Below are 57,168 nucleotides of genomic sequence, written 5' to 3'. Positions count from 1 at the left end.
GAACCGAGAACGCGTCTTTACCAACCGTGCGCTCAGAACAATATTTGCCCCCGGCCATGCCGAGGAGGCCGAGCAAACGGCAGGGGCCGCGATTACGGCACTGGCACATGGCGCTTGAGGTTCAAAGAAAGCGGCGCAAACGCCTGTCGATGACATCGCTCATAGATGTCATCTTTTTGCTGCTGCTGTTTTTCATGCTGACATCCACATTCTCGAAATTCGCCGAGATTGAGTTTTCGACGGCCTCAGTCGGCGGCGCAGAGCCAGACCAAGCCATCCGGTTTATTAAACTGAATGCAGACCGAATTCTGGTCGATGGTGCGCCTGTACCATTGGCGCATGTGGCTCCAATGCTGCTCGACGCCAAATCCCAAGTTGCGCTCATCAGCCTGGGTCCGAGGGCAACCTCTCAGCAGCTGATTGATCTGCTCATCGTGCTGGCACCTGTCGAAAACCTGCGCACTCAGGTTTTGGGCTGATGCAGTTGAAATCGAAGCCCAGACAAAGCCGAGAGCCAACCATCGCGCTGATCAATGTCGTGTTCCTGATGCTTATATTCTTCATGATCGCGGGCACCCTTACGCCGCCGCTCAACGGATCAGTTCAGCTTGTTGAGGCGGCGGATATGGAGGGGCGCGAGCCGCCAGATGCTTTGGTTATTCGCGCCGATGGCACGCTAGAATATCGCGGGGCAGAGCTGACCAATGCTGCGGCCTATGTAGAGCGGGCGGCTGTTGATCTGCCCCTTGATGCGGTTCGGATCGTGCCGGATCGATCCTTGCCTGCGGTTGCGCTCAAACAGATCAGCGATGACTTGAGCGGGTTGGGCGCAAGACAGGTCTATGTCGTGACGGAAAGGGGATTACGGTGATAACCAAATCCCGCGCGGTGGTTGTGATTTCTGTCGCGTTGGCGGTAGCGATACATGGCCTTGCGCTTTTGGATTTTTCGACCGCCGAACAGGTGCAGGTCGAAGGTGGCGGAGAAGAGAGGGCCGCCGCGCTGGGATCTGTATTCAAAGACTTCGTCGCCGGAACAAATGCACCAGCACCGGCCAGCACGCGCAAGAAACCGGCAGCACCTCATCGGTTGCAACCCAAGGCCCGCCCTATCAAGCAGCAGCGCACAACGTCGCTGCAAACTCTCAGCCCAGTTGTGAGCGGCACTACGGCCGCGACCGCTGTTGCGCCAAGCCCTCTCAAGCCTCAGGACGCTGAAATACCGAATAGGCAGGGTGATGCCGCTTCGGTGTTGCCGACCGAGGATACCAAGCCGCCGGAACCGAAGAAACAGGTAAGCAATCAAACTGCCACCGCGCATGGCAACGCGAAACAATCGAGGAAAAAAGGCGACGCCACCGGGAAAACCACGAAAGGTGCGGCAAAGATTGCTACATCCAAGTCAGCGCTGACCGCATCCGGCAATGCCGACGCCAGCAACTACGCCGGACAGATTAAACGCAAGATTATCCGCGCCCGGAGAAAGAGCGCCAATATTCGAGGTGCCGCGTTGGTGGCCTTTCGAATAGCTGAGAACGGGACATTGCAGACGGTTGGAATAGTACGCAGTTCGGGATCAAAGCGGTTGGATCAGATCGCCCTTGCCCAGGTAAAAGCGGCTGCACCCTTCCCGCCACCTCCGGCAGGGGTGAGACGAGATTATACTTTCGAAATCATCGGGCAGCGATAGGTGTCATATCCCATCGAGCCATAGGGCCCCTTCGTAAAGATGGGGACACGGTTGCGCTTTGCGCCATCAACTATGAACACCGGTGATCATGGCGACAATTTCGTTCTTGTTGGTCTCGGCAGTCGTTCTGACGCCTATCTGTTCACCCCGGCGTAAAACGCAGATGCGGTCGGCAAGACGAAAAACCTGATCCAGGGAATGGCTGATGATCAAGATTGCCAGATTGCGATCCTTAAGTGACGCGACAAGGTCCTCAACCTTCGCAGTCTCTGCAACGCCAAGTGCTGCAGTGGGTTCATCCAGAAGGATCAATTTGCTGGCCCAATGGGTTGCGCGCGCGATAGCAATGCCCTGTCTTTGGCCTCCGCTCAAATCACGTATGGCTGCGCGCTCAGAGGGGATGCGCACGTCAAGCTGATCAACAAGGCTTTGGGTTTCGGCACGCATGCGTGCTTTATCGAGCAGTCCAAAAGGTTTGCGCGTCAGTTCGCGGCCCAGAAACATGTTCATATAAACCGGCTGTTCGTCAGCCAATGCGAGGTCCTGATAGACCACTTCAATACCATGTGATCGAGCCGCGCTTGCATCCGAAAAACCGACTTCTTCGCCGTCAAGCGCGATCTCACCGCTGGTTGGTCGATGCACGCCAGAGATGATCTTGACGAGCGTGGATTTACCCGCGCCATTATCACCGACCAGAGCCACGATTTCACCGGGGTAGAGGTCCAGTGAAAAATTCTGGATCGCGACCACTCCGCCAAAAGATTTGTGGATTTGCTTGAGGGAAAGAACCGGAGTCATTGCGCAAAGGCTCCCGGCCAGCTGGCGTGGTCGCCAAAGCCGTTTTCGATTGAGGTAAGCTCTGGCATTCCGCTGTCTACGCCTTTTATCCCGGCAACCAAAGCGCGGGTCACAAAGGCCTGCCCACGGAAACCGAAGACAACCGTGTCGCCTGGTGCGGGGTTTTGATCGCTGTCGCTGTCGATCATGGCGTAGTAATCTATTGCGGAATAATCAGGAATTTCGACATTTCGCAGGGCTGACCGGCTGATTGTCGGGCTGCTGCTGACCAGCGCCCGAACCTGGTATTTCGGGAAAACCGGATCGATATAGAACCCGCCGCCAAAGCAATAGGCTTTCCCGCCGTGATGGTGCGAGACCTCGGAAAGGTAAAGTACGGCGGGATCCTCAGGAAGGTCTTCTACCGCATGGAGAGGCGTCGTGCCATGTAGGCCATTGCCCGGTTCAACCTGCGTGGCCCCGGCTTCGGCTAATGCTGGAAGAACAGCTGAAGATGTCGTTCCGGGGGCATTGATTTCGATCTCCGTACGCCCAGCACGCGCCAGAGCTTCTGCGGCCATGTTGAGCGTGTGGAGGTTTGGGGTCGGCACAACCTTGCGGGCATCCTGGTCGAAAAGCAGGGCGGGAAAGGTTGTAATGCCTGCAAAGCGCCCGCCCTGCAGCGCATCCAAACGGTCGGCCACCGCCAGGATATCATTCGCGTCAAATCCTCCCTCGTGGCCACGATAGAACGTATCCCCTTCGGTCTGGATGCGCGCCATCAGTGCCTGTTCTCTCTCGGCCCGAGCTGAGGCGTCTGCCGCCTCTTTTGCCTTGTTGTCCGAGAATACCGTCCAATAGTCCGGGCGTAGTTTGGCTGCGGCGAAGAAAGCTTCTTGGCGGGGTACCTGTACAAGGTGACCCAAATGACCTGTCCTTAAGCCAGCGCGGTCACATGCCAAGGCGCAGGCCATATCCACGGCGACGGACCGGCTGATGCCACCGCGCATGACCGCCTGACAAAAGCCGGAATGGCGACCCACCTGTTTGGTCATGGCAAAAGTTGTAAGGCCATGCCCACGGGCCACATCAGAGAAAAGGCGCGCGTTGCGTTCGACGACATCCAGGTCAAGCACATAGGCGTTTGCGGGGATCTTCCCTTGTTGATGCAAGGCCATGGCGGCCTCGATGAACTTGGGGTTGCGACGTATGAGAAGATCAAGAAACATTGGGTTGCTCCGGTGTCTATCGGCGGATTTCGCGGAGTGAAATTGCTACGGCGATCAGTATGATCAGCCCGCGTACGATCATCTGGTCCGAGACCTGAAGCCCCATCAGGATCAGCCCGTTATTCAGCATTCCCATCATGAGCGAGCCCAAAAGCGCACCTATTATGGATCCCTTGCCGCCATTAAGCGCAGTGCCACCTACGATGACAGCGGCAATGACCGTCATCAGGTCGCTTTCGCCCATTGTATATTTGGCGGCTTGAATACGCCCGGCATAGAGCAAACCAGCCAGCCCAGCGGTTGCACCGCACAAGGTTAGAACCATCAGCCGGATACGGGGAACCCTGATGCCAGAGACTTGGGCTGCGCGGGCATTGTCTCCAACGGCCAGAACGTGTGCGCCAAAACGTGTGTGTCGGTAGATGACATGGCCAATCAGCACTGCAATCACGGTCCAGATAACAAGTGAAGGTACACCAAACAGCTTGCCCGAGCCGAAGACCCCGGTGAAAGTCCCGTTAACGACAGGAATGGATCGCAGATCGGTCATCGAACGCGCAATTCCGGCAAATAATCCCATGGTGGCCAAGGTCACCAGAAATGATGGCAACCGCAGATAGGCCACCAATGCACCATTGAACGCGCCGATCAGAATGCCTGCGCCAAGCCCCGCTGCGACACCCAGGATCATTGGGCCGTTCTGCATCGCAACAGCTGCCGAGAGGGCTGCAACAGCTACGACAGAGCCAAAACTCAGGTCGATCTCTCCGGCTGACAGGGCAAAGACCAATCCGATGGCCATGATCGTGGCCGGGGCTGTCTGAAGGACGATATTTGTCAGATTCCGACTGGTCAGAAACCCGTCATCGTAGAGAGTGATCCCAAAAAACAGAAAGATCGCAAGAAAGCCGAAATAAATGACGCAGCGCTGTAGATCCAAGTCGCGCATACGTTGAAAAGCCTGTTCCATGGATGCCTCTGGGAATATCCGGTTGCGGCAGGTCGCCAGAGGCGACCTGCCCATCAGGTCTCTACTTCGATGTCAGACTGGCTGGTGCATCAATATTCAGCGAGTTTTGCCATCCATCGGCAACGTTGTCCGCTGTGACTGTCAATGCAGGGGCTACAACAAAGGATGGTACCTCCTCGCCCAGCAGGTCGAGCACGGCACTGGCGGCCATTGCACGCCCTAGTTCATAGGCTTCATCGGCAACAATCGCCGCGACATTACCACCCTGAACCATATCAAGGGCAATCGGCTCTGACAGATCCAATGTCACGATCTTGGTCGAGGTGTTTCCGTTCGTCCGCAGCGCTGCAAGAATACCCTCTGCCGGACCAGCCCAGGTTACGTAAATTCCACCCAGGTCTGGGTTTTTCAGCAGCATCGCATTGGCAATCTCTTCGGCGCGCGCAGGATCAGATATGCCTTGTTCTGCAACGATTGTGATGTTCGGGTAGTCGTTCTCAATCGTGGTCTTGAAAGCGTTGTCGCGCTGATTGGTCACGTAATAATCTGCGTCGTGATAAATCCACCCAACTGTTCCTTCATTGCCCATGGCAGCCGCAAGCGCATCCGCCGCTTGTTTGCCCATCTGAAACAGGTCATCCGTCACGATTGCCGCATAGTCGTCCGGGTGCTTGTAGCCGGCCGGCAGGTTCGAGAGGAAACTTAGGGCAATTCCGGCCTCTTTTGCCTCTGCAAATGCTGCGGCAGAGGTCACCGGGTCCAGAGGAAGCGACAGAATGATATTGGGCGATTTGGCCATGACCGTCTCGATATCGCTACGTTGTTTTGCAGCATCAAATCCTGCGCTTGTCACGGCAACAACCTCTATCCCCAGACGCGCAAATTCATCGCTGGCACCTGCTGTTACCGCATTCACAAAGTCGGATTGGTCATGCCACAGCAAAGCAGCTGAATATCCAGCCTCTTTCACCTTTTCGACATCATCATCAGCGACAACAACCATTGATGAAGGGGTGGCACTTTCCCCCGCTGGACCGATGGTTTCAGCGTATAAGCTGCCCACCAGCGCGAACATCGCGGTAGCGGCAAATGTGCTTCTAACAAGTGACATGTTTGTCCTCCTCAGGTTGGATGCATTGCGAGCGTGTCCGACGCACCGAACTGCGCTATGAAAAGCGCAAAGGCCCGGACGGCGGCGAGGTATTCTTCGACCTCAATTCGTTCTTCAAAAGTATGCGCCACGGCGATATCCCCCGGTGCGCAGTAAACGGTTGGACAGCCGATCTGTTCTGTTAAAAATGGCATCTCAGACCAGTAGGGCGCGCCGCCGATTTCTACTTTTCGGGACAGAGTTTGCTGTACACAGTTTTGCAACAGGCGAACCGCCTCAGTATCGGGGTCGTTTTCAACTGGTGAGCCGCCCTTGGGATGATCACGACCGGCTGGGTAGTCGATGCACACCTCTATACCTGTAGGTAGGCGATCCAGGCCAAGCGCTGTTTCCAATGCTGCCACTGCATCATCAAGCATTTCGCCAGGTCTAAGTTTCCGGATCAGTGAGAGCCTGCATTCTCCGGGCACTGCGATAAACCCGCCGCCATCGATATGCGTCACCAGAACAGAAGAGGCACCGACAAGGTCATGACGCGGGCCCGCGTTCAGTTCTTTTTCATGATCCCAGATTTTCGACAGAAGCGTATGCGTTGCTTTCAATGCATCGACCCCCAATTCGGGTCGGCCGAAATAAGCTGTTTTTCCAGTTATCGTGATCTCGGCGATAAAGAACCCGATCTGGGCGGAATAAATGTCCAAACTCGTTGGCTCGACATAGATCGCGAAATCAGGACGGGGGATTTCGGCGGACCTGACGCGTCCAACCAGATCATTCGCCCCGGCGCTGACGCCGCTGCCAGGTTCACCGCTTTCTTCGTCACCGATGAAGGCAAAGGTCAGACTGGCTGAAGGCATAACGCCAAGTTTTTGCAGCAGGCGATACCCGGCAATCGCAGCGCAAATCCCACCCTTGAGGTCGCTTGCCCCACGTGACCAGATGTGCCCGTCCTTTTCGGCCGCGCCGAATGGATTTTTGCGTGCATCGTCTTCCCAATATTCCTCCCAGCCCCGGACATGCACCGTATCCGTATGGCCCAAAATCATGAGGTTGGGTCCCTCCACAGAAGCAATTCCCCAGACATTTTCGCGTTCACCCGCGAAACAGCCCCGTCCGGTATTCAGCCCCAGGGCCATAAGTTGCTGGTCCAGAAAACGCGCAAAACGTGTTTCATTGCCCGTCACGCTTTCGATGGACAGGGCATCGCGCAACAGAGTCAGGTCTGCATCAGCATCCTGTTCTTGACGCAAGCGTTCTGAAAGAGCCTTAGCGGTCATGACATACTTGCCTTGAAGGTATCGAGCGCTGGAGGTGGTACGTTGATCTCGGCACCTTTCTGACCCTCGGCGAAAAGAGAGATATGTAAATGCGACAGGGCAATAGACACACCTCCGGCAAGGGCAGCATGCGGACCCAGCTTTGAGGGCTGGATCTCTATTTCACGGGGGTAGCACTGGGCGGCAAAGCGTCTGATCCGGTGCATCAACTCGTCACGCGCGCCGATAGAGCCCCCCATCACGATAAGGGACGGATCAAGGACCGCTACAATCGACGCCGAAGCCCGCGCGATCTGATAAGCGACATTGTCCAGCGTTTGCTCGGCTGCTTTGTCGCCGTTATTGGCAGCCTCAAAGATCGCAGGAACTGAGCAAGTTTTGCCCGTAAGCATCCTGTATTCGCCGATGATTGCATCGGTGGCGGTTACGCGTTCTAGCGCGCCTATTTTATGGCTTTCCTTTGCAATGGGATCGGCACCAAAGGGAAGAAAACCTATTTCGCCAGCTGCACCAGATGCGCCACGCAGCAAAATACCTCCGACGACGATTCCTGCACCAATTCCGGTTCCGACGGAAACGAAGACCAGGTCATCCTGGTCGCTTCGATGATCCATCCAATGCTCGCCCAGAGCGGCAAGGTTCACGTCATTTTCGACAAGGATTTCTATCCCAAGCCGTTCGTTCAAAGTGCCAGCAAGATCAATCTGATCCAGCCCGGTTATGTTAGGCGCCATCAGGACCGCGCCGGTCCTGCTGTCCGGCACGCCTGGGACACCGACGACAGCTATTTTCAATTCGCCTGACGGGCATTGGGGGTCGTCTGCGGTTGCGCGAACCATACGGGCAACCTGATCGACCACTTGTCTGCCGCCGCTTTGTTCTGTCGGCTCTACGCGCTCGGCCAGAACGCGACCGGTCAGATCGCATAGTGCGACCCTGATCTTTGTTCCACCCAGATCGACGCTGGCGACCGTTGCCGCATCCGGAGCGATTTCATATACCACAGCGCGGCGTCCGACATGCCCCTCGGTCTGACCGACTGTCCGCACCCAGCCATCGCTTTCTAGGTTTCCGACAATTTCCGAGATTGTCTGTTTCGAAAGACCGGTCAGCTTCGACACGCTGGCGCGCGAAATGGGCCCATAGGTCGCAATCGCCTGAACGACCGCACTTTGAGACATTCGTCGAGAGATTTTCGTCTGCGTTGCCACGTCGATTCCATTTATTCGTTCTGTTACCGAACTAAATATGGAGTGCGATTTGAGTCAACCCGGTTTTTCTGCGCTAAAGCATGAAATACGAAAAATGAGCCTGCTGCGTCCGGGTCGAATTTTGGCTAAAGGCTTGGAAGCCGTTCTGAAAATTGGTGCTGGGTCAGAAGGTTTGGGTAAGGGTGCCCGAACCAGAAAGAATCTGATTGCGGGCTAAGAAAACCGGCTTATCCTAAGATGGCCTCGATCTTTTCAAGGGTCGCAATATTTACAGCCACGCCTTGTGTGGCCGATGCGACGCGTTTTGCGCGTCGGCCATCGCCAGGCAAATGTGCATCGTCTTGCGATCGAATGGCGTCGACGAGTTCCTCGATGCCCTGAGCAAAGCCACCCGACGACGATGTCGCCACAGGGTCGATCGCAATGAAAAACTGTCCGGTCTTGGGCGGGCCGCCAGCGGTTCCTGAAAAGGGCGAGGCGTTGATGCCCAGAGTGGCCCCTGTAAGAGCGGCCGCCATAACTTCGGTCAGAAGGGCCACACCGACGCCCTTGTACCCACCAGAAGGTGCCATGGAGCCCTTGAGGCCCACATTGGGATCAGTGGTCGGGTTGCCCTCGGCGTCCAATGCCCACCCAACGGGGATCGGCCTTCCTTCTCTGGCATGTTTCATGACCTCGCTCTTGGCGATTGTGCTGGCGCTTTGATCGATCAGCAGGGCGGGTTGCCCATCTGTACCGGGTACGGCAACGGAAAAGGGGTTGGTCCCTACAACCGGCTTTGCGCCACCCGATGGCGCGATCGAGGCTGGCGCGTTGGTAAAACCAAGCCCGACAAGCCCGGCCTGTGCCAGACGATAGGTGTGATAGCCCAGCACGCCGCAGTTATAGCTGTTGCAGATGCTCAGCACGGCAACGCCCTGTTCGCGCGCAGCGGTGATCAGCGTCTCATACCCGAGATCGATGGCTGAATGGGCAAATCCGGTTGCGGCATCTACGGTAACTACACCTGGCTTGGGCCGTGTCATGACCGGTTTGGCAAGCCCGTCGACCTTGCCACATTGGACATGCTCACAATAGATCGGGATATAGGCCAGTCCATGGCTTGCCACGCCGTCCGCCTCGGTTGCCGCGGTCGCAACCGCCAGCGGGCGGGCGTTTTCCGGTGAAGTCCCCGCAGCAACAAGCGCGCGAAACGACAGGTCTTCGATTTCGTTCAGAGTAAGGGTCCGGGTCTCGGTCAAATCAGTACCTCATCAGTCATTATCAGAAAGCCCGGCCCCTGCACCCAGCAGGCGGGATTCCTCGGTTGCGGGGGCATAGGTGCGGTGGGCAAAGCGATTCAGCGTTGCCCAAGCCTGATCAGTCGGGGCGGCGCGGGTCTGATGTGGGCTGGGGCCTGTACGCTGTTCCCCCAGCGAAACCACCACCCTGCGCGCCTGGGCGGGTAAGGTATCTGGGGTCGACACGGAATACCCATCACATGCCGCCAGATGCCCATCACAATCAAGCACCACACAGCCCTTGAGTTCACGTGCCGCATAGGCAGCAAAGGGCAGTAACAGGGCAGGGATTGCAATGTTGGCCATCTCAACCGGTCCGGCGCGCAGCTGTTCGGCACAATCCGACAGCAAGGTGCCAGTGGCCAGAGGGCACAAAGCGCCCTTGCCCTGCCATGGGCCCTGCATCGCATCTGGTCTGTGATCTGCCGGCGCCGCAGCCAAACCCAAGTCCAGCAGGTGGGCCAGCTCTGCAGTCCCGTTCAGCCCATGCCCGCACAACCAGCGTGTGGCTTTGGCGGCCTCTTCTGCCAGACCCCAGGCATACCCTGCCCCTCGGGCAGCGCGTTTAGAGGTGGCTTCGATCTCGTTCAGTGAATAGGTCATTGCGGCAACTCCGGATAAACCCACAGATCGGCATTTTCCGGCGTTAGCTCATCAGGATATGGTGCGCCGGAATACATGCAGATCCGCACCCAGCGGTCCGACCGGGGGTCAAAATGGGTTGCCCCAAAAAACGACAGCTTGGCCCGCAGCATGTCGATAGGCAGGACAGTGGCGCTAATCGTGTTGTCGTGGATTTCACCATAGGGGGCTACTCGGCTCATTTGAGCGCGGCGCAGGGTGTGGCGATGTTCAGGATGGCGCAGCAGAAACTCTGCAACGGAGGAGCGAGTATCCCATTCGGCAAGCGCCTTATACGCCATCGCGGCGTCACGGGCCGGGGCAAGGGGCTGTTCGTAACCGGATATCGGTTCCTCAAAGCGCTCACCCAGTCGCGGCTCCAGCTTCTCCTCGGAGACATACCAGGCCCGCGCACAGTTTTCCGCTGCGTTCCAATCCAGATCCAAGGCCCAGCCAAAACTGTTACTGATCAGATCGCGCGCAGCGCCTACCGACATTGATCCATCAATCACATGGGCACTTGAATTACTGTCGGCCATACAACAGCTCAGCCCATCGACCAATTCGCCATAGGGCTCAAGGATAAGCGAGGCGAGCAGTTCCTGGCCCTCCTCGCTCAGCGCGGATTGCGACCACAGGATCAACCGATCCCAGGGTTGGTTCTGCGTCAGATCATCCCTGTCCAGATACCCAGAGATTGCCTGCAGATCGTTGTTGAGCGCCGCCAGCTTATCGCGCTGGACCGGATGCTCAGACTGCCACCAGGACATCGAGAGTTTGCTACGATCATAGATGCCACGGAATTGACGGGCCTCATCTTCCGAGGCGGTCAAGAGCGACCGTACCCGGGCGATGGCCTCCTCTCGCGCCATGATCCAGTTATTGAACAAGATCGGATGGTTGACGATGAACGGGGCCATGCCCAGACCTGTGGAATTGCCAATGCCGAGCCAACTGGCGATCTGCGGATCTAACTGCGCGGTTTGACCGCCGCCCTTCACTTGGGCCATATGCTGCACCAGATCGCGCACAAAGGTCCGGGTCAGGTAGACCGACAACATCTCGGTCTGGAACGGGCCGTTGACCTCGGGGCGACTGGCTGTTTTCTCGCGATCTGCAGCCCCAAACTTGCCGGAACCATACACGGCGGTTGTCCGCATCAGGTAGCCAACCTGATAAATCTGTTCCAGATCGGGTTGTTGACCAGCGGCCAGACGGTCGACCACATGTGCCCACAGGCGGACTGACCGGTTGGCGCGCGACAATGACAGTTCTGTCTCGCTGACGCGCCCGGCCTCTTGCACTGGTACGTTTTGCGACAGGCGGTGAATATCATCCGCCGTCGGAATGCCGTCAAATAGCGCGAAGGTGGCATCCCAGGCCTCGGCGATGACCCGGTCCGAGCGTTTTTCGGGCGGCAGATCATGGGCAAACGCCACCAGAGAATATGCGTGATCAGGGCCTTGCGCGGTATAGACCGCATGGCCAACGCCGTGTTCGTCAATCTCGAACGCAGGGCGGGAAAAACTCCAGTTTTCCTGCGCCATACGGCGGGTCAGTTGCCGCATAAAGCTGAGACGGCATTGATGCAGCGAGCCCAGCCGCGACAGCCGCATGACCATCGCGGGATCACGTCTGACATTTTCAGTCTGCACGCGTGTATTCATAGTGTTACCCTTGTGGGACGAAGTTCTCGGCAAAGAACTGATACCAGTTCCTGCCCATGATCCCGGCCACTTCGTCATCGTTCAGGCCGGTCGCGCGTAACCCTTGTTCGATGTTCCCAAAATCTCGGTTGTCCTGAAACCAGCCCGGCATGGGCGGAAAGCCTGGTGCCGAAGCGGATCCCTCGCCATAGTCGATTTCCTTGGTCCAGCGGCCAACCCGCATCCATTCCACAATGCTGTCGGGTTGATCCTGACACAGGTCTGTGCCGATCCCCAGATGCTGCGCGCCGTATTTGTCGGCGGCGCGTGCGATCATCTCGCAAAAACTGTCCAGCGTGCAGTCGGATTTATCTTTCAGATGGTGGGGATAAACCGAAAAGCCAAGCATCCCGCCATTTTCCGTCACTGCACGAATGACATCGTCACGCTTGTTACGCAGCGCGGGCGACCAATCATACGGGTTCGCGTGAGTGATGGCTATGGGACGCTCGGACCATTCTGCGGCCTCGATGGTGGAACGGTCCGCCGAATGGCTCATGTCCACTACAAGACCTACGCGGTTCATCTCTTTGATCACCTGCTTGCCCATACGGGTGATGCCTGTGTCATCGGCCTCATAACAGCCGGTCGCCAGCAAGGACTGGTTGTTATAGGTCAGCTGCATGAAACGGGCGCCAAGATCGTGCAGGATTTCGACTAGCCCGATATCGTCTTCGATGGGCGAGGGGTTCTGAAAGCCAAAGAACACAGCCGTCCGTCCCGTTTTACGAGCCGTATCGATATCGCTGGCCCAGCGCCCTTTCATGATCAGGTCCGGGTATTGTTCGAACCAGCGGTTCCATTTCTCGAAATTCAGAACCGTTTCGCGAAAGTTCTCGTGGTACGAGATGGTGACGTGGATCGCGTCCACGCCCCCGTCACGCAGTTGGCGGAAAATCTTTTCCGACCAGTTGGCATATTGTAGCCCGTCGATCCGCATCACACGGGGCCCGCGCTGATATAGGCGGTTTTGACCGTGGTATAGAACTCGGCCGCAGCCTTACCCTGTTCGCGCGGCCCGTAAGAGCTGTCGCCGCGGCCGCCAAAAGGCACGTGGTAGTCGGTGCCTGCAGTGGGCAGGTTCACAGTCACAACACCAGTGCGCGCATTGCGACGGAAATGCGTGGCGCGGGCCAGCGATTTGGTCACGATGCCCGAGGTCAGGCCAAAGTTGGTGTCGTTGACGACGCTCAGCGCTTCGTCATAGCTGCCAACCTTGATGACACTGGTCAGGGGCGCGAACATTTCTTCGCGGTTGATGCGCATGTCGTTGTTGGTGTTCAGAAACACGCCCGGCGACATGTAGAACCCGTCATGAGGCATCTCCAGCCGGGTTCCGCCACAGGCCAGCTCGGCCCCTTCGGATTTGCCCAGATCAACATAGGCCAGGTTTTCGCTCAGCTGCTGTTGGCTGACGACGGGACCCATCTGCACGCCTTCCTCCAGCGCGTGGCCGACCTTCATCGCTTGCGCACCGGCCACCAGCTTTTCGACAAACGCGTCATGGATACCCGCATGCACGACAAGGCGCGAAGACGCCGTGCACTTCTGTCCGGTGCCGCCAAACGCTCCTCCCAATGCCAGAGTAACGGCCAGATCCAGATCGGCATCGTCCATCACTGCCAGCGCGTTTTTTGATCCCATTTCCATCTGAACTTTGGTCAGGTTCTGGATGGCGGCTGCTGCGATACCCTTGCCGACCGGGACTGACCCGGTAAAGGAAATTGCATTGACCTTGGGGCTTTCGACCAGGCGTTGCCCGATGCTGCGCCCCGAACCCATGACCAGACTGAACAGACCTTTGGGGATGTCCTGACGTTCGATGATTTCGGTCAGTGCGACAGCGGATGCCGGGGTGATGTTGGCGGGTTTCCACACAACCGCGTTGCCATAGCACAGTGCTGGAGCAATCTTCCAAGAGGCAGTCGCGGTAGGGAAGTTCCATGGGCTGATGATGGCGACAACACCGACAGCTTCGCGGCGAACGTCTACTTCGATATCGGGGCGCACAGAATCCGCGTTCTCACCGATTTGACGCAGGCATTCAGCTGCGTAATAGGTAAAGAACTGCCCGGCGCGGAACACTTCGCCTTTGCCTTCGGCCAGCGGCTTGCCTTCTTCGCGCGCCAAGAGCGTACCCAGTTCTTCGGCCCGGACCATCATTTCATTACCGATAGCGTTCAGAACAGCTTGCTTCCGTTCGATGCCATAGGCGGCCCATTCAGCCTGTGCAACACGGGCTTGATCCAGCGTCGCCTCAAGCTGGTCAGCGCTGGCCTGTGCAAACATGCCGACCAGATCGCTCAGGTCCGAAGGATTGCGGTTTTCGATTTCAGACTCACCTGCCAGCCATTCGCCAGCAATCAGATTCAGTTGTGTCACGTTACGCCCCAGTGCGATTTCATTTGACCTAGGATGGATTTTTTGGCGAACATCAGTCAAACTCAATTAAATGAAACAAATTGCAGAAAAACTGAAGTATGGCGATCAAGATTGAAACACTGCGCAGTTTTTGCACGGTTGTGCAGACTGGTAATCTGACCGAGGCCGCCGACCGTCTTGGGCGAACGCAATCGGCGGTGTCGATGACGCTGAAGCAGCTTGAGGAGCACCTGGGTAAGAAGCTGTTCGAGGGAGAGCGCAAAAACCGACTGTCAGAAGTGGGTCGGCAGGTTCATGATTTGGCTTTGAAGCAGGTCAGACAGTTCGATCAAACAGTTCAGGATATCGAGGCAATAGCCAGCGCAGAGTACGGGCTGTTGCGGATCGTGTCTGTGCCGTCGGTGGCGGCTCTTGCCTTTCCCAAGGTGCTGAGTCACATGAATAGCCATTTCCCCGATATCAGGATCGAGCTCCGCGATACCGATACACAGCAGGTACTGGACGCAGTTGTGCAAGGAAAAGCGGATATCGGTATTGCATCCGGGTATCTTGCGCTAAACGGGGTCACAGCCACGCCCTTGTTCGAAGACAGGTTTGGGGTGGTTTGCACGGCTGCACACCCGCTGGCACAGCAATCAGAGATGCCAACCATCGAACAGGTGGCTTCGGTCCCCTTCATACGCAATGCTCTGTGCGATTTGGTTCAGTCCCCGCGGTTTCACGCGGCGATTTCGAAGGCCGGTGTGACCATTCAGAACACCCATTCACTGATCGCATTGGTGCGCACCGAGGAATGGGTGACGGTTTTGCCGCAAACCGTTGCACGGTCTCTTCCTGAGGCTATCGTCTTCCGTCCTATCGCTGATCTCGAAGATCAAAGGCAGGTGTATCTTTATGTCTCGCAACGCTCGCGCTTTCAAACGCTGACGGACGCGTTTGGGGACTTCATCCTGAAGCAGGATCTTGTACTGGGATCTGAGGACTGACTGGATAAAATCTGTGCCCCTGTCTGAGATGGCGCCGCTTAGGGGATATTGATGGCAGACAAGCCCACTCAAGAATCGGCTGCACCTATTTCAGGCCTCATATCGACCAAGATCAGAATAAACCGAAACTAATATTCGAGAAAGACGCATATATTGATTTGTGGCATGTTGTTCTTGATGGGTCATGTGTCGGCATGTTTGAATTTTCCTGTCAAACCGGCGCGCCCGGTAACTGGCTAAGAAAGGGGGATGGAACGTCATCCCGATGTCGTTTGGTAGGCGTACCGCTGCCCATAGGGTAAGAAGAACAGCGCCACGAACGCCCAACACGGAGAAATAATATGAACAAACTCACTATGTTACTGGGAGGCGCGTCGATGATGGTCGCTGTGCCTGCTTTTGCTGCTGACATTGTGATCGGTGTGCCGAACTGGCCATCGGTAAATGCAACAGCGCACATTCTAAAGGTTGCGATCGAACAAAATCTGGGGCTAGAGGTCGAGCTTCAGAATGGCACCAACCCGATCGTGTTCGAGGCGATGGATTCCGGCGCCATGCACGTACACCCCGAAGTGTGGATGCCGAACCAGCAGAACCTGCATGACACCTATGTAACCGAAAAGGGTACAGTTACCTTCAATTCCAATGGCGTTGAGGCGTTTCAAGGAATGTGTGTCGACAAAGCGACCGCTGATGCCAATGATATTCGGTCCATTGACGACCTGACCAATCCCGACATCGCGGCACTGTTCGACAGCAATGGCGACGGGCAGGGCGAAGTATGGATCGGTGCCCCCGGCTGGGCGTCGACCAACGTCGAGAAAATCCGGGCCAAATCATATGGCTATGACCAGGTCATGGAACTGACCGAGATAGACGAAACCGTCGCCTATGCGAACCTTGATAACGCGATCAAAGCGGGTGAGCCTTGGGTGGGTTTCTGTTATACGCCGCATTACGTGTTTGAACTGCATGATCTTCAGATCCTGGAAGAGCCGGCCTATGACGCGGCAAAATGGAATGTCCTGCAGCCCACGGATGATCCGGATTGGCTGGAGAAATCCGAAGCAGGTGTCGCCTGGGATTTGGCCTATCTGCACCTTCACTATGCCAAATCTCTTGAGGATGAGTACCCCGAAGTTGCTCGGCTGTTGTCCAACATGAAACTGGATACTGCCGCTGTCTCGGCCATGACTTATGCGCTTGTCATAGATGGCAAAGAGCCGCTCGCATATGCCGAAGAATGGGTCGGTGCGAACGAAGATGCAGTTCTGAACTGGATGTCAGAGTGATCGGTAACGCTCGGAACTGAATTACAGATAGGCCGCCGGGAATGCCTGGCGGCCTGTTTTGCATTGAAGGGGCAAGTATGACCGAAACAGTCGTTAAGCTGACAGATGTCTGGAAGATTTTCGGTGCGCGGGCAGAAGAGGCCATGACCGCAGTACGGGATGAAGGGATTGGAAAGCCTGAAGTTCTTGAAAGGTATAATTGTGTGGTCGGCGTACAGGGTGCGTCTTTTGAAGTCCCGCGCGGCGAAATCTTCTGCATTATGGGTCTTTCGGGATCCGGGAAATCCACGCTGGTGCGCCACGTGAACCGCTTGATCGAGCCGACCTCAGGCAAGATCGAGATTCTGGGCCAGGACGTATCCAAAATATCCGAGGCTGAGCTGCGCCGTATCCGCGCGCAGCAGATTGGGATGGTTTTCCAGCATATGGCGCTGATGCCGCACCGATCTGTCAGAGACAATGTGGCCTATCCTTTGGAAATTCGAAAAGTGTCCAAATCCAAGCGCTGGGCCGTCTCGGACCATGCGCTGGGATTGGTGGACCTGACCGGGTACGAAGATCGCCTGCCCAAAGAATTGTCGGGCGGGATGCAGCAGCGTGTTGGAATTGCCCGCGCGCTGGCCTCTGATCCGGAAATCCTGTTAATGGACGAGCCCTTTTCTGCGCTCGATCCGCTGATCAGGCTGCAGCTGCAGGACCAGTTCAAAGCGCTGGTCGCCCAGTTGCAGAAGACCACATTGTTCATCACCCATGATCTGGACGAAGCTATCCGCATTGGCCACCGAATTGCGATCATGAAAGATGGTGTCATCGTTCAGATTGGCACACCGGAAGACATCGTGATGAATCCGGCCGATGACTATGTGCGCGAGTTTGTTCAGGGCATATCCAAACTGAAACTGGTCAAGGCGCATTCAATCATGGAGCCACTGGACAGCTATTCCGGCCCGACCGACGGCGCGCCGCGCGCGGATGAGGGGGCCGATCTGGATCAGTTGATCGACCTGGCTGTCGACACGGACCTGCCGGTGATCATCACCGATGCAGGACAGGACGTGGGCGTCGTGACCAAACCGCGCCTGCTGCGCGGAATTCAGGGGGGCAAGAATGACTGATGTAACCACCGAAGTGAAAGTCACCGCCGCCTCGGATATCGAGGTCGACCATGAGGCACTGGATCGGTCCATTCACGAGTTTGCTGGTCCGAATGGGGACTATTACGTCAAGGCGTTTCACAAGATCCATGATGCAACCAGCGCGGTTCCGAATACGTTCAATCTCTGGGCCGGGGTTCTGGGGCCTTTGTGGTCAGCATCACGAGCCATCTGGGGGATGTTCTGGACCTTTCTGATCCTGGAAATCATCGCTTGGGTTCAGATCGGGCGTGGTGCCTGGGGCAATCCGGGCGCTGACATGGTGGAACGTGCCGAACGTCAGCAGGCACGCGCCGACGAGCTGCTGGCGCGGGCGGCCGATGCGACAGAGAAGGCCGATATTGACCGTTTCACCAAGCTGGCAGCGAATATACAGAAAGCCGCCGATGCCAGCTTTGGAAAAGCCGCGGCCGCGCAGTCTGAAGCGCTGAGCATCATGATCACCGGATTGCTGATGCTGCTGGTCTTCAAACTGGCACAGGGCTTCTATGCCGACCGCGTCTATGAAAAACAGTATTCAAAATGGCGGACCGATCCGGACAGTACCGAAAGTGGCCAGTCCAGGCGAAATATGGTGCTGGGGGCTGTGCTTGTTGCGGCGATTGGGCCGTTGATCGTCTACAAATTCACGGTCAATGCTTCGCTGGCCATGTTGGATGCATTCCCCGAAAAAGAAGTGTCCGCACTGATATTGGGTGAGGGCGGCGGGACCCTGTTTTCAAACCTTGCAAGCTGGATGGAGGCGCAGATAGATGCGGCCGCTCTTGCTGGCGGGGACGTATTCGATGGGATTGTCGCTGGGGTTCGGTCGGTTCTGGATGCCCTGACCATTGCGCTGATCGGGTCGCCTTGGCCGGTTGTGATGCTGGTGATATGTGTGACGGCTTGGCGGGCTGCAGGCCCCCGAGTGGCGATCTTCACGGCGTCTTCATTGGCCTATATCGCCTTGCTGGGATATTGGGATGTGGCGATGGAAACCGTGGCGCTGGTCGGTGCGGCGGTGCTGTTATGCGTTGTTTTTGGCATTCCACTGGGCATTTGGTTTGGCAAGTCCAGGCGTGCCTACCGCGCGGCAGAGCCCGTGCTGGACTTGATGCAGACTTTGCCGGCCTTCGTCTATCTGATCCCGATTATCGCCTTCTTTGGCACCGGCAACCCGCCCGGCATTCTGGCCACGATCATCTTTGGCATGCCGCCGGTCATCCGACTGACCGCGCTGGGCATGCGCGGAGTGCCCGACAGTATCAAAGAGGCTGCTGTGGCTTTTGGGGCCTCGAAATGGCAATTGCTGAAGGATGTCGAGATACCTCTGGCCTTGCCGTCGATCATGACCGGGGTGAACCAGACTATCCTGATGTGCCTATCGATGGTGGTGATCATTTCGCTGATCGGTGGCGGAGGGCTGGGCAAGGAAATCCTTGAGGCGTTGCAATATGCAGCCAAGGGGCCCGGCCTGTTGGGCGGCTTTGCCATTTTGTTCCTTGCTATGGTCATGGACCGTATTGTTCAGGGCGCATTTCGGCGAGAAGACGAAAGAATCTGAACTTCTATGCCCTCTGCTCAGGCCGGGGGCATTTTTTTACCGGAGGATGAAATGGTCGACCGCTATGAGCAGTCCATGATGGACAATTTGTACTGGTGGGGCATACCGACGATGTTTCGCTGCCCCAATATCGGACCCGAGGGGCAGGATATTGCACTTGTCGGTGTGCCGCATTCGACCGGAAACGGGACAACCGAAAGGGATCAGCATCTGGGCCCGCGCGCCTTGCGGAATGTCTCGGCGGTACAGCGCAGGGTCCATTCGGTTTTTGAGATCGACCCCTGGAGCCGCGCGAAGATTGCCGATGTCGGCGATGTACCCTTCCCGCGCGCCAACGATAACGAAGACTGCATCGAACGCATTACCGCCTTTTACAAGGACATAGATGCGGCAGGTGCGCGCCCGGTATCCGTTGGCGGTGACCACTCCATTACCGGCGGGATCGTACAGGCGCTAGGATGTGGGAAGCTGGCCGGAGGAGAGCCGATCAGTTTTCTGCACCTGGATGCCCATACGGATGTGTTTACAAAGGTCGATCACTTTTTGGGGGCAAAGAAGTCGGCCGCTCATTGGGGGGCTTATCTGGCCGATCAGGGGCAGGTTGATCCTACCTGTTCGATGCAGATCGGCCTGCGAGGCCATCCGCGCAGCCTGGACTGGTTGCAGCCGTCCTACGACTACGGGTACAACATCGTCACCATGCGCGAATTTCGTCAGCGCGGGCTGGCCGATGTGGTGGCGCAGACCAAAGAGGTTCTGGGTGACCGGCCGGTCTATATCACCTTCGATCTGGATTGCCTTGACCCGACTATTGCCCCGGCGGTGTCCAATCTGGAGCCGGGCGAGAAGGGGTTCGACATTGATGAGGCCGTGGGCATTCTGCGCGCCGCGCGCGGCTTGAACATTGTCGGCGGTGACGTTGTTTGCATGATGCCCACCAAGGACAGCCCCAACGATATCACCGCCCTGACCGCAGCGGCGGTGATGTTCGAGATGATCTCGATGATCGCCGAAAACACCGGTTAGCGGCGGGCGTCCACAGCCTCTGCCAGAACACATAACAGCTCGAACATCAGTGAGATGCCCAGCCAGGCCGTGCCCCCAGCGGCATCGAAGGGGGGTGCGACCTCGACCAGATCAGCACCAACCAGATTGACACCGCTTAACTGGCGGATCACCTGCTGCGCCTGAAAACTGTTCGGCCCGCCGATCTCTGGCGTGCCGGTGCCGGGGGCATAGGTGGGGTCCACAAAGTCGATGTCATAGGTGCAATAGGTCTGACCTGTTCCGACGATCTCCCGCACCTCCGCCATGACATCGTCAATGCCGCGGTCGAACAGTTCTTCGATGCGGATGATGCGGATGCCCTGTGCCTCGGCCCAATCGATATCTTCTGTGTTATAGGCCGTACCGCGTATGCCGACTTGGACAAAGCGCTTGGGGTCCACAAGGCCCTCTTCAACGGCACGACGAAACGGTGTGCCATGGGTGTATTTGTAGCCACCGAAATAGCTGTCGAACAGGTCGGTGTGGCTGTCGAATTGAATAAGGCCCAATGGCTCCGACTTGGCCAGAGCGCGCAAGACGGGCAGGGTGGTCAGGTGGTCGCCGCCTGCGGTTAGCGGCGTTATGCCCCGTTCGGTCAGATCGTCATAGAAAGACGTGACTCGGTTCATGGTGTCTTCGATGTCCACCGGGTTCGGCGCGACATCACCCAGATCGGCGCAATTCACCATGGCAAAAGGGGCTACACCGGTGACCGGGTTCATTGCGCGGATCATGGTCGAATAGTCGCGCAACTGCCGAGGCCCGTGCCGCGCGCCGGGGCGGTTTGTGGTGCCGCCATCCCACGGGATCCCGATGATCCCAATATCAACTTCGTTGATCCGGTCGTCCTTGGGGGTCAGTTCGGGAAGGCGCATGAACGTGGGGACACCAGCGAAACGCGCAAGCTCCATTGCCGAGACCGGCTGAAAGAAGGGATTTGTCATGAGGGCCTCATCTGAGTGTATGTGCTGCAAGCCTACTGGCTAGAGTCGGTCGACGTAAGTCTAATACAGAATGCGAAACCGTCTGCGGATTTCAGCGTCCTGTTCTTCGGTCAGGTATTGCGGATGATGTCGTGCCAGGATGTCCTTTGCGTGCCGGCGGGCAACCGTCCACGCATCGGCGGCCCCATCGGTCTGCCATGTCCGAGGTTCGTTCCGGTCAGCCAGCGCTGGATAGAAGTAATCCCGTTCCATCGCAGCATAGGTGTGGGCGCTTCCCAGAAAATGACCGTCGCCCAGTACCGCATGACAAATGGCGTCGAATCCCAGGTTTTCGTCGGTCACTTCGATGCCGCGCAAAGCGCGATAGGTGTGAGAGTGCATTTCGTCGTCAAGAACGAACCCTTCGAAACTGGCGCCCAGCAAGGATGCGGTCATGCCCGAGCTTTCGTAGATCAGATTGCCGCCAGCCAGCGCTGCAGCCAGCGAGGTCATTCCTTTCTCGGCTCCGTACTGTGCGTCGACAGCTTTCGCATCAGTCATCGAGGCGGCCACACCCGAAGGCAGCCCCAGCGCGTTGGTGATCTGCGCCGACGCCGCGTTCAGGATGGCGGTCTCACCGCTGCCGCCTGCGAAAGAACCGGTGCGCAAATCGACGATGAAAGGCCAGTTGGAAAACACCATCGGAAAGCCGGGTTTGATCGCATTGACCATAACAAGGCTGGCCAGTGTCTCGGCCAAAGATTGCGCCAGAAACCCGGCAAGTGTTGCAGGGGCGGTGGCGCCTGCCTGTGCAGCGGTAATGCAGGACATCGGGATATTATGGGCGATACATTCATAGACAACGTCCACCGCATCTTCGCCATAACGCAGTGGTGAAATCACCGGACTTATGTGGGCTTTCAGGAACGGCCGCTTGGCAAACTCGCCTGGCCCGCCTGCAACGATGTCGAGCATTTCGACGATCGGGGCCACATGTTCGGCAAGGGTAAACGACGTGGCAATCGGTTTGGTGGTATTGCGAACTAGAGCGTAAACTGTGTTCACGTCCAGATCGAAAACATCTGGCAGATCAGTCGCGACACAGCAGCGCGTAAACCAGCTGACATTGGCCAGCGTATCCTGAAGTCGCGTGAAATCATGCAGATCGGCCAGCGTGGATGGGCGATAGTGGCCGCTCTCCAGATCCAGCGTTTGCACAGCCGCACCGCCGGTGCCAAAGAACACACGATTTCCGCCCACTTCGATCGAGCGCGCTTCGTCCCGGGCATGAAACGAGAAAGTCTTGGCAGCGGACCCAATAGCGTCTTCAACCATGTTTCGAGGAAATAGCAGCCGCCCTTGCTGTCCGGATTGTGCACCGGCTGACCGCAGATCGTTGGCCAGCCTGTCCGGGACCTCGCCCATGCCGAGAGTTTCCAGAAGCCTTAAGGCGGTATTGTATATTTGTTTGACTTCGGACTGTGTCAAAGGTTGAAAGCGACCACCGGCTTGCCCGGGGGGGCACGGATCTATGGCGGGCTCTGCTGCGCGTTGCGCAAGACGCGCATTTCGACCGCTTCTTTTACTGCCCTTTGACAATGCCCAATCCTTTTCATGTCAGAAGTCCCGGAACCGTAAAGGGCGATGCGGGGTCTCTGCAAAAGGGAAATGCGCCTTTCAGAATCCTCAATCGTAGTTTCGATTTTTCAGCACAAGCCATTCGTAAGCTGTTGCGAAGACCTGTTTTCAGCAAAACCTATTGGGGTTCAGAGGAGCAAAGCCAATGAAGTCGCGGACAAAAGTAGTGGTAATTGGTGGCGGGATCGCAGGGTGCTCAACTCTGTATCACCTGACGCAAGAAGGATGGGCAGATGTCGTCCTGGTCGAACGAAACGAGTTGACCTCTGGTACCACCTGGCATTCAGCCGCGCAGGTGACGAATTTTGGAACAAACCAGACCATGGTTGGACTGAAATCCCATTCGATCAAACTGTACCAAGACCTGTCTGCGAATCCCGACTATCCCATCAATTACCACCATGGTGACGGCGGAATCAGGTTGGCGAACACCCAAGCGCAAATGCAGGGATACCGACATTTCGCTTCGATGGCCCGGGGGATGGATGTCCATTTCGAGGTTATTGATGCCGAAGAATGCGCTCGGCGGCACCCTCTGATCTCGACCGAAAACCTGATTGGTGGGCTATGGGATCCCTCGGACGGGGATATTGATCCGGCTCAGCTGTGTCAGGCGTTGGCCCGGGCTGCACGTTTGGCCGGGGCCGAAGTGTACCGGAATACCCCGGTTGTCGGGTTGATCCAGCACAAGGATGACACCTGGACGGTACAGACCGAACACGGTGATATCGACTGTGACATCGTGGTGAATGCCTGCGGATATCGTGTGAACGAAGTGGGCGCCTTGATGGGGGTGCACCACCCCGTGGCCTCGATGGAGCATCAGTATTTTCTGACGGAAGAAATTCCTGCAATCCGCGATGCCGGCCACCGAATGCCTTTGCTGCGATGTCCGATCAGCGATTTCTATTGTCGACAAGAAAAGAACGGCCTCTTGCTGGGGTTCTATGAACAGGGCTGCAAGACCTGGGGCATGGACGGGATCGATCCAAATTTTGTAAATGCGCTTTGCCCGGACGATCTGGACCGCGTGTCGGACGTGCTGGAAGGCGCTTTTGCTCGGATGCCTGCGCTGTTAGAGGCCGGGATTCACACGGTCGTCAACGGGCCGATAACCTATACGATTGATGGTGCACCACTTGTCGGGCCGATCCCGGGCAAGCGCAACGCCTTCTGTATTATCGGCCTGCGGGCTGGATTGGGTGAGGGCGGTGGCCATGGTTGGCTGTTGGCCCAGCAGATTGTGCATGGAGAGGCCTGTTATGACACCTGGTGCCTGGACCCGCGTCGGTTCACGGGCCACGCAAATGTGGAATTGACGGCGCTAAAGGCAGTTGAAGATTACCAGAATGAATTCCGCTTTCACCTCCCGCATGAACACCGCCCTGCAGGAAGGCCCGCCAAGACCACAGCGCTGACCCCGGTTCTAGCGGCCGAGGGCGCCGAATTCACTGTCGTCAATGGATGGGAAAGGGTGGATTACATCAAGCCTGACCCAAGCTTTGAGCCGACCCTCAGTTTCGATTTTGACGAAACCTATGATCTGGTCGGGGCCGAGGTGGCAAATGTTCAGTCCAATGTCGGGTTGTCCGAGGTGAATGGTTTCAACCGTATCGAGATTACCGGCGCGGATCGGCATGCCTTTCTGGATCGTCTGTTTTGCGGTGATGTCACGCGCCGCGACGGCAGGGTTGGGCTGGGTTATCTTTTGAACCATCACGGGATGGTCAAAGCCGAAGCGACTGTGGCGAACCTGCCCGCCAGCGATCGCGGTCCTGCCCGGGTCTGGTATGGCTCGGCGGCGGCAAGTGAATTCCACGATATGGATTGGCTAAAGCAGAACCGCCACCCCGATGAAGACGTGCATTTACGCAGTCTGACCAACGACTGCACCATTCTGATCCTTGCCGGCCCGAAATCACGTGATGTGCTGGCGTCCTGCGCGCGCGGTGATTGGTCCCCGGCAGCTTTTCCATGGCTGAGCGTCAGGGAGTGCTTTGTTGGCTTCGCTCCGGCAACGGTAATGGCGGTGAGTTTTTCTGGCGAACTTGCATATGAAATCCACGTTCCCAACCCTTCGCTTTATAGCGCATATCTGGCGCTGCGGCGGGCTGGGGAGCGCTTCGGCCTCAAGTTGTTTGGCGCTCGGGCGATCGACTCCATGCGGATGGAAAAGACGTTCCTGCACTGGAAGGCTGATTTGATCACTGAGTTTGATCCTTTTGAAACAGGTCTGAATCGGTTTGTGAGGTTGGAAAAGGGCGACTTCATCGGGCGCGATGCCCTGCTGAACCGTGATGCTGATGGGCCGCGCAGAAAACTCGTGCCGCTCCGGTTGGAAACAGGACAGGGACCTGCCCATGCCGGGGCTTCGCTGATGCTGGGTGACACGGTTGTCGGGACAATCACCTCGGGCGAGTGGGGGCACCGCACCGGCTTCAATCTTGCCCATGGATTTGTCGATCCGTCACTTGCAGAAATCGGGTGCAAGATTGAGTTGGATCACTGTGGAATACGGGTCAACGCAACGGTGATCGCACCTTCGCCCTATGACTCGGACCATAGCAGGCTCCGGGCTTGACGCAGAACGGGTTGCAAGTTCCTCATTGCAATGAGGGGCGTTCTTTGTTTCGCTAGTTTTGATGTAATCGAAACAACGGACTGTAAATGTGCCAAAGTCGCTAAGCCTACGCTGGCTGGAAGTTTTTCAGTTGGTCGCAAAGTCAGGATCGATCCAACAGGTCGCATCGGAAACCGGTTTGTCTATCAGCACAGTTTCCAATCACCTACGAAGCCTTGAGACCGCGTTGGGCATTGATTTGGTGGATCACGGGCGTCGTCCAATGGGTCTGACACCTGCCGGTGAAGTCTATGCGCGCCATGTCCGCGATGGGCTGATCGTTTTGAAAAAGGCCGAGGCGGAGATCCGGTCGGGTAACTGGCGCCATGCGACGGATTTGAGGCTGGCACTGATTGATGATTTCGACAATCAAATCTCGCCAGACCTGTTTCGGTTTCTTGCGCATGCTTTGCCGCGCTGCAGTTTTCGGCATTTCACACGCCCCAGCCATGAGATCATTGCCAAGTTGCAGGAACATAAGCTGGATGCAGGGGTGGCGACCCGACCGTTCGAACGGACCGAGGGCCTGATCGAATACCCGTTGATGCGCGACCCTTTTATCGTTGTTTTGCCCGGAGCGTTCAGTGGCATGCCCGAGGAGATGTTTTCATCAAACGCAGAATTGCCGTTGCTGCGCTATTCGCGTGATTACGTGATCGGCAAGCAAATTGAGATACAGCTCAGGCGAGGTAAATTTGATCTGCCCAACAGGTTCGAACTGGAATGCAATCAGTCGATCATAGGATTGGTCGCTGAAGGCACCGGTTGGACCATCACCACGGCCGCAAGTTTTCATAGGGCCCACAGATTTCACGACCAAGTTCGGGTGGTGCCATTTCCCGGCCGAAACTTTGTAAGAACAGTGTCTTTATTCACGACCGACGTATACCCCGAGACCACTTCGAAGCTAATCCAGAGAGCGATGGGAAAGCTTATTCGTCAACATTTTACCGACCCGATGTGCGCAAGTCACGCCTGGTTGAAAGGTGAGTTTCGCACCATGGAGAATGAGGCCGCCTGAAGTCAGCCGGGGCGCCCCAGCGATTGGCGTTCGACCAAATTGGTTCGCAACTGTATATTGCAACTTTCGGTGGGCTTTTCGATCAATCCAACCAGTTCCAGCGCAGCCCGTCGACCCATTTCCCGATGTGGGACATGCACGGTCGTCAAACCTGGATCGGTGATCTGCGCCAGCTCGATATCGTCGAACCCTGTGACGGATACGTCCTGAGGAACTCTAAGCCCCATCTCCTTGGCCCGGCGCGAGGCACCGATAGCCAGAACATCGTTCCCGCACAGCACCGCTGTTGGTCGATCTTGCCGAGACATCAGACGGGAAAACGCCTCTGCCCCGTTTTCGATTTCATATGGCGTTTCTACGATCGTCAGCCGGTCATTTGGGATATTGTTGCGGCGCATTGCTTCTTGCACCCCTTCGATCCTCAGGCGGGCACGGTCGTTTCCGGTGCTGACACCAGAAATCATACCCAGGGTTCGGTGACCCAGCTTGATCACTTGATTTGCCAGTTCGGCCATGGCCGCACGGTTGTCAAATCCGACCGAAGGGACTGGTGCGTCTGCCTGAAACGACCACGCTATCAGAACCGGAATCCTACGCTTTGCGAGATAGTCATAGATCCGCGAGTCTCGATCATGCCCGATCAGCAGCAACCCATCCGCCCCCCGTGCAACCAGGTTGCGTATCTGCTCTTCTTCGATCTCAGGCTGATAGGCAGAACTAGAGACAAGCAGGGTATAGCCATGCTGGCGCAGCTCTTCCTGAAAGGCCTGAAGTCCACGCGCAAAGATCGCGTTTTCCATGGTGGGAATGATGGCGCCGATGGTGTGCGACCGTCTGGCAGCCATAACACGTGCGGCAAAATTCGGCGTGTATCCCAAAGCGTCAACGGCAGACTGAACCCGATCACGCGTAGCCTGCACCACCAGGCTCGGAGAATTGAGGCAACGTGAAACCGTGGCGGTCGATACGCCCGCGAGTTTCGCAACATCCTCCAGGGTCGGTGCAGTTTTTGCCTTTGGCATTGTCAAACCTGAAATTTGATTTTGCAAATATGTGTAAGCTCTGCGCCGTTCAGGTGAAAGCGAAATGTAACCGCTTACAGAGATTGATTGCTTTGTCGCAGGCAAACCAGTGCTGGCTTGGCTCAGGAAATTACCAACCCGTCGCGATTTTGTGGTTGGTTATTCAGAATATATAAACTTCAAGTATAAAATATTTTTACTTGAAGGGATGGGCCACCTGGTCTAGCGTTTCAGGTAAAGCTGCGAATGGGGGAAGGTAACGATGCGTGTTGCATGTCTCGGCGGCGGGCCGGCTGGCCTCTATTTCGGGATTTCAATGAAGCTCCGCGATCCGGATGCCGAAGTGGTTGTTATCGAGCGAAACCGCCCGGATGACACATTTGGCTGGGGCGTCGTGTTGTCTGATGAGACGCTGGATAATCTTGCCGCCAATGACGCAGCCAGCGCGACGGTGATACGTAAACACTTTGCCTATTGGGATGACGTAGCACTTGTGCATAAAGGTCAGCGCACCGTGTCCAGCGGCCACGGATTTTGCGGGATCGGACGCAAGCAACTGCTGCTCATTTTGCAAGACCGAGCGCGCGAGCTTGGTGTCGAGATGCGCTTTGAGACCGAGGCGGCATCAGCCTCGGACTATATGATGAACTACGACGTCGTTGTGGCTTCGGACGGGCTGAACTCCAAGTCACGGGCCGAGTTCGCAGATGTTTTTCGACCCGATATAGACCAACGACGGTGTCAGTTCGTCTGGCTGGGTACGCATCAGAAGTTTGACGACGCCTTCACCTTTATTTTTGAGGAAACGCCAAAGGGCTGGGTCTGGGCACATGCCTATCAGTTCGACCGGGATACGGCGACTTTCATCGTGGAATGCTCGCAACAGACCTTCGATGCTTTTGGGTTTGGTGAGATGACCAAGCAAGAGTCCATCGCTTTGTGCGAAGACATTTTCAAAGATCATTTGGGCGGCCATCCCTTGATGAGCAATGCCAGTCATATCCGCGGCTCGGCCTGGCTGCGGTTTCCTAGGGTCTTGTGCGAAAAATGGAGTTACAAAAACCTGGTATTGCTGGGAGATGCCGCAGCGACCGCACATTTTTCCATTGGCTCGGGAACAAAGCTGGCACTGGAAAGCGCTATAGCGCTGGCTGACTTCGTCCATAAAGAAGATACGCCTGAAGCGGCTTTCGCGCGGTATGAGGACGAGCGTCGTCTTGAAGTGTTGCGCCTGCAATCGGCAGCGCGGAACTCGGTCGAATGGTTCGAGAATGTCGAACTTTACCTCGATCAGGATTCGGTTCAGTTGAATTACGCGATGCTGACACGGTCTCAGCGGATCAGCCACGAGAACCTGCGCCAACGCGATGCCAACTGGCTGGGGCATGCCGAGGCCTGGTTCATGCAGCAGTCTGGGGGCGCTGTTGATGGTATGGCCCGGCCCCCGATGTTTGCGCCATTTCGCCTGCGGGGGATGCAGTTAAAGAACCGGATCGTAGTGTCACCCATGGCACAGTACAAGGCGGTTGATGGGTGCCCGGTTGACTGGCACCTGATCCATTACGGTGAAAGGGCCAAAGGTGGCGCCGGGCTGGTATACACCGAAATGACCTGTGTCAGCGCCGAAGGCCGGATCACCCCAGGATGCCCGGGGCTTTATGAGCCCGAACACGAGGCCGCATGGGCTCGACTCACCGAATTTGTCCATGCGGAAACCGACGCCAAAATATGCTGTCAAATCGGCCATTCGGGCCGCAAAGGTTCAACCTGCATCGGGTGGGAAGGAATGGACCAGCCGCTGAAGGAAGGAAACTGGCCTTTGATATCAGCTTCGGCGATCCCTTGGTCCGACGGTAACGCTGTGCCCAGCGCGATGGATCGTGCAGATATGGATAGGGTCACGTCCCAATTTGTGACCGCAGCCCGGATGGCAGATCGTGCTGGGTTTGACATGATCGAACTGCATGCGGCGCATGGCTACCTCATCTCGTCCTTTATCTCTCCTTTGTCGAACACGCGCGACGACATGTATGGGGGCAGTCTTGAAAACCGTATGCGTTATCCGCTTGAAGTTTTTTCAGCTATGCGGTCGATCTGGCCCAAAGATAAGCCGATGGCGGTGCGCATTTCTGCCAATGACTGGGTCGGACCTACTGGCGTGACGCCGCAACAAGCTGTGGATATAGCGGCGATGTTCGATGCGGCGGGTGCAGATATAGTGGATGTTTCCGCCGGGCAGACTTCGACCGATGCTAACCCGGTTTACGGCCGTATGTTCCAGACCCCTTTCGCGGACCGCATTAGAAACGAATGCGGCATCAGTACTATGGCGGTGGGGAACATCTATGAAGCCGATCACGTAAATTCGATTCTCATGGCCGGTCGTGCGGATCTGGTGTGCCTTGCCCGGCCTCATCTGGACGATCCGTACTGGACCTTGCACGCGGCTACGGCGTTGGGGGACCGGCAGGAAACTTGGCCCCGCCCCTATGAAGCCGGGCGGGATCAGGCTTGGCGCCTGGCAGATCGCATGGCGGAAACGGCGGGTGAAGTATGAAACATGTCGTCATAACCGGCGGCGGCACCGGCGTTGGTGCGGCTATAGCCCAAGATTTCGCGAATGGCGGAGCAGCCGTTACCATTTTGGGCCGTACAGAGGCCAAGCTGCAGCAGCAAGCCTTGCCGTATGTCCTTTGTGATGTGACCGATGACAAGCAGGTCCGAGCTGCTATTGAAACAGCACGGGCAGAACGCGGCCCGATTTCGATAGCGATTGCGAATGCCGGCGCGGCTCATTCGCTTCCGTTTCATCGGATGACCGCCGATGATCTGCGGACCCTGACGGATGTGAATCTGGTGGGTGTTTTCAATCTATGGCAGGCGGCTTTGCCTGACATGCAAGCCGCAGGAGCGGGCCGTCTGATTGCCATCGCGTCCACCGCCGGTTTGAAGGGCTATCCATATGTTTCCGGCTATTGTGCGACAAAACATGCGGTGGTCGGGCTGACGCGGTCTCTGGCGGTCGAACTTGCGGCGACGGGCATCACCGTCAATGCGGTTTGCCCGGGGTTTGTGGAAACGCCGATGCTGGATCGCTCGATTGCGAACATCGTCGAGAAGACGGGAATGAGCGCGGAAAATGCGGTGAAAAGCCTGAAAAAGATAAACCCACAGGGCCGTTTCATCCAGGTCGAAGACGTAGCAGGTGCCGTGAGGTGGTTGTGCTCGGATGCGGCAAACTCAGTCAATGGCCACGCGCTTAGCCTGTCCGGAGGCGAGATATGAACCCAAACCCGCTTCAAGCACCATTGGAAGACCCTTCCAAAGAGAGATTGCGGTTATGGCTGCGGCTGCTCAAGACCACGCGTGGCATCGAGGCGGCGCTAAGAGAGAACCTCAGGGTAGAGTTCGACACGACACTGCCGCGTTTCGACGTGATGGCAGCCCTGTCGCGGTTCGAAGATGGGCTGAAGATGAGCGAAATCTCGGGCGCGCTGCGCGTTTCGAACGGGAATGTGACCGGAATCGTGGATCGGCTGGCCGATGACGGCCTGCTAGTGCGCGTACCTGTGCCTGGGGATCGCCGCGCCCATCGCGTACGCATGACACAAAAAGGATGCGAGGAATTCGCACGTCAGGCCGCGGCGCATGAGGCGTGGATATCCGATATGCTTGGCCAGTTTTCCGCCGAGGACGCCCGCACTCTGACAACGGAACTCACTATTTCGGAGGAAATCGATGGCCAGTGACGTCAAACATTTTCGCTGCGAAATCCGGAACCGGGTTGCAACGATTGCACTGAACCGACCAGAGCGTAAGAACCCTTTGACCTTCGACAGCTATGCCGAACTGCGCGATTGGTTCAGGGATCTGGTCTATTCAGAAGAGGTAGATGCAGTGGTGTTCGCCTCAAATGGTGGCAATTTCTGCTCGGGCGGCGATGTGCACGATATCATCGGTCCGCTAACGCGCATGAAGATGAAGGACCTGTTGCTCTTCACGCGAATGACCGGAGATCTCGTCAAGGCGATTGTGAATTGTGGCAAGCCGGTGATTGCTGCGGTGGACGGTATTTGCGTGGGGGCCGGAGCCATCATCGCTATGGCTGCGGATTTGCGTATCGCCACCCCGCAGGCCAAATGTGCATTCCTGTTCACGCGGGTGGGGCTGGCAGGGTGCGATATGGGGGCCTGCGCCATCCTGCCCCGTATCATCGGGCAGGGGCGTACGGCCGAACTGCTCTATACCGGACGCAACATGACCGCTGATGAGGGGCTTTCCTGGGGGTTCTACAATGCGGTGGTTGATCCATCCGAGCTTAACGCTACCGCGCAATCTCTGGCTGACCGTATCGTGGCAGGCCCCAATTTTGCGCATATGATGACCAAGACCATGCTGGCGCAGGAGTGGTCTATGTCGATCGAACAGGCAATCGAAGCAGAGGCGCAGGCCCAGGCGATCTGTATGCAAACCGGAGATTTTGAACGCGCCTACAAGGCCTTTGTTGCAAAAGACAAACCAGTATTCGAGGGCGATTGATGGCAGATCAGAGCTTTCTTTCGTGGCCATTCTTTGACCCTCATCACCGGGGCTGGGCGGATCGGGTGCAAGAGGTTGCTCGGGGACTGACTATTGACCATGGCGACCCGGACCAGGCTTGTCGCGATCTGGTCCGCCAGCTGGGCGACGCCGGGCTGCTGCAGCCTACTTCGGACGAAAGCGGCCATTTGGATGTCAGGACGCTGTGCCTCAGCCGTGAAACACTTGCTCGCCATGATGGGTTGGCCGATTTCGCCTTTGCAATGCAGGGGCTTGGAACCGGTGCGATCTCGTTGTTCGGCTCAAAAGGTCAAAAGGCGCATTGGCTGCCGCAAACGCGCTCTGGTCAGGCTATCGCGGCCTTTGCATTGACTGAACCTCAATCGGGGTCGGATGTGGCAAATTCGACAATGACGGCTATCCGTGATGGCAACGACTTTGTCCTGAACGGTGAAAAGACATGGATATCGAACGGGGGTATCGCAGATGTCTACACCCTGTTCGCCCGTACTGGCGAGGCACCCGGGGCCAAAGGGTTGTCAGCTTTTATCATCACTCCTGATCTGAAGGGTTTCGAAGTTGTCGGGCGCCTGGACACAATCGCGCCACACCCATTGGCGACATTGCGTTTCAATGATGTGCGTGTGCCGGCTAGCGCGATGATCGGTCAAGCTGGCGCAGGATTTCGTATTGCAATGTCTGTGCTGGACCTGTTCCGCCCGACGGTGGCCGCCGCTGCGCTGGGATTTGCACGACGCGCGCTGGATGAGGCGCTGACACGGGTATCAGAACGGCAGGTGCAAGGCGCCCCGTTGTTTGATTTGCAGATGGTGCAGGGGCACATCGCCGAGATGGCATTAGATGTCGATGCTTCGGCGCTTTTGATCTATCGGGCAGCGTGGGCCAAGGACAGCGGAGCGGCGCGCATTACACGTGAGGCGGCGATGGCCAAGCTGTTTGCTACCGATCAGGCGCAGTTGATTATCGACAAGGCGGTTCAGTTGTTTGGTGGCGATGGGGTGCGTTCTGGGATGGCGGTTGAATCTCTGTACCGAGAAATCCGTGCCTTGCGCATCTACGAGGGCGCCTCGGACGTTCAAAAAGTAATCATTGCACGTCAGACGATGGCCGCGCACATGGAGGGAAGGTGATGCTTGGACCGTCTGCACATACCGACACGTTCAGCCGCGATAACCTGCCCCCCCAGGATCAGTGGCCCGACTTCCTGTTGGCGGGTTTTGCATATTCCGATCATGTGAATGCAGCATATGAGCTGACCGATGCCATGGTTGCCAAGGGCTTTGGTGATCATACCGCTTTGATCGGCAATGGTCGGCAACGAACATATAAAGAGCTCAGCGACTGGACCAACAGGCTGGCACATGTATTGGTCGATGACTTGGGGGTCGAGCCGGGAAACCGGGTGCTGATCCGATCGGCTAACAATCCGGCAATGGTTGCGTGCTGGCTTGCCGCAACCAAGGTGGGTGCGGTCGTCGTCAATACTATGCCGATGTTGCGCGCTGCAGAACTGACGAAAACTGTCGATAAGGCGGAAATCCAGTTTGCATTATGTGATACCCGGCTGATCGACGAAATGCAGTCCTGCGCCAGTGATAGCCGGTTCCTGCAGCGGGTCGTCGGGTTCGACGGAACTTCAAACCACGATGCCGAGCTTGATCGTCTTGCACTTGAAAAGCCGGTACAGTTCGATTGCGTTAAAACCGGGCGCGACGACGTGGCCTTGTTGGGTTTCACCTCCGGCTCGACAGGTGAACCCAAGGCCACCATGCATTTTCACAGAGATATTCTGATCATTGCCGACAGCTATGCGCGTGAGGTGTTGCAGGTCGTTCCAGAGGACGTTTTTGTTGGTTCTCCACCTTTGGCCTTCACATTCGGGTTGGGTGGTTTGGCGGTGTTTCCGTTGCGGTTCGGCGCGACTGCAACCCTGTTAGAACAAGCCTCGCCTGCGGGCATGATCGAGATAATCGAAAAATACAAAGCGACTGTCTGTTTCACTGCGCCAACCGCCTATCGGGTCATGCTGCAGGCGATAGATGACGGTGTTGATCTGTCTAGTCTGCGTGCGGCCGTGTCGGCGGGCGAGACCTTACCGCAGCCAATCTATGACGAGTGGATTTCCAAGACAGGCAAACCAATGCTCGACGGGATCGGCGCGACCGAGATGTTGCACATCTTTATTTCAAACCGGTTTGACGATCACCGCCCGGCCAGTACCGGCAGGCCGGTTACCGGATATGAGGCCAAAGTGTTAAACCCAGACGGAACTGAAGCTGCTGTTGGGGATATCGGACGCCTGGCCGTTCGTGGTCCGACAGGGTGCCGGTATCTGAATGATAAGCGCCAGGCGGGTTATGTAACAGATGGATGGAATATCACTGGAGACAGCTTTCATCGGGACGCGGAGGGGTATTTTCATTTTTCTGCGCGCAATGACGACATGATTATCTCGGCCGGATACAACATCGCCGGACCCGAAGTAGAAGCCGCACTTCTGGCGCATGAGGCCGTTGCGGAATGCGCGGTGGTCGGCGTCCCAGATGCTGAGAGGGGTCATATTGTCCAAGCACATGTTGTTCTGGCTTCAGGCACGGCTGATGACGCTATGCGCGAAGCCCTTCAGGCTCATGTGAAATCTATGATTGCCCCGTATAAATACCCGCGCTCGATCCGGTTCTGCGATGGTTTGCCCAAAACCGCGACCGGAAAAATCCAGCGTTTCCGCCTGAAATCATGATCAATGTATGTAGAATATAGCGGGAAGAAAGAATGTAAGAAAAAGACCGAATTGCCAAAGGCATAGACCGAACGTTGAGAATAATGACATAAATCGCGTTCATAGGGCCAACGAAGGGAGAAGACGATGAAGAGACTATTGGCGGCTGCAGCGATCACCGCGCTGTGCGCGACGGGTGTTACAGCGGAAGTTAAGGTGGGGATGATCACAACGCTTTCAGGCGGCGGGGCCGGTTTGGGCATCGACGTACGGGATGGGTTCATGCTTGCGATTGCTCAATCGGGGCGGGATGATATCGAGGTGGTGATCGAAGACGACCAGCGCAAACCGGATATCGCGGTACAGCTGTCAGACAAGATGATCCAATCCGAACGTGTAGATGTGATGACCGGTATCATCTGGTCAAACCTGGCGATGGCGGTTGTGCCAGCCGCCGTGAACCAGGACGTTTTCTATCTGTCACCCAATGCGGGCCCGTCACCTCTGGCGGGGAAGGGCTGTCACCAGAACTATTTCAACGTCGCCTGGCAGAACGACAACCTGCACGAGGCCGCGGGCGCATACGCCAATGGTGCGGGTTACAAGAGCAGCTTCATACTTGCTCCGAATTACCCGGCGGGTGTCGACGCGCTGACTGGCTATAAACGCTTTTTCGAAGGTGATCTGGCCGGTGAGATCTATACCGAGCTTGGCCAGACTGATTATGCAGCTGAAATCGCGCAAATCCGCGCAAGCGATGCGGATAGCGTCTTTTTCTTCCTGCCCGGCGGGATGGGGATTTCGTTTCTGAAGCAATATGCCGACAGCGGGATCGATCTTCCAGTTGTTGGCCCAGCCTTCAGCTTTGATCAGGGCATTCTGCAGGCGGTAGGCGATGCAGCTCTGGGCGTGGTGAACACTTCGCAGTGGAACAAGGATATCGACAACCCGACCAACGCTGCCTTTGTTGAAAGCTTTCAGGCAGAATACGGACGTCTGCCCTCGCTTTACGCCAGTCAGGGATTCGATACCGCCAACCTGTTACTTGCGGCGCTTAACAAGGCTGACCCGTCAGATGCGGATGCCTTCCGCGAAGCGCTGAGGGCGGCGGATTTCAACAGCACACGAGGGGATTTCAGCTTTGGCCCGAACCATCATCCGGTTCAGACCATCTATGCGCGCGAAGTGATCAAAGAAGGTGATGTATTCACCAATAAGATCCTTGGCGTAGCTCTTGAAAACCACTCTGATGCCTACGCGGCCGAGTGCAAAATGTAACTGAATTTCTGCCTGCCCCTAAAAGTGGGGCGGGCAGATCACCGGAGTTTCCATGTCCTCGATCCTGATTATCGAGCAGATCCTGAACGGGCTGCAGTTCGGCGTCATGTTGTTCTTGATGGCTGCTGGCCTGACGCTGATCTTCGGGGTGATGGGCCTGATCAACCTGGCCCATGGCTCTTTGTACATGGTGGGTGCATTTGCCGCTGCAGCAGTTGCAGGGGCGACCGGGTCATTTCTGCTTGCTTTGATTGCTGCTCTGGCTGCGGCCGCACTGGCAGGGGTGATCGTAGAAATGCTCGTTATCCGGCGGCTTTATCAGGCACCACATTTGGATCAGGTTCTGGCCACCTTTGCACTGATCCTGATCTTTTCCGAAGGGACAAGGTGGGTCTTTGGGTCTTTCCCATTGTTCCTGGATATTCCAACGGCACTTTCGGGTCCGATCACGCTGCAGGGCGGGATCGAATATCCCCTCTATCGCCTAACCCTGATCGGGATTGGTCTTGCTGTTGCAGTAGGTTTGTGGGCCCTGATCGAACGCACGCGTTTGGGTGTGCAGATACGGGCCGGTAAGAACGACCGGGAAATGATTGCCGCACTGGGCGTCGACATCTCGAAACTTTACACGTTGGTCTTTGCACTAGGGGCGGGGCTGGCGGGGCTTGCCGGTGCTTTGGTTGGGGCAATTCAGTCGGTACAGGTGGGCATGGGTGAACCTGTTCTGATCCTGGCCTTCGTGGTTATCGTAATCGGTGGCATAGGCTCGGTTCGGGGGGCGTTCATCGGGGCGCTGTTGGTTGGGCTAACCGACACGCTGGGCGGGGTTTTCCTGCCCGAGCTGTTCAAACTGTTCATGGAACCGGGAGCCGCTCAGAAAAGCGGCTCGGCTCTGGCATCAATGGGAATCTATGTCCTGATGGGACTGGTCCTGATCTGGCGCCCAACAGGTCTGTTCGGAGCCCGCGCATGAGAATGAATGAAAGATACATCAATGGCCTGATGATCGCCGGCCTGCTGGCGCTGCCCCTTTGGGCGCTGGCCGCGGACCAGCCCTTCACAATCACGCTTGTGACGCGGGCGGTGATCTTGGCGCTTGCAGCGGTTGGTCTGAATGTCATCCTGGGAATTGGGGGGTTGGTCAGCTTTGGCCATGCTGTTTTCTTCGGGATCGGCGGCTATGCGATGGGCATTCTGACCTATCACGCGCAGACCTACACTGCACTGGATCTGGGCTTGATTTCTATCGAAGGCAGTAAATCCATGCCCGTGATCTGGATAGTTGCGATGCTTACTTCGGGCATTGCTGCCTTTTTCGTCGGCCTTCTGTCCCTAAGAACGTCAGGCGTTTATTTCATCATGATTACGCTGGCCTTCGGACAGATGTTTTACTACTTCGCGATTTCTTGGGCGCAATACGGGGGCGAAGACGGATTATCCATCTATGTTCGCAACGGTTTTCCCGGCCTCAACACATTGGATCCGATCCAGTTTTACGGCATCTGTTTCGCGCTGCTATGTCTCGTCCTGTTCCTGTTTGCGCGCATGCAAGCCGCGCCATTCGGGCTGGCTCTTAATGCGACGCGGCAATCTACGGCGCGGGTCGAGACCGTGGGATTGAACCCCATGCGTCTGAAACTTCTGGCCTTTGTTCTGTCCGGCGCTGTCACTGGTCTGGCCGGGGCGCTGTTTGCCGATCTCAACCGGTTCGTTTCGCCGTCTATGTTCAGTTGGCAGCTTTCGGGCGAATTGATTGTGCTGATAATCATCGGAGGTGTCGGACGCCTGATGGGTCCGGTAATTGGGGCTTGCGTGTTTGTCGCGCTCGAGCATTTTCTGGGTGAACTAACCGATTTCTGGCATGTATATTTGGGTATTGTTCTGCTGTGCATCGTTCTGTTTGGTCGCGGTGGCCTGATTGGGCTGCTAACCGGGAAAGAGGGGGCACATGTCTGATCCCGTCCTTGCCACCGAGAGTCTGAACAAAAGCTTTGGTGCGTTAAAGGCTACGGATAACGTCTCGATTGATCTCAGGCCAGGAGAGATCCACGCCATCATTGGTCCGAATGGAGCGGGAAAATCCACGTTGATCCAGCAGATTTGCGGAGGTTTGCAACCGGATTCGGGGCGTGTTTTGCTGTGCGGACAGGATGTGTCGGACCTTGGCACGCAAAAGCGGGCAAGGGCAGGGATGGGGCGGACGTTCCAGATATCGGAACTGTGCATGGAAGATACGGTTCTGGAAAATGTCGTGTTGAGCGCCATGGGGGCGGAAAACCTCGTATGGCGGTTCTGGAAACCTGCCTTGAAACGGCCAGAGCTGCTCGAAAGGGCCGAGGCTGCGCTGGAAAGGGTGGGCCTGGGCGATGAACGCGAAACGCGTTGCGCAAATCTCAGCCATGGTCAACGCCGCCAGCTTGAAGTCGCCGTGGCTTTGACTTTGTCACCTCGGGTCTTTGTTATGGATGAACCGATGGCCGGGCTTGGCGCTGGAGGGGCCAAACGGTTGACCGGGTTTCTTGACGGTCTGCGGGAAGAGGCGCCCATCTTGCTTGTTGAACATGATATGGACGCCGTTTTTGCGCTGGCTGATCGGATCAGCGTATTGGTCTATGGCAAGGTGATTGCAACCGGGACGGCAGATGAAATCCGCGCAAGCCGTGAGGTGCGCGATGCCTATCTGGGGGATGAGGCATGACTTTGTTGCGGGTAGAAAACCTGACCGCGACATATGGCGTCAGTCAGGCTTTATTTGGTGTCGATCTTTCTCTGGCGCAGGGCGAGGTTACAGCCCTTATGGGGCGCAATGGGATGGGCAAGACCACGACTGTCAAAGCCATTTGCCGGATGATCCGGTCCGAGGGCACCCTGTCGCTGAACAATCAGAATCTGCACGCTTTGCCCAGCTATAAGGTCGCGCGTCTTGGTGTCGGGCTGGTACCCGAGGGGCGCCGGTGCTTTGCCGACCTGACGGTGCGCGAGAATCTGATCGCCGCTGCCAGACCCGGCGAGTGGACATTGCAGAAGGTGGCTGAACTGTTCCCACGGCTAGAGGAACGTCAGGGCCAAAGGGCAGCCTCACTATCCGGCGGCGAACAGCAGATGCTGGCTATTGGGCGCGCCCTGATGACAAATCCGCAGCTCTTGATCCTCGATGAAGCAACCGAAGGGCTGGCTCCGATCGTGCGACAGGAAATCTGGTCGGTCTTGCATCGCCTGAAACAGGAAACCAATGTTTCGATCCTGTTGATCGACAAGTCTCTGAAAGAGTTGGCGCTGGTGTCTGATCGCGCGGTCATTCTTGAGCGCGGTAAAACAGTCTGGTCTGGCGCGATGGTGGATCTCAGTCATGACATCACAGAAAAATATGTGGGGGTCTGATGACTTTTGAATTCCACCAAAAGGTTCTGTTCAAACATTGCGACCCGGCGGGGATTGTCTTTTTCCCGCGCTATTTCGAGATGATCAATGATTGCGTTGAGACCTATTTCGATCAGGTGCTATGCAAACCGTTTGAAGAGATTCATCCTGTTGGCGCAGTGCCTACCGCACAGATACAAACTCGATTTTCAGCGCCCAGCCGTCACGGTGACCATTTGATATTCCGGATGAAGATCACAAAGATCGGACGCAGTTCAGCCGAATACTCGGTCGTGGCCAGTTGTGCGCAAGAGGAGCGACTGACAAGCGTAGCAACGCTTGTTCATGTAGATTCAAAGGGCGGTCCAACGGCCTGGCCCGCAGACATCCGTAAAAAACTCGAGGCATTCAGGGACGACGCGCTATGAGCCACAAGACAATTCACCCCGATGGCTGGTTGCCTGCCAAAGGATATGCCAATGGCGTTTTGACCAAAGATGGAACGTTACATATCGGCGGGCAAATAGGATGGGACGCGAACAAGAAATTTGTCAGCGGCGGGTTCATCGGACAGATGAAACAGGCGCTGCAGAATATCGTTGATATTGTCGAGGCCGCTGGTGGCTCGGCCCGCGATGTGACCCGCCTGACCTGGTTCGTAACAGACAAACGCGAATATCTGTCTCTGCAAGCCGAAGTTGGGGCCGCCTATCGTGAGGTTTTCGGCAGGCATTTTCCTGCGATGTCAATGATCATCGTGGCGGGTTTGGTCGAAGACGAGGCCTTGTTGGAAATTGAAGCGACAGCACATTTATCCTGAAGGCAAGCGACATTGAAACGGGCCCAGCGGAATGAATTTGAGCGATTTTCACCCTAGGAGGTGAGAATTCTGCCAAACCTCTTTTCTGAAATCACAGGGCCGCCGAAGCGGGTTGCAGCGGCCTAAACCGGGCTGGATTTTGTGCTCGTACCAGAGTGAAAAGGCCAACGTGCAGGGCGTAACCAAGTCATTTGGGCGACCGATTGAATGGTGAGGGGAGACAAAGACAAACTTCCGCCGCTATTTCGTCAGATCAATCACAAATTCATATCTCAAACAGATCCTCAACAAAACATGAGGGTCGACGCAGTGAAAAGAGTCACAAGGCATCTAAGTCTCGAAAGACGGCGGTTGTCGCTGATTGCGGCTCTGGCTTTTGCCTCAGGTTTCACTCTTTACTCACATATAGAGGCAACGCGTTTCGGATTACCCGTCCCGGTTGTTATCGGCCTGATCTATATGGCTGTCATTGTATGCGCGACGGCTCTATCCACCTATTTCCTTCCTGGCTTGCGCCGCGTCACGGATACGGTGGCGATGACGCGTCTGGCATTTGCTCTTTGGGTGGCCGGAACCCAAAGCCATGAGATCGCAGCCTCGCCCACAATCAGCGCCGCCGTTGTGGTAGGGGGCGCGATCTTCGTGTTGCAAACGGGTTCTTTGGTTCAAAAGCTGGCCGGTAATCGACCGGATTTCGGCTTTGTCCCTCACATTGTTGGAAACACGCGTCTGTTTCTGGCCTGGTTGGATAACGCCTGCGAATATCAGGGTGCCCGGGTCCAGCCGGTATTTGCAGGAAAGACACCTCGAACGGTGGTCTGATGGCAAAACTCTGGTTTATTTGGTCAGCGTTGCACAGGCCGTCTGGGCCCATCTAAGGGCCAGAGGCGAAAGATGCGGCCCGACCTGTCTGAGAACCTTGGCATGATAGTCATTGATCCAGTCAATTTCTGACTGATTCAGCATATCTGGCATCAACATATCCGTCTGGATCGGGATCCAGGTCATGTTCGAGAACTCCAGAAATCCGTCATCTGCCTCGACAATTTCGAACAGGTTTTCGATGCGAATGCCGAACCTGCCGGCCTCGTAATATCCCGGCTCGATCGACATAACCATGCCAGGCATCAGGTCGACCGGGTTGTAAGGTTTGCCAATGCGCTGCGGATGTTCATGGACAGACAACCGGTGGCCAATTCCATGACCCGTACCGTGGTCATAATCCAATCCCAGATCCCACAGCGGGCGGCGACAGATTGCATCAATGTGATGGCCCTGAGTGCCTGCAGGAAAGCGCAGCGTGGCCAGAGCGTGAAAGGCCTTGAACACTGCGGTATAGGCCCGGTCATATCCATCAGGCCGCTGAGGCCCGAACGAAAAGCTGCGCGTGGCATCCGTTGTGCCGGTGTCGTACTGCCCCCCGGAATCCAGCAGGTATGTGCCCCGCGGTTGGATCGGAACGGTATTGTCGGCCTCGGTAGCGTAATGGCACATCGCGGCATTGCCATCGGCGGCCGAGATTGTGTTGAAGCTTTCGTGGATGAACCCATCCTGAGCGCGGCGGAAGGCCAATACCCGCTGTTCTGCTTCACGCTCGGTCACCGGTTCAGCCTGTTTCTGTACCTGAGCCGCCAGCCAGGCGCAGAATTCGGTCCAGGCGATCCCGTCCCGGATATGGCAAGCGCGCAACCCTTCCAGTTCCGTTGTATTCTTGCGGGCTTTGGTTTTGCTTAACAATCCGTTGACCGGCACGCCCTTCGCTCCGGTACGCTCCAGCACTTGTTTGACCGCCGTCGGCGAAAAATCGGGGTCGAAAATCACAGCCTGGCCGGGCGCTGTGAGATCACTGAGTGTAGACAGAAAACCATCCGGCGCCTGAACCGAAACATTTTCCGGCATGTGGTCAGTGACATCGGCATCCAGTTTTTGGTCAGACACGAACCAGTGCACTTGGCCCGAGCTTTGCAACAGAAGGAAAGAGTTGGGAACAGGGTTGAAAGCCACGTCTGAGCCACGCACATTAAGCAGCCAGGCGATGTTGTCGGGCTGAGTTTCCACCAGCAAGCCGGCCTCTCGGCGTGTTAGCTCAGTGGCCAGATCCGAGATCTTATCACCCGCCGCCCGGCCCGAAAACTGAAGTGGAAATGGCTCGATCTGTCCTTGGGGGGCAGCGGGTTGGTCGGTCCAGATTGCATCGACCGGATTTGAAGCCGTCGCTACCATCGCGGCACCGCTGCCTTCCAGCCCGTGCTCAAATCGGTCAAACCAGACCGGCGGTAGGTGCATCGAGTCAAAGCCGATTTTCCATCCTTTCTGTGCAACGGCGGCCAGCCAGTATTCGGGCGGCTCGTTAAACAGATGATGGTGCGAGAAAACAGCCTCGGCACACTGGTTTGCAGCCTGCACCACATAGCGGCCATCGACAAATAAAGCGACAGTTTCGGGTGTGACGATGGCCATGCCTGCCGAGCCGCTGAAGCCAGTTACAAAGGCGAGGCGTTCATCATGAGGGGCAACATATTCGCCCTGATGTGCGTCGTAGCGGGGCACGATAAAGGCATCCAGACCTTGTGCTTTAAGCTCTGCGCGCAAGGCCGAAACAATCGCGGATCGGTCGGTTCCGGGGGCATCAAGCATCGGCATTTATCTCTTCAACATGGTGACAGGCGACCTCGCCACGATTTTCAAAAGGCATCAGGGCAGGCACTTTGGTTTCGCATATGTTGCTGGCGTGAGGGCACCGGACATGGAACGGACACCCTGAGGGCATGTTCAGTGGTGAAGGCAGCTCTCCGTCAAGCCGCTTGACGGCACCGCGGTTGTCGGGGTCCAGCGAAGGGGCGGCTGAAAGCAGAGCTTGGCTGTAAGGGTGGGAGGGGGCGGAAAACAAGGTTTCGCTGTCGCCGATTTCAACGATCCGCCCAAGGTAGATTACCGCGACCCGGTTTGAAACATGACGGACAAGCCGCAGGTCATGGGCCACAAACAGGATTGTCAGATCAAGTTCCCGCTGCAGGTCCAGCAACAGGTTTACCACCTGCGCCTGAACCGAAACATCTAGTGCCGAGACCAGTTCGTCCGCAATCAGAACTTCGGGTTCGACCGCCAATGCGCGCGCAATGGCGATCCGCTGACGCTGACCTCCGGAGAATTCGTGCGGCAGCTTGTCTTGCGCGTCCTTCGGAAGGCGGACCAGATCAAGCAACTCGGCCACACGGTCGGGAATTTCTGCTTCTGGGCGCATGTTGTGAACGCTCAGGGCTTCGGCCAGAATTTGCCCTGTCGTCATCCGGGGATTGAGCGATGAATAGGGGTCCTGGAACATCATCTGAACCCGGCGGTTATAGGTGCGGTCAGCTTTGATTTCGCCGTCGAATATGTCCTGACCTTCAAAGTGGATTGAACCGTCGCTGGGCTTATGAAGGCGCACGATACACCGGGCTAGTGTGGACTTTCCACACCCGGACTCTCCGACGACGCCCAGAGTTTCGCCCCGGGTCAGATCTAGGCTGACACCATTCAGCGCCCGTACTTCGCGACCAGGACGCCGCGAAATGACATCGCCGATGCTACGGCCCATTGGGAACCGCAGATGCAGGTCGCGGATTTGCATCAGGGCAGTCATGCGGCGTTCCCTTGGGTTTTGGTTATCGGGTTGAAACAGGCGACCTGTCTATGATCGGTGATCAGGGTCATCGCTGGGCGCTCTCGCGCGCAGGCGTCTATGCAGGCGGCACAGCGCGGTGCAAACGCGCATCCAGCAGGCAGGGCATCCAGTGCGGGCGGCACTCCGGGAACAGAATATAGCGGCGTGCGAGGAGCGATGTTTTCGGGCACAGACCGCATCAGACCCACAGTGTAGGGGTGATGCGGTGCCCGCAGCACATCGCGGACCGGCCCTTGTTCGACGATCCGCCCCGCATACATAACGGCCACGTTGTCGCAAGTCTGGGCAACCACGCCAAGATCATGGGTGACCAGCACAACCCCCATATCCATATCCTGCGCCAGTCGCAGGATCAGATCGAGGATCTGCGCCTGTATGGTCACGTCCAGTGCTGTGGTGGGTTCATCCGCCAGCAACAGTTTGGGTTCTGCGGCAAGCGCTATTGCGATCATGACCCGCTGGCGCATTCCGCCAGAAAATTGGTGAGGATAATCCTTCAAGCGTTGCGCTGCCGAGGGGATGCCGACAAGGTCCAGCATTTCGATTGCCCGATCCAAGCGCGCGGCGCGGGGCAGGTCGGTATGGGCGCGCAGGGTCTCTTCCAGTTGCAGTCCGACTGTCAGCAGTGGATTCAGCGAGGTCATCGGTTCCTGAAAAATCATCGCGATTTCGCGACCCTGAAACCGACGAAGAGCCCTGTCTGACATGGATATCAGATCACTTCCATTCCAGCGCACCTGGCCGGTCACGTCGCCATAGCGGCGCGCCAGCCCCATGATCGAGCGCAACGTGACGCTCTTGCCCGACCCGCTTTCGCCGACCAGCCCCAAAACTTCACCCCGGTTCACGCCGAAACTGACATCGCGCAGCGCAGGCAGCGCGCGACCGTTCTTGTGAAAGGTTGTGCATAGCCCGGTTACTTCTAGAAGTTTCGTTTGGTCCTGCATCGCTATCCCCGCGGTCTCAGCAGATCGGCAAGCCCATCGCCCAAAAGCGAAAAGCCAAGGCCGGTCAGAACGATGGCGATGCCGGGCATCAGGCTCAGCCACCAGGCGGTCGAGATAAAGTTGCGCCCTTCGGCGATCAGCACGCCCCATTCGGCCTGCGGTGGTTGCGCCCCCAAACCAAGATAGCCCAGGGATGACCCCAGCAAGATCACCAGCGCCATGTCGGTCATCCAATAGACGATAACCGGCGTTATCGCGTTTGGCAGCAGGTGGCGGAAGATGATGCGGCTGTCGGAATATCCCATCACCACCCCGGCCGAGGCATAGTCATTCCCCATTTGAGCGATTACCTCGGCCCGCATCAGGCGCGCATAATAGACCCAGTAAACAACTGAAATCGCGATATACATGTTGATCAGGCCCGGCCCTAGAACCGCAACCACGGCAATGACAAGAACCAGGAAAGGAAAGGTGATTACAGCGTCAACGATGCGGCCAAAGATCATGTCCGAGATGCCGCGATAATACCCGACCAGCGCGCCAATCGTTATACCGGTGACCAATGCGAATACAGTCCCGAAAATTGCCATCTGCATGTTGACCTGATAGGCCCAGATGACGCGGGATAGGCTGTCGCGCCCTAACAGATCTGTACCGAACGGATGTGCCCAGGATGGTGGTTGGCGCAGGGCCTGATAGTCGATTGCGCTTGGGTCATAGGGCGCGAATACGCCGGGAAACAGGGCAAGCAGCACCGAAAACCCGATGATGATGCACCCGGCCACAAACCCAGGCTTGCGCAAGGCCCGCTGCATGAAGGTGGGGCGCTGCGAGGTGCTGTTGAAGGTCGCGTCACTCATTGCAGGCGCATCCTTGGGTCAAGGCGACTCTGAAACAGGTCGGTCATCAGGAAAACCACGGAAACCAGAACAGCAAATGTCAGGGTCAGCCCCTGAATCAGGGGGTAGTCGCGGGCAAAGATAGCCTCGAGCATCAGGCGCCCCATTCCGGGCACGGCGAATACGGTTTCGGTGACCAATGTCCCGCTCATCAGATTGCCGATGGACAGGCCCAGCAGGGTTACCGTGGAAATCAGCGCATTGCGCAGGACGTGGCGACCCAGAACCAAACGAGGCGGCAGGCCTTTGGCACGCGCGAACTGAACATATTCGGCGTCCAGAACCTCGATAATCGCGCTGCGCAGGTTCCGCATGATGATGGCCGAGGTGTAAAGCGCTACGGTCACTGAAGGCAGGAACAGGTGATAGAGCCGCTCGGTAAAGGTGTCGCCATATCCTCCGACCGGAAACAGGCGCAGCTGTGCTGCCAGAAAGGTCAACAGAACGAGGCCAATATAGAACACCGGCATCGACAGCCCGATCTGAAAAACGGTGCGGATCACCGCATCAGGCCAGCGGCCCCGATTGAGCGCAGCAACAAAGGCCAGCGGACCGGCAATCAGCAGCGACAAAACCACCGAATACACGGTCAGGAAGACAGTGATAGGAAGACGGTCAGAAATCACATTGATCACATCCGAGCGCATCAGGATAGACCGACCCAGATCGCCCTGCACGGTATTGGTAAGGAACAGCCAGAATTGCACCAGCATAGGTTCGGTCAACCCAAGCCGTTCACGGATGGCCTGGATGTCGGCGTCCGAGGCACGATCACCGGCCATCGCAATGGCAGGGTCTCCCGGTAGCAATCGAACAAGAAGAAAAATAATGATCATGACCAGAAAAAAGGTCGGGATCATCATCAGGAGTCGTTTGAAGATATAGGACAGGCTGGACAAAGCGAGCTCCGCAAATTTGTCCCGCCGCCTGAAAGCGGCGGGACCAGGGGTCTTACCTTAGCGGCTGACGGTTGCTTGATCGAAGATATTGTTGCCCAGAGGGGTCTGGACATAGCCTTCGACAGCCGAGCCAACTGCAACGGCAAAGGGGGTCTCATACATGAACAGCAGGGGGGCTGCTTCGGCATAGAGCTCTTGCATTCGGGCGAATTTCGCTTTGCGCGCCTCGGCGTCCATTTCACCGGCGGCTTCGTCGAACAGGGTGTTAAACTCGGCGTTTTCCCAGCCGGTTCCTACTGCCTTGGCCGTGGGTGTGTGGCCCAGCCAGCCCACCACCTGACTGGGATCATTTACATCGTTGACCCAGCCATAGGTGTGAATGTCAAACTCACCTGATCGGTTCTTAGCGCCGCGTGTTGCGCCGTCCACTTGCTCGACCACAAGATCGACGCCCAGAGGAGCCCACATCTGCTGAAGCGCCGCAAAGATGGTTGCATCGTCCGCAGAACCTGCCAGCGTGGTAAAGGTGATTTCGGTTCCATCGGCAAACCCGGCCTCGGCCAACAATGCCTTGGCCTTGTCCACGTCATAGCCATAGAGCGGGGTCATGTCGGCGGCATATTGGGTAGCCTTGGCCATCAACGGCGAGCTCATCGGTTGACCCGCGCCATGCAGTACCAGCCCGATCAACGCTTCTTTGTTGGTGCCATAGTTCAGCGCCTGCCGGACGCGGGCGTCGGCCAGTGGGTTGGCAGAACCATCGGCTCGGTTATCGCGCGTATTGATTGGCGAATAGATGATCCGCGTGGACGGATAGAGGTTCATGTTGATGTTTGAATCCTGCTCCAGCTCGGCCACACGGCTGAACGGGATGAATTCTGCGGCATCAACTTCTCCGGCCTGCAAACTCAGAATGCGGGTAGCGTCATCCGGGATGATCTCAAAATGTACGGCATCCAGATACGGCAGAGCTTTGCCGTCTGCGCCCATGCGCCAATAGTTTTCATTGGCGCAGAAATCCATCGATGCACCTTGTTCAAAGCCACACAGATAGAAGGGGCCAGAGCCTACTCCGGCGGCTGTGGCGGCAAATATCGCAGCGGATTTTTCCTGATCTGTTGCACCTTCTGCGGCCTCAAAGGCCGCTTTGGACACGATTGCCGTGTTGAATGTGGCCAGCATGGACAGGATGGTTGGATCCGGGCTGCCAAGGGCAACCGTGATCGCGTTTCCATCTGCGGTAACCGCGTCGATCGAACCCAGCAAGCCAGCCCAGGGGCTCAGGTCGGGATTGCGCGCTCGGTCGAGGGAAAAGACTACGTCGTCACCTGACATGGGCGAACCGTTTGCGAATTTGATCCCCTCGCGCAGGGTCAGCGAAACCGTTTTACCATCGTCAGAGACTGTATAGGTCTCAGCAAGGCCGGGTTCGACGGAATTGCCGTCGGCACTGCTCCGCAGCAGGGTGTCGAACAGGCTGCCGACCATCCAGATATCAGGGTTGCGATCCGCATAGATCGGATCAATCAGGCGCGACCCGTCATAGCGTGCAAAGTTGAGTGTGCCGCCTCTTTCCTGTGCCAAAGCAGGCGTGGCCAGGGTAGCGGCAACGGTTAGTCCCAAAACCGTCTTCAATTTCATAATCAGTCCTCCCGCAGAATGAATTCATGCTCGGGGCGACCATATCCGATTCTTAACAATACTAAAGCTTTTTTTAGTGGTGGGTGAAAAATGGCCAAATGTATTTAGGCTGACCTCTGTTCGGTTGGTCAATTTAACTTGCCACAAAGCCGGAATCATTGATCGGAGAGGTTGTTACCCAAAGCTCTACGGCTTCTACGTCCCCCAATACGACTGAGAAATGACGGGTAGATGTGTCGTGGTGAACGACGTCACCTGGCGACATAATGAAAACCTTGTCACCAAGGTGATATTCAAGCCGTCCCGAGATCAAATAGCAAAACGCCTCGCCCTCATGCCGCATCTTTTCGGAAACGTGCCCCGGGGGGCGATGAACGATCTGTGGGTTGAACAATGCACCGGTAAAACCAGGGCCCAGCTTCTCATAAAACCTGCCCCGCATACCCAAGGAATATGTCTGGCGGTTGTCCTTTGCCACATATTCGCTGAACACCTCGGGTACGCTGAGCAGCTTTTCGATGCTGGTTTGAAGTGCCGCGGCAATCGCCATCAGCGAGGTCAGCGAGGGTGAGCTCAGGCCGCGCTCGACCTGAGACAGAAAGCCCGTTGTCAGATCAGAGGTCTGTGCGACCTTGTCCAAAGTCAGGCCCATCGCCTTGCGCCGCCTGCGAATTGCCTGCCCCAGCTCGGTCGGCGTGCCCTTCGGCTTTGATTTGTCGCGCGCGTTTGCTGCGTTCATTCCCTGTCTCCCGGAATAGTGGGTTGCCGCGCATTCAACCGGATCGCAGAGGAAATATCAAAATTTTTTTAGCAGAGGTAAATTTTTTTGGGAAGATCCGGGTGTAAACCTTCAAACCCCTCAATTTTTCCAACGGCTTAGTATTTAGCGAAACAGAATCAGAGTTTGATTGAGTGACGCCGATCCGCCGAGATCATGTCGCGGATGTTCTGGACGATTTGTTCCGCATGGGCGCTCGCCAATCGGTCGGCCTCGGTGATGTCCTGCGCCGCTATAGCTGCGATTATGTCGTCATGCTCCAGGGAATACCGATCCGGCAACCGATCCCCAAAGGACGAATAATAGGGCCGCATGATCCGTTGCCCTTCGTTCAGCAATCTGCGCGTCAGGCTTTCGTAATATGGGTTGCGCCCTGCTTTGGCGATTGCATTATGAAGCTCTGCATTTTTTGCGATCATGGTCAGAACGTCATTTTTGGCAGCTGCATCCGAAAATTCCTGCTGCCGCATGCGAATGTCGCACAGATCCTGGTCCTTTCGGTATTCGGCGGCCAGCCGGGTTGTAACGCGATACATCAGGGTCATCGCATCAAAGAATGTGTGAAGATTCAAAAAGTCTATGGGCGCCACGATGCTCGCGCGGTTCGGCAGTGTCGCCACCAACCCTTCCGACGTCAGCCTGACAAGGGCTTCACGGATCGGGGTGCGCGACATCGAGAACCGCTCGCTCAGCTTGGCCTCGTCTATGGCGCTGCCGGGCGCAAGGGCGAGGTCGATGATTTCGTCCCGCAGGGTTTCATAGACGAACTGAACGCCTGATCCACGTTTGCGGCCGGCTTCGACCGGCTTTCGTTTTTCCATGTCAGAGCATTCCCTAGCCGCTGGATCGCGGTCCATCTGCGTTCGCACATCAATTTTGCCACACGTACCGGTGCTAAGTCGAGTGTTAATCCCAGCCAAAAACCAGTTGTTTTTCACATATTTTAGGGCCTTATTCCTTATTGTCGAAAATTAGTCGACAAACAAAATATTTAAAGTAGACTGACGGCAAGATTACGCGAATCCCTAACCCGGTGGGGCAATCCACCGGCCCGGGAAAAAAATTACGGAGACCCAAATCGTGAACCCGAATGTCTTTTCCGGATGTATCCCGGCCCTGATGACGCCCTGTCGCGCGGATCGCAGTCCTGACTTTGAGGCGCTTGTGCGTAAAGGTCTTGAGCTGATCGAGACGGGCATGTCCGCGGTTGTCTATTGTGGCTCGATGGGTGATTGGCCCCTTTTGACCGATGCGCAGCGTATGCAGGGCGTCGAGGCGTTGGTCGGGGCTGGTATCCCTGTGATCGTGGGAACAGGCGCGATCAATTCGGCCCTGGCAATCCAGCATGCGGCACACGCACAGAAAGTGGGCGCCAGCGGCTTGATGGTCATTCCCCGTGTACTGTCACGCGGCGCGTCCATGACTGCGCAGCGGCACCACTTCAAAGGTATTCTGGCCGCGGCACCGGATCTTCCCGCAGTGATCTACAACAGCCCTTATTACGGATTTACCACCCGCGCGGACCTGTTTTTTAATCTGCGCAAGGACCACCCGAACCTGATTGGATACAAGGAATTCGGCGGCGCCGAAGATCTGCGGTATGCCTCCGAAAACATCACCAGCGGTGATGACAATGTTTCCCTGATGGTCGGCGTGGATACCGCGGTGTTCCACGGAATCGTGAATTGTGGCGCAACCGGCGCCATCACTGGGATCGGGAATGTGCTGCCCGATGAGATTCTGCATCTGGTGGATTTGTGTCAGGCGGCGGCCAAGGGCGATGCCAACGCGCGTGCTCGGGCGTTGGAGCTTGAGGCGGCTTTGGGCGTTTTGTCGTCCTTCGACGAAGGCACCGATCTTGTGCTCTACTACAAACACTTGATGGTTATGACGGGTCATCCCGAATACACGCATCATTTCAACGAAACAGATGCCCTTACTGACAGCCAGCGCGGCTATGTTGAACAACAGTTCAGACTGTTCCGTACCTGGTACGAGAACTGGGCTAGTCAGGCCGATTCTTCGGCGCAAAATGCAGCGTGAGGATTGGGTATGTCGTTGAATAATGGATATGTTTTTCGCGGTCAGCACTTGATTGGCGGTCAGTGGGTTGGAGCTGATGAAAGCTTTGCCTCCAGCCCCGTCTCGGGTGAGGGGAGCAACTTTGCTGCGGGAACGCCTGAGTTGGTTGATCAGGCCTGTACCCTAGCCGAGGCCGCCTTTGGAGATTACGCCAATCGCAGCCGAGCGGATCGGGCCAAGTTCCTGAATGCTATCGCGGATGAGATCGAGGCCCGTGCCGAGGCCATCACCAGCATTGGCAGTGCAGAAACCGGTCTGCCCGAGATGCGTCTTCAAGGCGAGCGGGGACGCACGGTTGGTCAGTTGCGCATGTTTGCCGAATTCGTCCAGGATGGTGCGTATCTAGAGCGCCGCCATGATCTGGCGATGCCGGATCGCCAACCCGCCCCACGTCCTGACATCAAGATGATGCAGCGCCCGGTTGGCCCGGTGGCTGTTTTTGGCGCCTCGAACTTCCCCTTGGCATTTTCGGTTGCCGGAGGTGACACCGCATCGGCACTGGCCGCAGGTTGCCCGGTCGTGGTCAAAGGCCACCCCGCCCATCCGGGCACCGGCGAAATCGTCGCTGATGCCATCCACGCGGCGGCCAGGGCGACCGGTATGCCCGACGGCGTATTCTCATTGGTGCAAGGTGGGGACCGCAGCATCGGAGAAGCATTGGTAAAGCATCCGGCAATCCGTGCCGTGGGCTTTACCGGTGGGCTGGCCGGAGGCAGGGCGCTGTTTGACCTCTGCTCAACCCGCCCAGACCCGATCCCGTTCTTTGGTGAATTGGGCTCGGTCAATCCGATGTTTGTTCTTCCAAACGCTATGGCCGCCAGAGGTGAAGAGATCGGCAAAGCCTGGGCGGGGTCGATGACCATGGGGGCAGGGCAGTTTTGCACCAATCCGGGCGTTGCCGTGATGATCACAGGCGATGATGCTGACCAATTTATCGATGCTGCTGCGAGTGCTCTGAGTACAGTGCCATCACAGACCATGCTGACCGATGGGATTGCCGAGGCATTTCGATCCGGCCAATCGCATTTGGCCGAACATCCCGCCGTGCGCACGATCCATCAAGGTTCCACTGCAGGCCGTTCAGCTGAACCGGCGCTATTCGAAACCGATGCCGAAGCGTTTCTGGCTGATCCCAGCCTCAGCGAAGAAGTGTTTGGGCCCGCATCGCTGATTGTGCGCGTCGGCTCGGAAAAAGAGATGGTTACCTTGTCAGCCCAGCTGGACGGGCAACTTACGGCCACGATCCAGATGGATGACAGCGACACTGCGCTGGCGCAGCAACTCTTCCCGATTCTGGAGCGCAAGGCCGGGCGGTTGCTGTTCAACGGCTTCCCAACCGGGGTCGAGGTGGTGGGGTCCATGGTCCACGGGGGGCCTTATCCTGCCAGCACGAATTTCGGCGCGACAAGCGTCGGCACAATGGCCATCCGCCGTTGGCTGCGACCCGTAGCATATCAGAACATGCCCGCCGCACTCAGCCCCGAAGATCTGGAAGGCTCGACGCAATAAGCGGTGAACCACAGGGCTGAGGCAAGAAATTCCTTCGGCCATATCAAAGGCTTTGGCCCCGGTGAACGGGGCCGGGCAGGGACACCCAGATCGGCTGTTCCGTATCATCCGCAACACTCTGCCATAGAAGCAGATCACCGGAAATTCCGCGTCATTCGACGTGCAAAATCGGGCTTTGGCCCATAACAGGAGGACAAGATGAAACTCTTCTCGAACTTTGCCGCCCTGGCGGTAACAGCCACGCTTGCAATGCCCGCAAGCGCCGCAGAAATTGAATGGAAGATGACCGCAGCGATTGGTGAAGGTTCATTCTTTTACCAGAACTTCATGGAACGATTTGCGGCAAATGTAGACACACTGACCGCGGGGCGCATGCATGTCCAACCTTTTGGCGCGGGCGTTCTGGCCCCGGCCTTCAAGGCGTATGAAGTAGTTCAGGACGGCATCGTCGAAGCCGGACATTCCACGCCGTCTTATCTGGTAAACCAGGACCCGACCAATGCCGTTTTCGCCAGCTTCCCCGGTGGAATGTCCGGCGAGGCGACCCTGCACTGGATCTATGAAGGCGGCGGTGAGCAGATGCTGCAGGATTTCCGCCGCGAAGAAATGGGTCTGCACACGCTGGTCGTTGGGGTCGGTACGTCCGAAGTTATGGCGCATTCGAACGTCAAGATCGAAACAACCAACGATCTGAAGGGCGTCAAATACCGGACCTCGGGCGCATGGGCCGCTGTTCTACAGGAAAGCTTTGGCGGCGTTCCAACGGTTGTCCCAGGAAATGAAATCTACACTTTGCTGCAGCGAAAGGGTGTGGACGCGGTCGAATGGTCGACGCCAGGAGGCAATATCTCTGAAGGTTTCCACGAGGTTGCGCCCTATATGATCATGCCCGGCGTGCATCAGCCGTCCTTTCTGTGGGAAGTCTTCGTCAAACAGGAAACCTGGGATGCTCTGCCCGAGGATATCAAGCTTCAGGTTACTGCAGCGGCCAAGCTGACAACATACGAGAGCTTCACACATTTCGGTCACGCGGACATTCAAGCCATGGCTGCATTCCGCGACACCAAAGTTGAAATCATCAACATGGTACCAGCGGAATCCGAAAAGATCCGTGCCGCCGGGCGCGATTGGGCCCGTAGCCAGGCTGCCAAAAAAGCCGAAGACGGAAGCGCCCGGATGCAAGAGGTTCTGGACAGCTACCTCGCCTATCAAGCGAACTGGGCCGAGAATTCGGGTTATTTGGTTCGCGACAGCGCCGAATAGGCTCTGCCCTGACATTGGTTGGATGACCGGATATTCGTGCCGGTCATCCGTTTCCGGGGACATACATGACCACTATTCTCAGAGTCATCGACGCGATTGCCGGGGCGCTGGCCCTGCTGGGTCGATGCGTAATTTTTGCCCTGATCGTGGCAATGCTGTACGAGGTTGTTGCTCGCTATGCGTTTGGTGCGCCGACGCTTTGGGCGTTTGACATCTCGTACATGCTGAACGGTTCGGTTTTTCTGCTTGGGGCGGCTTATGCCCTGCGCTGTGACGTGCATGTCAGGATCGACTTTCTGTCTCAGCGTATGCCGATGCGGGCGCAGCAGCTGTTGAACGGTGCTGTCTTTCTGTTGGTCATGACACCGATCACGACCATCTTCGCCTGGGTTGCAAGCAAAAAAGCCTGGAAAGCACTGATCACCGGAGAGGTCGAAAGCGTCAGCCCCTGGGCGCCGGTTGTCTGGCCGTTTTACACGGTCATCGCCGTTGGTCTGGCGGCCTTGGCGCTGCAATTCCTGGCTGAGGCGATCAAGTTGCTTTCGGGGCGCAAGAACCCTGGTGAGGCACCGGGCGAACTGGACGGCATGGAAGAAAACCAATGACACCATTACTGATGTTTGCAGCCCTTTTTGTGCTGGTCTTTGCCGGAGTGCCGGTGGCCTTTTCGCTCATCATCATCTCCGTCGCCTTTGGCTACATGGTGTTCGGTGAGCTGATCTTTTTGCAGCTTTATGGTCCGCTGCTTCATACGGCTTCGAATTTCGTACTGGCAGCAATCCCTCTGTTCATTTTCATGGGGGCGATACTTGAGCGTTCGGGGATCGCGAAACGTCTGTTCTTTGCGTTGCAGTTGTGGCTGGGCGGCTTGCCCGGTGGATTGGCGCTGTCGACGATTGCAATGTGCGCGGTTTTCGCCGCCGCATCCGGCGTTGTAGGTGCGGTCGAGATAGTGGTGGGGTTGATGGCCATCCCAGCCATGACCAAAGCGGGTTATCGTAATGACCTCATCGCGGGAACAATCTGTGCAGGGGGCTCACTGGGGACAATAATTCCACCCTCGGTCATTGTGGTCGTCTATGCGTCGATTGCGCAGCTGTCGATTGGCAAGCTGTTTGCCGCATCTATCCTGCCCGGCCTGCTGATGGTGGTGTTCTTCGTGCTCTATATCTTGGTGCGCAGCATGGTCCGACCTGCTGACGCTCCTCCGTTGCCACAGGCAGAGCGCGCGATGCCAACCGGCCGTAAGATGAAGGTGACGTTGACGGCATTGTTACCCCCGCTGGCATTGATTGTCCTGGTGCTGGGCTCGCTTCTGGCCGGTGTCGCCTCGGCTACCGAAGCTGCCGCAGTCGGGGCCGCCGGTACGATCCTGCTGGCTTTGATGTTTCGGGAACTAAACCTGAAACTGATGTCCGAGGCACTGAATGTGACCCTGCGCATCACCGCTATGATCATGTTGATCGTGGCCGGAGGCACGATGTTCACCAGCATCTTTGCGGTCACCGGAGGCGGACAGCTGGTGCGCGATACCGTTGCCGGGATCGGGTATGGCAATGCCGGTATCATCGCATTCTTTTTGGTGGTGGTCTTTTTCGCGGGCTTTGTACTGGACTGGGTGTCGATCGTTCTGATTTTCATTCCGATCTTTGCCCCGATCGTGAAATCCGCCGGAATCGATCCGATCTGGTTTGCCATGATGGTTCTAGTGGTGATTCAGACTTCGTATCTGACACCGCCAATGGCACCGTCGATTTTCTATCTTCGCTCAATCGCTCCGCGTGACATGAGCTATGGGCAGATGTATCGCGGCGTGTTGCCCTTTGTAGGGGCGCAAATGCTGGTTCTTTTGGTTATCATCCTGATCCCCGAAGTGGCGACATGGTTGCCAGAGATATTGGTCGGGCTTTGACATAGATCTTGGTCTTGCCCCTTCAGATGCCTGGCCCCTGTTCAATGGGCTAGGTCATCGCCCTAGTTGTTTCGAAAGATCTTTCGGTTCCGGTAACTTGTCCGCATTCTGCGTCGCCCATTGATGCATCTCATACAGCAGTGGAAGCAGGCTTTGACCCAGAGGTGTGAGGCTGTATTCGACATGCGGCGGTATGGTCTTGAAGTCTTTTCGAGAGACAAAGCCCGTCGTCTGCAACTCGGTCAGCTGGCGCGTCAACGTTCGATGCGTGATGCGTCCGAGGTTTCGCTGAAGCTGGTTGAACCGGCAGTCCCCCTGCGAAAGCCAGTAGATGATCAACAGCTTCCATCGACCTGAGATCGCTGAGATCAATGCTTCGATCTGACAATGATCCTCTAACTCATCATGTTTCAAGGCAGTATCCTATATGACCGTACTTGTTCGTGTGAACGTGCAATTTTAGATAGTGGTCAGAACGTTATGCCGCAACGGGGGGACCCTATGGCGAAGAAGAAAATTGTGATCATTGGCGGGGGCTATGTCGGGTTTGAAGTTGCCCGGGAACTGGACGCTTGCGCGGACGTCACCCTGATTGAGCAACGCGAAGCGTTCGTGCATCCGCCTGCAGCGATCCGCGCGCTGGTTGAACCCGCCTTGCTGGACCAGCTCATCCTGCCATACGACAATCTGCTTCAATCGGGTAAGGTCGTGCGCGGGCGCGCCGTTTCGGTCTCTGAAACCGAGGTCACTTTGGAATCTGGAGCTGTCTTTCCGGCGGACTATATCCTGATCGCCACCGGATCATCCTATGCAGCGCCGTTCAAGCCGTCGGGTAACAGCATTGCGGATTTTCAGCAAGCGAGCAAAGACGTCAGCGCGCAATTGGCCAAAGCGAATTCAGTTGTGATCGTAGGGGCAGGCGCTGTCGGGACAGAGCTTGCGGGCGAAACCGCCTCGGCACATCCGGGTAAATCCATCACCCTGGTTTCGTCGGATGATACCTTGTTTCCCAAGTACCCGGCCAAGCTAGGCGCGCAGCTCAAAGGTAAGTTGGAACGGCTGGGCGTCACTGTCATTCTCGGCCAGAGGGCGCAGGATTTACGCCATTTGGATCGGCCCTACGAAGGATCCGTGAGCTTGACCGACGGTAGAGTGATTGCGGCAGATCTTATATTTCCGGTGGTTGGATCGAAACCCCAATCGTCTTTGGTTCAAAGCCTTCCGGGCGTGTCGGCTGATGCATTGGGTAGGGTCAAAACCGACAAATGGTTGCGACCGTCAAGCTATCCGAATGTCTTCGTCGGCGGTGACATTGCCGACATTGGCGACGGA

At 56.7% G+C, this 57,168-nt stretch carries 54 protein-coding genes (2 of these 54 cut by a window edge); 31 read left to right on the top strand and 23 right to left on the bottom strand.

What is annotated here, in order from left to right; translation table 11 throughout:
- The 4 genes in view from AC2FH8_RS13975 to AC2FH8_RS13960 are tightly spaced (at most 31 nt apart) and all read left to right on the top strand, a layout consistent with a single transcriptional unit that may run on beyond the window.
- Positions 1-118, top strand: the 3' portion of a protein-coding gene (locus tag AC2FH8_RS13975) for a MotA/TolQ/ExbB proton channel family protein (RefSeq protein ID WP_496690030.1). The gene continues 551 nt to the left of window position 1, outside the view; the window shows 118 of its 669 coding nt (coding positions 552-669); its start codon lies off the left edge, out of view; the stop codon is at positions 116-118.
- A 31-nt stretch (positions 119-149) separates the two neighbouring features.
- The gene (locus tag AC2FH8_RS13970; protein ID WP_496690029.1) at positions 150-479 is read left to right on the top strand and encodes a biopolymer transporter ExbD; all 330 of its coding nucleotides are present in this window, start codon (positions 150-152) and stop codon (positions 477-479) included.
- Positions 479-871: an ExbD/TolR family protein gene (locus AC2FH8_RS13965; protein WP_496690028.1), complete on the top strand. Its 393-nt coding sequence runs from the start codon at positions 479-481 to the stop codon at positions 869-871. The genes AC2FH8_RS13970 and AC2FH8_RS13965 overlap by 1 nt, the downstream gene beginning before the upstream one ends.
- A complete protein-coding gene (locus AC2FH8_RS13960; protein ID WP_496690027.1) occupies positions 868-1,689 on the top strand; it encodes an energy transducer TonB in 822 nt (273 codons plus the stop codon). The genes AC2FH8_RS13965 and AC2FH8_RS13960 overlap by 4 nt, the downstream gene beginning before the upstream one ends.
- Before the next feature lie 66 nt (positions 1,690-1,755).
- Here the strand turns inward: AC2FH8_RS13960 and AC2FH8_RS13955 are convergent, their stop codons facing one another.
- The 11 genes from AC2FH8_RS13955 to AC2FH8_RS13905 form a co-directional block, all read right to left on the bottom strand.
- Entirely contained in the window at positions 1,756-2,490 is a 735-nt protein-coding gene (locus AC2FH8_RS13955; protein WP_496690026.1) for an ATP-binding cassette domain-containing protein, read from the bottom strand.
- Complete coding sequence (locus AC2FH8_RS13950; protein ID WP_496690025.1) at positions 2,487-3,698, bottom strand: alanine racemase; 1,212 nt, start codon at positions 3,696-3,698, stop codon at positions 2,487-2,489. Before AC2FH8_RS13950 ends, AC2FH8_RS13955 begins: the two co-directional genes overlap by 4 nt.
- A 16-nt stretch (positions 3,699-3,714) precedes the next feature.
- Entirely contained in the window at positions 3,715-4,668 is a 954-nt protein-coding gene (locus AC2FH8_RS13945) for an ABC transporter permease (RefSeq protein WP_282022025.1), read from the bottom strand.
- Between the two features lie 61 nt (positions 4,669-4,729).
- Positions 4,730-5,779, bottom strand: coding sequence for a substrate-binding domain-containing protein (locus AC2FH8_RS13940; protein WP_496690024.1), 1,050 nt, complete (start codon positions 5,777-5,779; stop codon positions 4,730-4,732).
- A gap of 11 nt (positions 5,780-5,790) precedes the next feature.
- The gene (locus tag AC2FH8_RS13935; protein ID WP_496690023.1) at positions 5,791-7,056 is read right to left on the bottom strand and encodes a M20 family metallopeptidase; all 1,266 of its coding nucleotides are present in this window, start codon (positions 7,054-7,056) and stop codon (positions 5,791-5,793) included.
- Positions 7,053-8,237, bottom strand: a complete 1,185-nt coding sequence (locus tag AC2FH8_RS13930) for an ROK family transcriptional regulator (protein ID WP_281995501.1) — start codon at positions 8,235-8,237, stop codon at positions 7,053-7,055. Before AC2FH8_RS13930 ends, AC2FH8_RS13935 begins: the two co-directional genes overlap by 4 nt.
- A gap of 257 nt (positions 8,238-8,494) precedes the next feature.
- Positions 8,495-9,508: an Ldh family oxidoreductase gene (locus tag AC2FH8_RS13925; protein ID WP_281973183.1), complete on the bottom strand. Its 1,014-nt coding sequence runs from the start codon at positions 9,506-9,508 to the stop codon at positions 8,495-8,497.
- A gap of 12 nt (positions 9,509-9,520) precedes the next feature.
- Positions 9,521-10,150, bottom strand: a complete 630-nt coding sequence (locus tag AC2FH8_RS13920; protein ID WP_496690022.1) for a DUF3726 domain-containing protein — start codon at positions 10,148-10,150, stop codon at positions 9,521-9,523.
- Complete coding sequence (locus AC2FH8_RS13915) at positions 10,147-11,835, bottom strand: hypothetical protein (RefSeq protein WP_496690021.1); 1,689 nt, start codon at positions 11,833-11,835, stop codon at positions 10,147-10,149. Before AC2FH8_RS13915 ends, AC2FH8_RS13920 begins: the two co-directional genes overlap by 4 nt.
- Positions 11,836-11,839: 4 nt before the next feature.
- Entirely contained in the window at positions 11,840-12,814 is a 975-nt protein-coding gene (locus AC2FH8_RS13910; RefSeq protein ID WP_496690020.1) for a membrane dipeptidase, read from the bottom strand.
- Positions 12,814-14,256, bottom strand: a complete 1,443-nt coding sequence (locus AC2FH8_RS13905; protein ID WP_271949981.1) for an aldehyde dehydrogenase family protein — start codon at positions 14,254-14,256, stop codon at positions 12,814-12,816. The genes AC2FH8_RS13910 and AC2FH8_RS13905 overlap by 1 nt, the downstream gene beginning before the upstream one ends.
- A gap of 98 nt (positions 14,257-14,354) precedes the next feature.
- Between AC2FH8_RS13905 and AC2FH8_RS13900 the strand changes: the two genes are divergently transcribed.
- The 5 genes from AC2FH8_RS13900 to AC2FH8_RS13880 all read left to right on the top strand — a co-directional run bounded on the left by AC2FH8_RS13900 (position 14,355) and on the right by AC2FH8_RS13880 (position 20,257).
- Positions 14,355-15,242 carry a LysR family transcriptional regulator gene (locus AC2FH8_RS13900; protein WP_142637763.1) on the top strand — a complete coding sequence of 296 codons (888 nt, stop codon included), beginning with the start codon at positions 14,355-14,357 and terminating at the stop codon, positions 15,240-15,242.
- Between the two features lie 341 nt (positions 15,243-15,583).
- Positions 15,584-16,534 carry an ABC transporter substrate-binding protein gene (locus tag AC2FH8_RS13895; protein ID WP_142637765.1) on the top strand — a complete coding sequence of 317 codons (951 nt, stop codon included), beginning with the start codon at positions 15,584-15,586 and terminating at the stop codon, positions 16,532-16,534.
- 77 nt (positions 16,535-16,611) lie between these two features.
- Positions 16,612-17,649: a quaternary amine ABC transporter ATP-binding protein gene (locus tag AC2FH8_RS13890; protein ID WP_142637767.1), complete on the top strand. Its 1,038-nt coding sequence runs from the start codon at positions 16,612-16,614 to the stop codon at positions 17,647-17,649.
- The gene (locus AC2FH8_RS13885) at positions 17,642-19,231 is read left to right on the top strand and encodes an ABC transporter permease (protein ID WP_271949986.1); all 1,590 of its coding nucleotides are present in this window, start codon (positions 17,642-17,644) and stop codon (positions 19,229-19,231) included. The genes AC2FH8_RS13890 and AC2FH8_RS13885 overlap by 8 nt, the downstream gene beginning before the upstream one ends.
- 51 nt (positions 19,232-19,282) lie before the next feature.
- Positions 19,283-20,257: an arginase family protein gene (locus AC2FH8_RS13880; protein ID WP_496690019.1), complete on the top strand. Its 975-nt coding sequence runs from the start codon at positions 19,283-19,285 to the stop codon at positions 20,255-20,257.
- Here the strand turns inward: AC2FH8_RS13880 and speB are convergent.
- Positions 20,254-21,222 carry an agmatinase gene (gene speB / locus AC2FH8_RS13875; RefSeq protein ID WP_496690018.1) on the bottom strand — a complete coding sequence of 323 codons (969 nt, stop codon included), beginning with the start codon at positions 21,220-21,222 and terminating at the stop codon, positions 20,254-20,256. The two genes, AC2FH8_RS13880 and speB, sit on opposite strands and share 4 nt — an antisense overlap.
- Before the next feature lie 60 nt (positions 21,223-21,282).
- Positions 21,283-22,800, bottom strand: coding sequence for a trimethylamine methyltransferase family protein (locus AC2FH8_RS13870; protein WP_496690017.1), 1,518 nt, complete (start codon positions 22,798-22,800; stop codon positions 21,283-21,285).
- 184 nt (positions 22,801-22,984) lie between these two features.
- On the opposite strand from AC2FH8_RS13870, the gene AC2FH8_RS13865 reads away from it, so the two are divergent.
- Together AC2FH8_RS13865 and AC2FH8_RS13860 are read left to right on the top strand one after the other, a co-directional pair.
- Positions 22,985-25,420, top strand: coding sequence for a GcvT family protein (locus AC2FH8_RS13865; protein ID WP_496690016.1), 2,436 nt, complete (start codon positions 22,985-22,987; stop codon positions 25,418-25,420).
- An 88-nt stretch (positions 25,421-25,508) separates the two neighbouring features.
- A complete protein-coding gene (locus tag AC2FH8_RS13860) occupies positions 25,509-26,480 on the top strand; it encodes a LysR family transcriptional regulator (protein ID WP_271949993.1) in 972 nt (323 codons plus the stop codon).
- A 2-nt stretch (positions 26,481-26,482) separates the two neighbouring features.
- Here AC2FH8_RS13860 and AC2FH8_RS13855 read toward each other — a convergent pair whose 3' ends face one another.
- Positions 26,483-27,502 (bottom strand): LacI family DNA-binding transcriptional regulator, encoded by a 1,020-nt coding sequence (locus AC2FH8_RS13855; RefSeq protein ID WP_496690014.1) that lies wholly within the window; start codon positions 27,500-27,502, stop codon positions 26,483-26,485.
- 262 nt (positions 27,503-27,764) lie between these two features.
- Between AC2FH8_RS13855 and AC2FH8_RS13850 the strand changes: the two genes are divergently transcribed.
- The 14 genes from AC2FH8_RS13850 (at position 27,765) to AC2FH8_RS13785 (ending at position 41,061) form a co-directional block, all read left to right on the top strand.
- The gene (locus AC2FH8_RS13850) at positions 27,765-30,059 is read left to right on the top strand and encodes a bifunctional salicylyl-CoA 5-hydroxylase/oxidoreductase (protein ID WP_496690013.1); all 2,295 of its coding nucleotides are present in this window, start codon (positions 27,765-27,767) and stop codon (positions 30,057-30,059) included.
- Positions 30,056-30,787, top strand: a complete 732-nt coding sequence (locus AC2FH8_RS13845) for an SDR family NAD(P)-dependent oxidoreductase (RefSeq protein ID WP_142637785.1) — start codon at positions 30,056-30,058, stop codon at positions 30,785-30,787. Before AC2FH8_RS13850 ends, AC2FH8_RS13845 begins: the two co-directional genes overlap by 4 nt.
- On the top strand, positions 30,784-31,251 hold the full coding sequence (locus AC2FH8_RS13840) for a MarR family winged helix-turn-helix transcriptional regulator (protein ID WP_142637787.1): 468 nt from the start codon (positions 30,784-30,786) through the stop codon (positions 31,249-31,251). The genes AC2FH8_RS13845 and AC2FH8_RS13840 overlap by 4 nt, the downstream gene beginning before the upstream one ends.
- Positions 31,241-32,041 (top strand): enoyl-CoA hydratase family protein, encoded by an 801-nt coding sequence (locus tag AC2FH8_RS13835; RefSeq protein ID WP_496690012.1) that lies wholly within the window; start codon positions 31,241-31,243, stop codon positions 32,039-32,041. The genes AC2FH8_RS13840 and AC2FH8_RS13835 overlap by 11 nt, the downstream gene beginning before the upstream one ends.
- Positions 32,041-33,192 (top strand): acyl-CoA dehydrogenase family protein, encoded by a 1,152-nt coding sequence (locus tag AC2FH8_RS13830; protein ID WP_496690011.1) that lies wholly within the window; start codon positions 32,041-32,043, stop codon positions 33,190-33,192. Before AC2FH8_RS13835 ends, AC2FH8_RS13830 begins: the two co-directional genes overlap by 1 nt.
- Entirely contained in the window at positions 33,192-34,802 is a 1,611-nt protein-coding gene (locus tag AC2FH8_RS13825) for an AMP-binding protein (protein WP_496690010.1), read from the top strand. The genes AC2FH8_RS13830 and AC2FH8_RS13825 overlap by 1 nt, the downstream gene beginning before the upstream one ends.
- Positions 34,803-34,928: 126 nt before the next feature.
- A complete protein-coding gene (locus AC2FH8_RS13820; protein ID WP_282027718.1) occupies positions 34,929-36,059 on the top strand; it encodes an ABC transporter substrate-binding protein in 1,131 nt (376 codons plus the stop codon).
- A gap of 52 nt (positions 36,060-36,111) precedes the next feature.
- On the top strand, positions 36,112-37,032 hold the full coding sequence (locus tag AC2FH8_RS13815) for a branched-chain amino acid ABC transporter permease (RefSeq protein WP_142637797.1): 921 nt from the start codon (positions 36,112-36,114) through the stop codon (positions 37,030-37,032).
- 2 nt (positions 37,033-37,034) lie between these two features.
- Complete coding sequence (locus tag AC2FH8_RS13810; RefSeq protein WP_271950103.1) at positions 37,035-38,015, top strand: branched-chain amino acid ABC transporter permease; 981 nt, start codon at positions 37,035-37,037, stop codon at positions 38,013-38,015.
- Positions 38,008-38,757 (top strand): ABC transporter ATP-binding protein, encoded by a 750-nt coding sequence (locus AC2FH8_RS13805; protein WP_496690009.1) that lies wholly within the window; start codon positions 38,008-38,010, stop codon positions 38,755-38,757. Before AC2FH8_RS13810 ends, AC2FH8_RS13805 begins: the two co-directional genes overlap by 8 nt.
- On the top strand, positions 38,754-39,440 hold the full coding sequence (locus tag AC2FH8_RS13800) for an ABC transporter ATP-binding protein (protein WP_496690008.1): 687 nt from the start codon (positions 38,754-38,756) through the stop codon (positions 39,438-39,440). The genes AC2FH8_RS13805 and AC2FH8_RS13800 overlap by 4 nt, the downstream gene beginning before the upstream one ends.
- Complete coding sequence (locus tag AC2FH8_RS13795) at positions 39,440-39,847, top strand: acyl-CoA thioesterase (RefSeq protein WP_142637803.1); 408 nt, start codon at positions 39,440-39,442, stop codon at positions 39,845-39,847. The genes AC2FH8_RS13800 and AC2FH8_RS13795 overlap by 1 nt, the downstream gene beginning before the upstream one ends.
- Complete coding sequence (locus AC2FH8_RS13790; RefSeq protein ID WP_142637805.1) at positions 39,844-40,239, top strand: RidA family protein; 396 nt, start codon at positions 39,844-39,846, stop codon at positions 40,237-40,239. Before AC2FH8_RS13795 ends, AC2FH8_RS13790 begins: the two co-directional genes overlap by 4 nt.
- A 309-nt stretch (positions 40,240-40,548) precedes the next feature.
- On the top strand, positions 40,549-41,061 hold the full coding sequence (locus tag AC2FH8_RS13785) for a hypothetical protein (RefSeq protein WP_142637807.1): 513 nt from the start codon (positions 40,549-40,551) through the stop codon (positions 41,059-41,061).
- A 15-nt stretch (positions 41,062-41,076) separates the two neighbouring features.
- Here AC2FH8_RS13785 and AC2FH8_RS13780 read toward each other — a convergent pair whose 3' ends face one another.
- From AC2FH8_RS13780 to AC2FH8_RS13745, 8 genes are all read right to left on the bottom strand, one after another.
- A complete protein-coding gene (locus AC2FH8_RS13780; RefSeq protein WP_496690007.1) occupies positions 41,077-42,876 on the bottom strand; it encodes an aminopeptidase P family protein in 1,800 nt (599 codons plus the stop codon).
- Positions 42,869-43,864, bottom strand: coding sequence for an ABC transporter ATP-binding protein (locus AC2FH8_RS13775; protein ID WP_271950014.1), 996 nt, complete (start codon positions 43,862-43,864; stop codon positions 42,869-42,871). Before AC2FH8_RS13775 ends, AC2FH8_RS13780 begins: the two co-directional genes overlap by 8 nt.
- On the bottom strand, positions 43,861-44,853 hold the full coding sequence (locus AC2FH8_RS13770; protein WP_271950016.1) for an ABC transporter ATP-binding protein: 993 nt from the start codon (positions 44,851-44,853) through the stop codon (positions 43,861-43,863). Before AC2FH8_RS13770 ends, AC2FH8_RS13775 begins: the two co-directional genes overlap by 4 nt.
- 2 nt (positions 44,854-44,855) lie before the next feature.
- Positions 44,856-45,713: an ABC transporter permease gene (locus AC2FH8_RS13765; protein ID WP_496690006.1), complete on the bottom strand. Its 858-nt coding sequence runs from the start codon at positions 45,711-45,713 to the stop codon at positions 44,856-44,858.
- The gene (locus AC2FH8_RS13760) at positions 45,710-46,651 is read right to left on the bottom strand and encodes an ABC transporter permease (protein WP_142637818.1); all 942 of its coding nucleotides are present in this window, start codon (positions 46,649-46,651) and stop codon (positions 45,710-45,712) included. The genes AC2FH8_RS13765 and AC2FH8_RS13760 overlap by 4 nt, the downstream gene beginning before the upstream one ends.
- A 57-nt stretch (positions 46,652-46,708) precedes the next feature.
- Complete coding sequence (locus tag AC2FH8_RS13755) at positions 46,709-48,292, bottom strand: ABC transporter substrate-binding protein (RefSeq protein WP_496690005.1); 1,584 nt, start codon at positions 48,290-48,292, stop codon at positions 46,709-46,711.
- 133 nt (positions 48,293-48,425) lie between these two features.
- The gene (locus AC2FH8_RS13750) at positions 48,426-49,031 is read right to left on the bottom strand and encodes a helix-turn-helix domain-containing protein (RefSeq protein ID WP_281973159.1); all 606 of its coding nucleotides are present in this window, start codon (positions 49,029-49,031) and stop codon (positions 48,426-48,428) included.
- A 158-nt stretch (positions 49,032-49,189) separates the two neighbouring features.
- The gene (locus AC2FH8_RS13745) at positions 49,190-49,891 is read right to left on the bottom strand and encodes a GntR family transcriptional regulator (RefSeq protein ID WP_496690004.1); all 702 of its coding nucleotides are present in this window, start codon (positions 49,889-49,891) and stop codon (positions 49,190-49,192) included.
- A gap of 256 nt (positions 49,892-50,147) precedes the next feature.
- Between AC2FH8_RS13745 and AC2FH8_RS13740 the strand changes: the two genes are divergently transcribed.
- The 5 genes from AC2FH8_RS13740 to AC2FH8_RS13720 all read left to right on the top strand — a co-directional run bounded on the left by AC2FH8_RS13740 (position 50,148) and on the right by AC2FH8_RS13720 (position 55,836).
- On the top strand, positions 50,148-51,113 hold the full coding sequence (locus tag AC2FH8_RS13740; protein WP_425595600.1) for a dihydrodipicolinate synthase family protein: 966 nt from the start codon (positions 50,148-50,150) through the stop codon (positions 51,111-51,113).
- Positions 51,114-51,122: 9 nt separating this feature from the next.
- Positions 51,123-52,661 carry an aldehyde dehydrogenase (NADP(+)) gene (locus AC2FH8_RS13735; RefSeq protein WP_496690003.1) on the top strand — a complete coding sequence of 513 codons (1,539 nt, stop codon included), beginning with the start codon at positions 51,123-51,125 and terminating at the stop codon, positions 52,659-52,661.
- 198 nt (positions 52,662-52,859) lie between these two features.
- Positions 52,860-53,924 (top strand): TRAP transporter substrate-binding protein DctP, encoded by a 1,065-nt coding sequence (gene dctP / locus AC2FH8_RS13730; protein ID WP_496690002.1) that lies wholly within the window; start codon positions 52,860-52,862, stop codon positions 53,922-53,924.
- Positions 53,925-53,989: 65 nt separating this feature from the next.
- The gene (locus AC2FH8_RS13725) at positions 53,990-54,529 is read left to right on the top strand and encodes a TRAP transporter small permease subunit (RefSeq protein ID WP_142637832.1); all 540 of its coding nucleotides are present in this window, start codon (positions 53,990-53,992) and stop codon (positions 54,527-54,529) included.
- Positions 54,526-55,836 (top strand): TRAP transporter large permease, encoded by a 1,311-nt coding sequence (locus AC2FH8_RS13720; RefSeq protein WP_496690001.1) that lies wholly within the window; start codon positions 54,526-54,528, stop codon positions 55,834-55,836. The genes AC2FH8_RS13725 and AC2FH8_RS13720 overlap by 4 nt, the downstream gene beginning before the upstream one ends.
- 54 nt (positions 55,837-55,890) lie before the next feature.
- Here the strand turns inward: AC2FH8_RS13720 and AC2FH8_RS13715 are convergent, their stop codons facing one another.
- Positions 55,891-56,250: a winged helix-turn-helix transcriptional regulator gene (locus AC2FH8_RS13715; RefSeq protein ID WP_281995522.1), complete on the bottom strand. Its 360-nt coding sequence runs from the start codon at positions 56,248-56,250 to the stop codon at positions 55,891-55,893.
- An 87-nt stretch (positions 56,251-56,337) separates the two neighbouring features.
- Here AC2FH8_RS13715 and AC2FH8_RS13710 point away from each other — a divergent pair, with 87 nt between their 5' ends.
- Positions 56,338-57,168, top strand: the 5' portion of a protein-coding gene (locus AC2FH8_RS13710) for an NAD(P)/FAD-dependent oxidoreductase (RefSeq protein ID WP_281995523.1). The gene runs 261 nt beyond the window's last position; only the first 831 of its 1,092 coding nucleotides appear in the window; it begins with the start codon at positions 56,338-56,340; its stop codon lies off the right edge, out of view.

The sequence above is a fragment of the Ruegeria sp. CDSC025 genome, assembly GCF_059610805.1.
Note: the sequence above shows the minus strand (reverse complement) of the source record. Positions and strands in the feature narration are given on the sequence as shown.

Excerpts from the sequence above, each read along its gene's own strand:
- AC2FH8_RS13970 (WP_496690029.1), top strand. The coding sequence starts at position 150 with ATGACATCGCTCATAGATGTCATCTTTTTGCTGCTGCTGTTTTTCATG.
- AC2FH8_RS13965 (WP_496690028.1), top strand. The coding sequence starts at position 479 with ATGCAGTTGAAATCGAAGCCCAGACAAAGCCGAGAGCCAACCATCGCG.
- AC2FH8_RS13955 (WP_496690026.1), bottom strand. The coding sequence starts at position 2,490 with ATGACTCCGGTTCTTTCCCTCAAGCAAATCCACAAATCTTTTGGCGGA.
- AC2FH8_RS13950 (WP_496690025.1), bottom strand. The coding sequence starts at position 3,698 with ATGTTTCTTGATCTTCTCATACGTCGCAACCCCAAGTTCATCGAGGCC.
- AC2FH8_RS13945 (WP_282022025.1), bottom strand. The coding sequence starts at position 4,668 with ATGGAACAGGCTTTTCAACGTATGCGCGACTTGGATCTACAGCGCTGC.
- AC2FH8_RS13940 (WP_496690024.1), bottom strand. The coding sequence starts at position 5,779 with ATGTCACTTGTTAGAAGCACATTTGCCGCTACCGCGATGTTCGCGCTG.
- AC2FH8_RS13935 (WP_496690023.1), bottom strand. The coding sequence starts at position 7,056 with ATGACCGCTAAGGCTCTTTCAGAACGCTTGCGTCAAGAACAGGATGCT.
- AC2FH8_RS13930 (WP_281995501.1), bottom strand. The coding sequence starts at position 8,237 with ATGTCTCAAAGTGCGGTCGTTCAGGCGATTGCGACCTATGGGCCCATT.
- AC2FH8_RS13920 (WP_496690022.1), bottom strand. The coding sequence starts at position 10,150 with ATGACCTATTCACTGAACGAGATCGAAGCCACCTCTAAACGCGCTGCC.
- AC2FH8_RS13915 (WP_496690021.1), bottom strand. The coding sequence starts at position 11,835 with ATGAATACACGCGTGCAGACTGAAAATGTCAGACGTGATCCCGCGATG.
- AC2FH8_RS13910 (WP_496690020.1), bottom strand. The coding sequence starts at position 12,814 with ATGCGGATCGACGGGCTACAATATGCCAACTGGTCGGAAAAGATTTTC.
- AC2FH8_RS13900 (WP_142637763.1), top strand. The coding sequence starts at position 14,355 with ATGGCGATCAAGATTGAAACACTGCGCAGTTTTTGCACGGTTGTGCAG.
- AC2FH8_RS13895 (WP_142637765.1), top strand. The coding sequence starts at position 15,584 with ATGAACAAACTCACTATGTTACTGGGAGGCGCGTCGATGATGGTCGCT.
- AC2FH8_RS13890 (WP_142637767.1), top strand. The coding sequence starts at position 16,612 with ATGACCGAAACAGTCGTTAAGCTGACAGATGTCTGGAAGATTTTCGGT.
- AC2FH8_RS13885 (WP_271949986.1), top strand. The coding sequence starts at position 17,642 with ATGACTGATGTAACCACCGAAGTGAAAGTCACCGCCGCCTCGGATATC.
- AC2FH8_RS13880 (WP_496690019.1), top strand. The coding sequence starts at position 19,283 with ATGGTCGACCGCTATGAGCAGTCCATGATGGACAATTTGTACTGGTGG.
- speB (WP_496690018.1), bottom strand. The coding sequence starts at position 21,222 with ATGACAAATCCCTTCTTTCAGCCGGTCTCGGCAATGGAGCTTGCGCGT.
- AC2FH8_RS13865 (WP_496690016.1), top strand. The coding sequence starts at position 22,985 with ATGAAGTCGCGGACAAAAGTAGTGGTAATTGGTGGCGGGATCGCAGGG.
- AC2FH8_RS13855 (WP_496690014.1), bottom strand. The coding sequence starts at position 27,502 with ATGCCAAAGGCAAAAACTGCACCGACCCTGGAGGATGTTGCGAAACTC.
- AC2FH8_RS13850 (WP_496690013.1), top strand. The coding sequence starts at position 27,765 with ATGCGTGTTGCATGTCTCGGCGGCGGGCCGGCTGGCCTCTATTTCGGG.
- AC2FH8_RS13845 (WP_142637785.1), top strand. The coding sequence starts at position 30,056 with ATGAAACATGTCGTCATAACCGGCGGCGGCACCGGCGTTGGTGCGGCT.
- AC2FH8_RS13840 (WP_142637787.1), top strand. The coding sequence starts at position 30,784 with ATGAACCCAAACCCGCTTCAAGCACCATTGGAAGACCCTTCCAAAGAG.
- AC2FH8_RS13835 (WP_496690012.1), top strand. The coding sequence starts at position 31,241 with ATGGCCAGTGACGTCAAACATTTTCGCTGCGAAATCCGGAACCGGGTT.
- AC2FH8_RS13830 (WP_496690011.1), top strand. The coding sequence starts at position 32,041 with ATGGCAGATCAGAGCTTTCTTTCGTGGCCATTCTTTGACCCTCATCAC.
- AC2FH8_RS13825 (WP_496690010.1), top strand. The coding sequence starts at position 33,192 with ATGCTTGGACCGTCTGCACATACCGACACGTTCAGCCGCGATAACCTG.
- AC2FH8_RS13820 (WP_282027718.1), top strand. The coding sequence starts at position 34,929 with ATGAAGAGACTATTGGCGGCTGCAGCGATCACCGCGCTGTGCGCGACG.
- AC2FH8_RS13815 (WP_142637797.1), top strand. The coding sequence starts at position 36,112 with ATGTCCTCGATCCTGATTATCGAGCAGATCCTGAACGGGCTGCAGTTC.
- AC2FH8_RS13810 (WP_271950103.1), top strand. The coding sequence starts at position 37,035 with ATGAATGAAAGATACATCAATGGCCTGATGATCGCCGGCCTGCTGGCG.
- AC2FH8_RS13805 (WP_496690009.1), top strand. The coding sequence starts at position 38,008 with ATGTCTGATCCCGTCCTTGCCACCGAGAGTCTGAACAAAAGCTTTGGT.
- AC2FH8_RS13800 (WP_496690008.1), top strand. The coding sequence starts at position 38,754 with ATGACTTTGTTGCGGGTAGAAAACCTGACCGCGACATATGGCGTCAGT.
- AC2FH8_RS13795 (WP_142637803.1), top strand. The coding sequence starts at position 39,440 with ATGACTTTTGAATTCCACCAAAAGGTTCTGTTCAAACATTGCGACCCG.
- AC2FH8_RS13790 (WP_142637805.1), top strand. The coding sequence starts at position 39,844 with ATGAGCCACAAGACAATTCACCCCGATGGCTGGTTGCCTGCCAAAGGA.
- AC2FH8_RS13780 (WP_496690007.1), bottom strand. The coding sequence starts at position 42,876 with ATGCTTGATGCCCCCGGAACCGACCGATCCGCGATTGTTTCGGCCTTG.
- AC2FH8_RS13775 (WP_271950014.1), bottom strand. The coding sequence starts at position 43,864 with ATGACTGCCCTGATGCAAATCCGCGACCTGCATCTGCGGTTCCCAATG.
- AC2FH8_RS13770 (WP_271950016.1), bottom strand. The coding sequence starts at position 44,853 with ATGCAGGACCAAACGAAACTTCTAGAAGTAACCGGGCTATGCACAACC.
- AC2FH8_RS13765 (WP_496690006.1), bottom strand. The coding sequence starts at position 45,713 with ATGAGTGACGCGACCTTCAACAGCACCTCGCAGCGCCCCACCTTCATG.
- AC2FH8_RS13755 (WP_496690005.1), bottom strand. The coding sequence starts at position 48,292 with ATGAAATTGAAGACGGTTTTGGGACTAACCGTTGCCGCTACCCTGGCC.
- AC2FH8_RS13750 (WP_281973159.1), bottom strand. The coding sequence starts at position 49,031 with ATGAACGCAGCAAACGCGCGCGACAAATCAAAGCCGAAGGGCACGCCG.
- AC2FH8_RS13745 (WP_496690004.1), bottom strand. The coding sequence starts at position 49,891 with ATGGAAAAACGAAAGCCGGTCGAAGCCGGCCGCAAACGTGGATCAGGC.
- AC2FH8_RS13735 (WP_496690003.1), top strand. The coding sequence starts at position 51,123 with ATGTCGTTGAATAATGGATATGTTTTTCGCGGTCAGCACTTGATTGGC.
- dctP (WP_496690002.1), top strand. The coding sequence starts at position 52,860 with ATGAAACTCTTCTCGAACTTTGCCGCCCTGGCGGTAACAGCCACGCTT.
- AC2FH8_RS13725 (WP_142637832.1), top strand. The coding sequence starts at position 53,990 with ATGACCACTATTCTCAGAGTCATCGACGCGATTGCCGGGGCGCTGGCC.
- AC2FH8_RS13720 (WP_496690001.1), top strand. The coding sequence starts at position 54,526 with ATGACACCATTACTGATGTTTGCAGCCCTTTTTGTGCTGGTCTTTGCC.